The sequence below is a fragment of the Trinickia sp. Z7 genome, assembly GCF_056498045.1.
Genome location: NZ_JAUEQW010000007.1, coordinates 57,672 through 115,087, shown reverse-complemented (window position 1 = coordinate 115,087; position 57,416 = coordinate 57,672). Strand labels below are relative to the sequence as shown.

50 protein-coding genes, 1 other RNA gene and 1 pseudogene (2 of these 52 cut by a window edge) are annotated in these 57,416 nt (G+C 64.2%); 40 read left to right on the top strand and 12 right to left on the bottom strand.

What is annotated here, in order from left to right:
- From thrC to moaE, 4 genes are all read left to right on the top strand, one after another.
- On the top strand, window positions 1-545 hold the 3' end of the coding sequence (thrC, locus tag QQS38_RS14485; protein ID WP_479646063.1) for a threonine synthase. Its footprint begins 907 nt before the window's first position; only the last 545 of its 1,452 coding nucleotides appear in the window; the start codon falls outside the window, past its left edge; the stop codon is at window positions 543-545.
- Between the two features lie 202 nt (window positions 546-747).
- Window positions 748-2,013, top strand: a complete 1,266-nt coding sequence (locus QQS38_RS14480) for a molybdopterin molybdotransferase MoeA (protein WP_479646062.1) — start codon at window positions 748-750, stop codon at window positions 2,011-2,013.
- A 38-nt stretch (window positions 2,014-2,051) separates the two neighbouring features.
- A complete protein-coding gene (gene moaD / locus QQS38_RS14475) occupies window positions 2,052-2,309 on the top strand; it encodes a molybdopterin converting factor subunit 1 (protein WP_479646061.1) in 258 nt (85 codons plus the stop codon).
- A 38-nt stretch (window positions 2,310-2,347) separates the two neighbouring features.
- Complete coding sequence (gene moaE, locus QQS38_RS14470; protein ID WP_479646201.1) at window positions 2,348-2,833, top strand: molybdopterin synthase catalytic subunit MoaE; 486 nt, start codon at window positions 2,348-2,350, stop codon at window positions 2,831-2,833.
- A gap of 21 nt (window positions 2,834-2,854) precedes the next feature.
- Here moaE and QQS38_RS14465 read toward each other — a convergent pair whose 3' ends face one another.
- Window positions 2,855-3,424, bottom strand: coding sequence for a group III truncated hemoglobin (locus QQS38_RS14465; RefSeq protein ID WP_479646060.1), 570 nt, complete (start codon window positions 3,422-3,424; stop codon window positions 2,855-2,857).
- 242 nt (window positions 3,425-3,666) lie between these two features.
- On the opposite strand from QQS38_RS14465, the gene QQS38_RS14460 reads away from it, so the two are divergent.
- From QQS38_RS14460 to QQS38_RS14450, 3 genes are all read left to right on the top strand, one after another.
- A complete protein-coding gene (locus QQS38_RS14460; RefSeq protein WP_479646059.1) occupies window positions 3,667-4,161 on the top strand; it encodes an Rrf2 family transcriptional regulator in 495 nt (164 codons plus the stop codon).
- 147 nt (window positions 4,162-4,308) lie between these two features.
- Window positions 4,309-6,906: an ATP-dependent chaperone ClpB gene (gene clpB / locus QQS38_RS14455; protein ID WP_479646058.1), complete on the top strand. Its 2,598-nt coding sequence runs from the start codon at window positions 4,309-4,311 to the stop codon at window positions 6,904-6,906.
- A gap of 133 nt (window positions 6,907-7,039) precedes the next feature.
- Window positions 7,040-7,153, top strand: a complete 114-nt coding sequence (locus tag QQS38_RS14450; protein ID WP_479646057.1) for a MerR family DNA-binding transcriptional regulator — start codon at window positions 7,040-7,042, stop codon at window positions 7,151-7,153.
- A 50-nt stretch (window positions 7,154-7,203) separates the two neighbouring features.
- Here QQS38_RS14450 and QQS38_RS14445 read toward each other — a convergent pair whose 3' ends face one another.
- The 6 genes from QQS38_RS14445 to trxA form a co-directional block, all read right to left on the bottom strand.
- The gene (locus QQS38_RS14445) at window positions 7,204-8,580 is read right to left on the bottom strand and encodes an MATE family efflux transporter (protein ID WP_479646056.1); all 1,377 of its coding nucleotides are present in this window, start codon (window positions 8,578-8,580) and stop codon (window positions 7,204-7,206) included.
- 18 nt (window positions 8,581-8,598) lie between these two features.
- A complete protein-coding gene (locus QQS38_RS14440; protein WP_479646055.1) occupies window positions 8,599-10,353 on the bottom strand; it encodes an ArnT family glycosyltransferase in 1,755 nt (584 codons plus the stop codon).
- Window positions 10,354-10,554: 201 nt separating this feature from the next.
- The gene (locus QQS38_RS14435) at window positions 10,555-10,818 is read right to left on the bottom strand and encodes a type B 50S ribosomal protein L31 (RefSeq protein WP_115537167.1); all 264 of its coding nucleotides are present in this window, start codon (window positions 10,816-10,818) and stop codon (window positions 10,555-10,557) included.
- Between the two features lie 302 nt (window positions 10,819-11,120).
- Window positions 11,121-11,951, bottom strand: a complete 831-nt coding sequence (locus tag QQS38_RS14430) for a M90 family metallopeptidase (protein ID WP_479646054.1) — start codon at window positions 11,949-11,951, stop codon at window positions 11,121-11,123.
- Between the two features lie 63 nt (window positions 11,952-12,014).
- Window positions 12,015-13,277 carry a transcription termination factor Rho gene (gene rho, locus QQS38_RS14425; RefSeq protein ID WP_479646053.1) on the bottom strand — a complete coding sequence of 421 codons (1,263 nt, stop codon included), beginning with the start codon at window positions 13,275-13,277 and terminating at the stop codon, window positions 12,015-12,017.
- A gap of 190 nt (window positions 13,278-13,467) precedes the next feature.
- Window positions 13,468-13,794, bottom strand: coding sequence for a thioredoxin TrxA (trxA, locus tag QQS38_RS14420; protein WP_102647006.1), 327 nt, complete (start codon window positions 13,792-13,794; stop codon window positions 13,468-13,470).
- Between the two features lie 365 nt (window positions 13,795-14,159).
- Here trxA and ffs point away from each other — a divergent pair.
- The 5 genes from ffs (at window position 14,160) to QQS38_RS14395 (ending at window position 19,417) form a co-directional block, all read left to right on the top strand.
- Window positions 14,160-14,258, top strand: an RNA gene (gene ffs / locus QQS38_RS14415) — signal recognition particle sRNA small type.
- A gap of 250 nt (window positions 14,259-14,508) precedes the next feature.
- Window positions 14,509-16,983 carry a DNA polymerase III subunit gamma/tau gene (locus tag QQS38_RS14410; protein ID WP_479646052.1) on the top strand — a complete coding sequence of 825 codons (2,475 nt, stop codon included), beginning with the start codon at window positions 14,509-14,511 and terminating at the stop codon, window positions 16,981-16,983.
- A 112-nt stretch (window positions 16,984-17,095) separates the two neighbouring features.
- Window positions 17,096-17,422 carry a YbaB/EbfC family nucleoid-associated protein gene (locus QQS38_RS14405; RefSeq protein ID WP_277426993.1) on the top strand — a complete coding sequence of 109 codons (327 nt, stop codon included), beginning with the start codon at window positions 17,096-17,098 and terminating at the stop codon, window positions 17,420-17,422.
- Window positions 17,423-17,524: 102 nt separating this feature from the next.
- Entirely contained in the window at window positions 17,525-18,121 is a 597-nt protein-coding gene (gene recR / locus QQS38_RS14400) for a recombination mediator RecR (RefSeq protein WP_479646051.1), read from the top strand.
- Window positions 18,122-18,211: 90 nt separating this feature from the next.
- Window positions 18,212-19,417 (top strand): CaiB/BaiF CoA transferase family protein, encoded by a 1,206-nt coding sequence (locus QQS38_RS14395; protein ID WP_479646050.1) that lies wholly within the window; start codon window positions 18,212-18,214, stop codon window positions 19,415-19,417.
- Between the two features lie 34 nt (window positions 19,418-19,451).
- Here QQS38_RS14395 and QQS38_RS14390 read toward each other — a convergent pair whose 3' ends face one another.
- Window positions 19,452-20,450, bottom strand: a complete 999-nt coding sequence (locus tag QQS38_RS14390; RefSeq protein WP_479646049.1) for an NADPH:quinone oxidoreductase family protein — start codon at window positions 20,448-20,450, stop codon at window positions 19,452-19,454.
- A gap of 142 nt (window positions 20,451-20,592) precedes the next feature.
- On the opposite strand from QQS38_RS14390, the gene surE reads away from it, so the two are divergent.
- From surE to QQS38_RS14365, 5 genes are read left to right on the top strand one after another with little or no spacing between them, the layout of a single operon-like run.
- Window positions 20,593-21,351: a 5'/3'-nucleotidase SurE gene (gene surE / locus QQS38_RS14385; RefSeq protein ID WP_479646048.1), complete on the top strand. Its 759-nt coding sequence runs from the start codon at window positions 20,593-20,595 to the stop codon at window positions 21,349-21,351.
- A complete protein-coding gene (locus QQS38_RS14380; protein ID WP_479646047.1) occupies window positions 21,348-22,181 on the top strand; it encodes a protein-L-isoaspartate(D-aspartate) O-methyltransferase in 834 nt (277 codons plus the stop codon). Before surE ends, QQS38_RS14380 begins: the two co-directional genes overlap by 4 nt.
- 5 nt (window positions 22,182-22,186) lie before the next feature.
- Window positions 22,187-23,155: a peptidoglycan DD-metalloendopeptidase family protein gene (locus QQS38_RS14375; protein ID WP_479646046.1), complete on the top strand. Its 969-nt coding sequence runs from the start codon at window positions 22,187-22,189 to the stop codon at window positions 23,153-23,155.
- 12 nt (window positions 23,156-23,167) lie between these two features.
- Window positions 23,168-24,256 carry an RNA polymerase sigma factor RpoS gene (gene rpoS / locus QQS38_RS14370; protein ID WP_479646045.1) on the top strand — a complete coding sequence of 363 codons (1,089 nt, stop codon included), beginning with the start codon at window positions 23,168-23,170 and terminating at the stop codon, window positions 24,254-24,256.
- Between the two features lie 45 nt (window positions 24,257-24,301).
- Window positions 24,302-25,102 (top strand): 3'-5' exonuclease, encoded by an 801-nt coding sequence (locus tag QQS38_RS14365; RefSeq protein ID WP_479646044.1) that lies wholly within the window; start codon window positions 24,302-24,304, stop codon window positions 25,100-25,102.
- Window positions 25,103-25,175: 73 nt separating this feature from the next.
- Here QQS38_RS14365 and QQS38_RS14360 read toward each other — a convergent pair whose 3' ends face one another.
- Window positions 25,176-26,030: an endonuclease/exonuclease/phosphatase family protein gene (locus tag QQS38_RS14360; protein ID WP_479646043.1), complete on the bottom strand. Its 855-nt coding sequence runs from the start codon at window positions 26,028-26,030 to the stop codon at window positions 25,176-25,178.
- A gap of 141 nt (window positions 26,031-26,171) precedes the next feature.
- Here QQS38_RS14360 and rlmD point away from each other — a divergent pair.
- Window positions 26,172-27,506 (top strand): annotated as a pseudogene (rlmD, locus tag QQS38_RS14355) (23S rRNA (uracil(1939)-C(5))-methyltransferase RlmD); the annotation flags it as partial.
- Window positions 27,507-28,547: 1,041 nt separating this feature from the next.
- Here the strand turns inward: rlmD and QQS38_RS14350 are convergent.
- Entirely contained in the window at window positions 28,548-29,246 is a 699-nt protein-coding gene (locus QQS38_RS14350; protein ID WP_479646042.1) for a Bax inhibitor-1/YccA family protein, read from the bottom strand.
- Window positions 29,247-29,479: 233 nt separating this feature from the next.
- On the opposite strand from QQS38_RS14350, the gene ndk reads away from it, so the two are divergent.
- The 17 genes from ndk to QQS38_RS14265 all read left to right on the top strand — a co-directional run bounded on the left by ndk (window position 29,480) and on the right by QQS38_RS14265 (window position 48,387).
- Window positions 29,480-29,905, top strand: a complete 426-nt coding sequence (gene ndk / locus QQS38_RS14345) for a nucleoside-diphosphate kinase (RefSeq protein ID WP_479646041.1) — start codon at window positions 29,480-29,482, stop codon at window positions 29,903-29,905.
- 118 nt (window positions 29,906-30,023) lie between these two features.
- Window positions 30,024-31,211, top strand: a complete 1,188-nt coding sequence (gene rlmN / locus QQS38_RS14340; protein WP_479646040.1) for a dual-specificity RNA methyltransferase RlmN — start codon at window positions 30,024-30,026, stop codon at window positions 31,209-31,211.
- 168 nt (window positions 31,212-31,379) lie between these two features.
- Window positions 31,380-32,531 (top strand): helix-turn-helix domain-containing protein, encoded by a 1,152-nt coding sequence (locus QQS38_RS14335; protein WP_479646039.1) that lies wholly within the window; start codon window positions 31,380-31,382, stop codon window positions 32,529-32,531.
- A gap of 109 nt (window positions 32,532-32,640) precedes the next feature.
- A complete protein-coding gene (ispG, locus tag QQS38_RS14330; protein ID WP_479646038.1) occupies window positions 32,641-33,933 on the top strand; it encodes a flavodoxin-dependent (E)-4-hydroxy-3-methylbut-2-enyl-diphosphate synthase in 1,293 nt (430 codons plus the stop codon).
- A gap of 18 nt (window positions 33,934-33,951) precedes the next feature.
- Window positions 33,952-35,292 carry a histidine--tRNA ligase gene (hisS, locus tag QQS38_RS14325; RefSeq protein WP_479646037.1) on the top strand — a complete coding sequence of 447 codons (1,341 nt, stop codon included), beginning with the start codon at window positions 33,952-33,954 and terminating at the stop codon, window positions 35,290-35,292.
- 57 nt (window positions 35,293-35,349) lie between these two features.
- On the top strand, window positions 35,350-35,979 hold the full coding sequence (locus tag QQS38_RS14320) for a tetratricopeptide repeat protein (RefSeq protein WP_479646036.1): 630 nt from the start codon (window positions 35,350-35,352) through the stop codon (window positions 35,977-35,979).
- A gap of 63 nt (window positions 35,980-36,042) precedes the next feature.
- On the top strand, window positions 36,043-37,188 hold the full coding sequence (bamB, locus tag QQS38_RS14315; protein ID WP_479646035.1) for an outer membrane protein assembly factor BamB: 1,146 nt from the start codon (window positions 36,043-36,045) through the stop codon (window positions 37,186-37,188).
- A 301-nt stretch (window positions 37,189-37,489) separates the two neighbouring features.
- A complete protein-coding gene (gene der / locus QQS38_RS14310) occupies window positions 37,490-38,827 on the top strand; it encodes a ribosome biogenesis GTPase Der (protein ID WP_479646034.1) in 1,338 nt (445 codons plus the stop codon).
- Window positions 38,828-38,970: 143 nt separating this feature from the next.
- Entirely contained in the window at window positions 38,971-39,207 is a 237-nt protein-coding gene (gene hfq / locus QQS38_RS14305) for an RNA chaperone Hfq (protein ID WP_102608263.1), read from the top strand.
- Between the two features lie 77 nt (window positions 39,208-39,284).
- Window positions 39,285-40,481 carry a GTPase HflX gene (hflX, locus tag QQS38_RS14300; RefSeq protein ID WP_479646033.1) on the top strand — a complete coding sequence of 399 codons (1,197 nt, stop codon included), beginning with the start codon at window positions 39,285-39,287 and terminating at the stop codon, window positions 40,479-40,481.
- A 32-nt stretch (window positions 40,482-40,513) separates the two neighbouring features.
- Window positions 40,514-41,863 carry an FtsH protease activity modulator HflK gene (gene hflK, locus QQS38_RS14295; RefSeq protein ID WP_479646032.1) on the top strand — a complete coding sequence of 450 codons (1,350 nt, stop codon included), beginning with the start codon at window positions 40,514-40,516 and terminating at the stop codon, window positions 41,861-41,863.
- 12 nt (window positions 41,864-41,875) lie between these two features.
- Window positions 41,876-42,784 carry a protease modulator HflC gene (gene hflC / locus QQS38_RS14290; RefSeq protein ID WP_479646031.1) on the top strand — a complete coding sequence of 303 codons (909 nt, stop codon included), beginning with the start codon at window positions 41,876-41,878 and terminating at the stop codon, window positions 42,782-42,784.
- 41 nt (window positions 42,785-42,825) lie between these two features.
- Window positions 42,826-43,017, top strand: coding sequence for a DUF2065 domain-containing protein (locus QQS38_RS14285; protein WP_479646030.1), 192 nt, complete (start codon window positions 42,826-42,828; stop codon window positions 43,015-43,017).
- Window positions 43,018-43,115: 98 nt separating this feature from the next.
- A complete protein-coding gene (locus tag QQS38_RS14280) occupies window positions 43,116-44,282 on the top strand; it encodes an ATP phosphoribosyltransferase regulatory subunit (RefSeq protein ID WP_479646029.1) in 1,167 nt (388 codons plus the stop codon).
- 127 nt (window positions 44,283-44,409) lie between these two features.
- Entirely contained in the window at window positions 44,410-45,756 is a 1,347-nt protein-coding gene (locus QQS38_RS14275) for an adenylosuccinate synthase (protein ID WP_479646028.1), read from the top strand.
- A gap of 3 nt (window positions 45,757-45,759) precedes the next feature.
- Entirely contained in the window at window positions 45,760-46,332 is a 573-nt protein-coding gene (locus QQS38_RS14270) for a phosphoribosyltransferase (RefSeq protein ID WP_479646027.1), read from the top strand.
- Between the two features lie 162 nt (window positions 46,333-46,494).
- The gene (locus QQS38_RS14265; RefSeq protein WP_479646026.1) at window positions 46,495-48,387 is read left to right on the top strand and encodes a potassium transporter Kup; all 1,893 of its coding nucleotides are present in this window, start codon (window positions 46,495-46,497) and stop codon (window positions 48,385-48,387) included.
- Between the two features lie 187 nt (window positions 48,388-48,574).
- On the opposite strand, the gene QQS38_RS14260 is transcribed toward QQS38_RS14265, so the two are convergent.
- Window positions 48,575-50,905 (bottom strand): Tex family protein, encoded by a 2,331-nt coding sequence (locus QQS38_RS14260; protein ID WP_479646025.1) that lies wholly within the window; start codon window positions 50,903-50,905, stop codon window positions 48,575-48,577.
- Between the two features lie 138 nt (window positions 50,906-51,043).
- On the opposite strand from QQS38_RS14260, the gene QQS38_RS14255 reads away from it, so the two are divergent.
- From QQS38_RS14255 to QQS38_RS14245, 3 genes are all read left to right on the top strand, one after another.
- Window positions 51,044-51,859, top strand: a complete 816-nt coding sequence (locus QQS38_RS14255; RefSeq protein ID WP_479646024.1) for a colicin transporter — start codon at window positions 51,044-51,046, stop codon at window positions 51,857-51,859.
- 84 nt (window positions 51,860-51,943) lie between these two features.
- Window positions 51,944-52,159, top strand: a complete 216-nt coding sequence (locus tag QQS38_RS14250) for a DUF465 domain-containing protein (RefSeq protein WP_479646023.1) — start codon at window positions 51,944-51,946, stop codon at window positions 52,157-52,159.
- 64 nt (window positions 52,160-52,223) lie between these two features.
- On the top strand, window positions 52,224-54,542 hold the full coding sequence (locus QQS38_RS14245; protein ID WP_479646022.1) for an ATP-dependent DNA helicase: 2,319 nt from the start codon (window positions 52,224-52,226) through the stop codon (window positions 54,540-54,542).
- A gap of 173 nt (window positions 54,543-54,715) precedes the next feature.
- Here QQS38_RS14245 and QQS38_RS14240 read toward each other — a convergent pair whose 3' ends face one another.
- Window positions 54,716-55,561 carry an outer membrane protein assembly factor BamD gene (locus QQS38_RS14240; protein ID WP_414719392.1) on the bottom strand — a complete coding sequence of 282 codons (846 nt, stop codon included), beginning with the start codon at window positions 55,559-55,561 and terminating at the stop codon, window positions 54,716-54,718.
- Window positions 55,562-55,632: 71 nt separating this feature from the next.
- Between QQS38_RS14240 and QQS38_RS14235 the strand changes: the two genes are divergently transcribed.
- On the top strand, window positions 55,633-56,832 hold the full coding sequence (locus QQS38_RS14235) for an RluA family pseudouridine synthase (protein WP_479646021.1): 1,200 nt from the start codon (window positions 55,633-55,635) through the stop codon (window positions 56,830-56,832).
- Window positions 56,833-56,967: 135 nt separating this feature from the next.
- Window positions 56,968-57,416 carry the 5' portion of a peptidoglycan editing factor PgeF gene (gene pgeF / locus QQS38_RS14230; protein WP_479646200.1) on the top strand. Its footprint extends 364 nt past the window's final position, so the window shows 449 of its 813 coding nt (coding positions 1-449); its start codon is at window positions 56,968-56,970; the stop codon falls past the right edge of the window.

The window sequence follows — 57,416 nt, the reverse complement described above, 5'->3', positions numbered from 1 at the left end:
AATTCTTCCGCACGGGCGCTTATCGGGTGCGCGCCGCGGCGCAAACCTACCACACGAGCAGTCCTAGCATGGACATCTCGAAAGCGTCCAATTTCGAGCGCTTCGTGTTCGATTTGCTCGGCCGCGATCCGGCGCGCGTGCTGCAGCTCTTTCGCGACGTCGAAGAAAAGGGCGGGTTCGATCTGGCCGCCAGCGGCGATTTCGCCCGCGTGCGCGAGTTCGGTTTCGTGTCGGGGCGCAGCACGCACGACGATCGCATTGCGACGATTCGAGACGTGTTCGCGCGTTACGGGCAGGTCATCGACACGCATACGGCCGACGGCCTGAAGGTCGCACGCGAGCATTTGGACGAGGGCGTGCCGATGGTCGTGCTCGAAACGGCGCAGCCGGTCAAATTCGGCGAGTCGATCCGCGAAGCGCTCGGGCGCGATCCTCAGCGTCCGCCGGCGTTCGACGCTCTCGAAGCGCTGCCGCAACGCTTCGAGGTGCTGCCGGCGAAGGCGGAGCGGGTCAAGGCGTTCATCGCCGAGCACGCGGTCGATTGAATCATCTAACGTGGGCGGCGGGCGGCGATAAAGCGGCCCGCCGCTAGCTAACGACTAGCCAAGAGTCGCCCGCGGCCGTGTTCGCGTTCCTGGCCAAGGGCAGGTCCGCCATCGGCGCACGCGCCGGCCGTCCTGCGCAAGGCATGCCGTATCGGCGCCGCCTCGCTACAATGAGGGTTTTCGCAGCGAGAATCGCTTGCCGATGTCGACGCCCAACCAATCCGCTTACCGCGCCCCCCTGTTATCCACCGCTGAAGCCCTGTCTGCGCTATTGGCGGCCGCCGCTCCCGTGGCCGAAACCGAATGGGTTTCGACGCGCGATGCGCTCGGGCGCGTCCTGGCCGCGGATGTCGTATCGACGCTCGATGTCCCGCCGGTGCACACGAGCGCGATGGACGGGTATGCGGTGCGGGCGGCAGACCTGATCCACGGAGAGCGGCGCTTACCCATCTCCGACCGCGTGGCCGCAGGCCAATCGCCGCAGCCGCTGGCCGAGGGAACGGCAGCCCGCATCTTCACGGGCGCGCCGGTGCCGCCCGGCGCCGATGCCGTCGTCATGCAAGAACAGGCCGAAGCGGACGGCGGCCTCGTCTCGATCCTCCACACGCCCAAAGTCGGCGAGTGGATCACGGCGCAAGGCGCGGATATCCGCCGCGGCGCGGTGATCCTGCCGGCCGGCACACGGCTTTCCCCGCAGGCGCTCGGGCTTGCGGCATCGGTCGGTTGCGCGAGGCTCGAAGTGACGCGGCGCTTGAAAGTCGCGGTGTTCTTCACCGGCGACGAACTGACGATGCCGGGCGAGCCGCTCGCGCCCGGCGGCATCTACAACTCGAACCGTTTCACGCTCGTTGCTCTGCTCACGCGCTTCAATTGCGATGTGACCGACTTGGGCATCGTGCCCGATCGACTGGATGCGACGCGAGAGGCCTTGGGCGCAGCAGCGCGCGATCACGATTTGATTCTGACCTCGGGTGGCGTCTCGGTCGGGGAAGAAGACCACGTGAAGCCGGCCGTCGAATCCCTGGGCCGTCTCTCGCTGTGGCAAATCGCGATGAAGCCCGGCAAGCCGCTCGCGTTCGGTGAGGTGCGCAAGCTGCCGCACGGCGTAGCGCGTGAGGAGGTCACCGAAACGCATTTCATCGGCCTGCCCGGCAACCCCGTGTCGAGTTTCGTGACGTTTCTCTTGTTCGTTCGCCCGTTTCTGCTGCGCCTATCGGGCGTGCGCGACGTCGCGCCGCGGGCTTTATCGTTGCGAGCCGACTTCACGCAATCCAAGAGCGACCGCCGCAACGAATTTCTGCGTGCCCGCATCAATGCGGCGGGCGGGCTCGATCTATTCGCGAACCAGAGCTCGGCCGTGCTGACCTCTACGGTGTGGGCCGACGGGCTCATCGACAATCCTCCCAATCACGCGATCAGCGCCGGCGAGACGGTCCGGTTCCTTCCCTTTTCCGAATTGCTCGGCTGAACGCCGAATCGATCGCCCCAATCATGCGGTAAGCGGACATGAAACTAGAGCTGAGGTACTTTGCGAGCGTGCGCGAGGCGCTCGGTACGGCGCAGGAAGCGGTGGAGGTGCCTGACGGCGTCGCCACCGTCGGTGATGTGCGAGCCTGGTTGCGTGCGCGCGGCGGGGCGTGGGCCGAGACGCTTGCCGAGGGGCGGGCGCTGCGCATGGCTTGCAACCACGCCATGACCGACGCGGGAACGCGCCTCACGGACGGCTGCGAAGTCGCCTTTTTCCCGCCTGTCACCGGCGGCTGAGCGCGCGTGCGTTGTCGCAATCGACTGGAGCCGAGGCCATCATGACCGTTCGCGTGCAAACCGAGGATTTCGACCTATCGGCCGAAATCGCGGCCCTGCGGGCCGAAAATGCGCAAGTCGGCGCCGTTGTCGCCTTCGTGGGGACGGTGCGCGATTTGAACGACGGCGAAGACATTTCCGCCATGGAACTCGAGCATTACCCCGGCATGACGGAAAAAGCGCTCGAAGCGATCGCCGAGGACGCCGAGCGCCGCTGGCCGGGGGCGCGAGTGCTGATCGTGCATCGCGTGGGCAAGCTGTATCCGCGCGATCAGATCGTCCTGGCGGCGGCCACATCGGCGCATCGGCACGATGCGTTCGATGTCTGCGCATTCGTGATGGACTATCTGAAGACGCAAGCGCCGTTTTGGAAGAAGGAGACGACGCCGAGCGGCGAGCGTTGGGTCGATGCTCGGGTCTCGGATGACGCGGCGCTAGCCCGCTGGGGGCTGACGTCGACGAACGTTACGCCGAGCGATGAGTAATGGGCGAAGAGCGGGCCGCGGTCATTCGCCGCTGTCGGCGTCCGAGCCCGGCGTGGAACGGCCGGTGATCGTCGCGGGGAACGGCTCTGCGCGGTGGCCTGGTGCGCTAGGCGAATCAGCGCCGGGCGCATACCGTCTCGATGCGATCCGCGCGAGCAGCGCCTGTTGTTCGGGCGGAATGGCGTAGTCCCAGCCGAAGCGGCTCAATTGCAGGCTTTGGGCGATCCGCAGCGCCGGCTCCATGAAACGGACGGCCGCGGCCGGCTCGAAGCGCTCGCAGACGGTATCGAGGAACAGATGCAGCCAGCGGCTGAAGTGGCGTGGCTCGACGCCTTCGAGCGGTTGATGCGCTTGTTGGACGTTGCCGCGGTAGCGCTTGTCGCCAAGCACCAGGCTGCCCCAGAATGCACACATCTTCGGCAAATGCGTGTCCCACCGGCCTTCGAGCTCAGCGTCGAAGACGGGACCGAGCAGCGGATCGGCGCGCACGCGATCGTAAAACGCGTAGACGAGCTCGCGAATGTTCGCCTCGGTGGGCTCCCGATAGCGCTCCGGGGGGCCACCGGAACCGGTTTGAGTAGAAATGGACATCGAAATGCAGGGTCGGTCGCTGGACTTGGAACAGGATCTGCCAAAAACTGCGCGCAAAGCAGGCTAGCAGGCTAAATTACAAGCATACGCTTCGGTCTCGCAGCAGGCGGCATACCTGCGCGCCGGATGCATGTTATGGTCAAGCCGCCTTCCATACAACCCTTCGCGCGGTGCGGTCTTGCGGGCGGTGTGCAGCCGTCGCCCAATGATGCGCCGCGCCACGTTCGAGTTATTGTCCGCCGATGAGACTGACCGACTACACCGACTATGCCCTGCGCGTGCTGCTGTACCTGGCCGTGCGCGACGAGGGGCTGACCACGATTCAAGACATCTCCGACGCATACGGGATTTCGAAAAACCACCTGATGAAGGTCGTGCAACGGCTCGGCGAACTCGGTTGGATCGACACCGTGCGCGGACGCAATGGCGGCCTGTGCCTGAACGAGCGCTCGCTGGCGCTGACGATCGGACAGGTCGTACGTGCCACGGAAGGCGATTTTGCGATCGTCGGATGCTTTGCGCGTGAGGGTGTCGAGCCGCGCAACTGCGTCATCGAGCCGCAGTGCCGCCTCAAGCATGTATTCGAATCCGCCCGCGGCGCATTCCTTGCGGAACTCGACCGGCATACGCTGAGCGAGCTGGCGAGCCCAGCGGCGCCGCTGGCCGATCTGCTAGGCCTGAGCGCTGTCTCTCCAAGCGGCAAAGCCCGGCCCGTGGTGCCGATCACGGCCCGCTAGCGCAGGCCCGAGGCGATCGCGCATGCGCCGCCGGCGCGAGCGCGGCGCCCTGGGTGCGGCATTTTGTGCGCCGGCGCGCGAAAAATCCGCTTGAAACGAGCCGAGAGCGCCTCATTTTGGTGATAGTTAAAAATTGGAGGTCTCTTCATGAGAATCGACAAGCTCACCACCAAATTCCAAGAAGCGCTCGCCGATGCCCAGAGCCTCGCCGTCGGGCGGGGTAACCAGTACATCGAGCCGCTGCATGTGCTCGCGGCGCTCGTTGCGCAACAGGACGGTTCGGCCCGCTCGCTGCTTTCGCGCGCGGGCGTGCACGTGCAGGCGCTGCAAACGGCGCTGACCGAGGCGATTTCACGCTTGCCGCAGGTGCAGGGCACCGACGGCAACCTGCAGATCAGCCGGGAGCTCAACGGCTTGCTGAACCAAGCCGACAAAGAGGCCCAACAGCTGAACGACACCTATATCGCGAGCGAAATGTTCCTGCTCGCGGTCGCCGACGACAAAGGCGAAGCGGGACGGCTCGCACGCCAGTACGGCCTGACGCGCAAGTCGCTCGAAGCGGCGATCGCCGCCGTGCGCGGCGGCGCTCAGGTGCATAGCGCCGATGCCGAAAGCCAGCGCGAGGCGCTCAAGAAGTACACGATCGATTTGACCGAGCGCGCGCGCGCCGGCAAGCTCGATCCCGTGATCGGCCGCGACGACGAGATCCGCCGCTCGATTCAAATCTTGCAGCGGCGCACGAAAAACAATCCCGTGCTGATCGGCGAACCGGGCGTGGGCAAGACGGCGATCGTAGAAGGGCTCGCGCAGCGTATCGTCAACGGGGAAGTGCCCGAATCGCTCAAGAGCAAGCGCGTCCTGTCGCTCGACATGGCGGGCTTGCTCGCGGGGGCCAAGTATCGCGGCGAATTCGAAGAGCGGCTCAAGGCGGTTCTGCAAGACATCGCGCGTGACGAAGGCCAGACGATCGTCTTCATCGACGAAATTCACACCATGGTCGGCGCGGGCAAGGCCGAAGGCGCGATGGATGCAGGCAATATGCTCAAACCGGCGCTGGCGCGCGGCGAGCTGCATTGCATCGGCGCGACGACCCTCGACGAATACCGCAAGTACATCGAAAAGGACGCTGCGCTCGAGCGGCGCTTCCAGAAGGTGCTGGTCGATGAGCCGTCGGTGGAGGCGACGATCGCGATCTTGCGCGGGTTGCAGGAGAAATACGAACTGCATCACGGCGTCGAAATCACGGACCCGGCGATCGTGGCCGCGGCCGAGCTGTCGCATCGCTATATCACCGATCGTTTCCTGCCGGATAAGGCGATCGATTTGATCGACGAGGCCGCCTCGAAGATCAAGATGGAAATCGACTCCAAGCCGGAGGAAATGGACCGGCTCGACCGCCGCTTGATCCAATTGAAGATCGAGCGCGAAGCCGTGAAGAAGGAAAAGGACGAGGCGTCGCAAAAGCGGTTGCAATTGATCGAAGAGGAAATCGAGCGGCTGAACCGCGAGTACTCCGACCTCGAAGAGATTTGGACGGCCGAGAAAGCGGCCGTGCAGGGCAGTGCTCAACTGAAAGAGGAAATCGAGAAGACGCGTGCGGAAATTGCGCGTCAGCAGCGCGAAGGCAAGCTCGAAAAGGTGGCCGAACTGCAATACGGCAAGCTGCCCGAGCTCGAGTCGCGTCTGAAACAGGTGACGCAGGCCGAGGCGAAGGAGCAGCACGACCCTACGCATCGTCGCCTGTTGCGCACGCAGGTGGGCGCGGAAGAGATCGCGGAAGTCGTCTCGCGCGCCACGGGCATCCCGGTTTCGCGGATGATGCAGGGCGAGCGCGAGAAGCTGTTGCAGATCGAAGACAAGCTGCACGAGCGTGTGGTCGGACAGGACGAAGCGATCAGCGCCGTGGCCGATGCCATCCGGCGCTCGCGCGCGGGGCTGGCCGATCCGAACCGCCCCTACGGCTCGTTCCTCTTCCTCGGCCCGACGGGTGTGGGTAAGACCGAGCTGTGCAAAGCGCTGGCCGCGTTCTTGTTCGATTCCGAAGAACACCTGATTCGGATCGATATGAGCGAGTTCATGGAAAAGCACAGCGTCGCACGGCTGATCGGCGCGCCGCCCGGCTATATCGGCTACGAGGAGGGCGGCTACTTGACCGAAGCCGTGCGCCGTAAGCCCTATAGCGTGATCCTGCTCGACGAAGTGGAGAAGGCGCACCCGGACGTCTTCAATGTGCTGCTGCAGGTGCTCGACGACGGACGCATGACCGACGGGCAGGGTCGCACGGTCGACTTCAAGAACACGGTGATCGTCATGACATCGAACCTGGGTTCGCAAATGATCCAGTCGATGTCGGGCGAGCCGCAAGAAGCGGTGCGCGAGGCGGTTTGGGTCGAGGTCAAGCAGCATTTCCGCCCCGAGTTCCTGAACCGGATCGACGAAGTCGTCGTGTTCCACGCGCTCGATCGCAGCAATATCGAATCGATTGCGAAGATTCAGTTGCAGCATCTGCGTGACCGGCTGACGAAGCTCGATATGGAACTGGTCGTCTCCGACGGTGCGCTCGAGCAGATCGCGAAGGTAGGCTACGACCCGCTGTTCGGGGCACGGCCGCTCAAGCGAGCGATCCAGCAGGAGATCGAGAACCCGGTCGCCAAGCTCATTCTCGCCGGGCGCTTCGGGCCGAAGGACGTGATCCCTGTCGATGTCGAAGGCGGCCAGTTCGTCTTCGAGCGCGTCGTGCATTGACGCGGTTGGCCGGGCGAGCGGCCCGGCATTAGCCTCATGGGGCCGAGCGGTCAAACGCTCGGCCTTTTTTGTTTGCCAACCGCACGAACGCGCATGACTTCGAGTGCGCTCCAAGTCTCAACGTGAGGGTGTCATGTGGGCAGCATTGACCATTGGCCGTATGGCCAAAGCGCTAGGCGTCACGACGCATACGTTGCGATATTACGAGCCGCCGCACGTGAGGTGTTCGCGGCGTGCGACGCAGTAGCGCCCGCATGCGCCGAACCGGCTTGAGCACGGGGTCTCGCGTGGCTTCGGTCAAACGACGTCGACGTGCGCGCCTCGGGCCGCGCGCGCCTGGCGTTCGCTAACGATGCGCCAATGCGCGAACAAGCCGGCGCCGGCCACGGCTAGGCTCGCGGCGCTGGCGGCCCAAAAGCCGCGCGCCCCCGTCAGCCAGTGCGGCACGAGGCCGCCCACATCGAAACCGAGCCAGTAACCGCCGCCAAGTCCCACGCCCCAAAGCGCGACGGCATAGATGACGGTCGGACCGACGGCGACCTTGTAGGCGCGCAAGACGAAGGCCGTCACCGTCTGGAACGTATCGAAGATGTGATACACGAGCATGATCGGCAACAACGGCATCGCGGCTGCAATCACCGCGGCGTTGGTCGTGTAGCCGGCGAGGATCGTCGGCCGCAGCGCGAAGGCGATCAGGGCATATCCGAGGCCGATCGCGCAAGCCATCACGATACCGTGCAGCGCCAGGGTGCGCGCGGCTTCGTGGCGCTGGCCTCCGAGCGCTTGCGCGACGAGCGTCGAGGTCGCGATGCCGATCGACATCGGCGTCATATAGAGGACGGCCCCGAAATTGCCGGTGATCTGGTGCCCGGCCAATGTCGTGGTGCCGAAGCGCGCAATGAACAAGGCCATGAACGTATAGGACGTGACCTCGATCAGATACGACAAGCCCATCGGTACACCGAGCTTGAGCAGCGCGATTTGCTTGCGGCGCTCGGGCCAGCAAAAGTGCTTGAAAATTTCGAAGGGCGTGAACAAATCGAGCCGGGCGAGCAGCGTGAGGCCGAGCGCGGCGAAGGTCCAATTGATGACGGTGCTGGCGAGGGCGCAGCCCGGGCCGCCGAGCGCGGGCAGGCCTAGCCCGCCGAAAATGAACCACAGATTGAGCGGGATTTTGACGAGCAGCGCGCTCACTTGCAGGATCATGACAAGGCGCGGTTTGCCGATGCCGTTGGCGAGCGAGGTATATACGCGAAAGGCGAGGCTTGCGGGCAAGCCGAGCGCCGCGATGCGCAAATAGCTCTCGGTGCGCGCGTATAGCGCCGGCGGCACGCGGGAGATCGCGAGCAACGGCCCCGGAAAGAACATGACGACAAAGCCGAGGAGCGCCAAGCCGGCTGCCAGCCAAAAGCCCTGACGCACTTCTTCGCCGATCTGCGTGTAGCGCCGCGCGCCGTAGAGTTGTCCGCAAATCGGCTGGAGCGCGAGCACGACGCCGGTCAAGCCGACGAACACCGAGATGTACACGGACGAGCCGAGACCGAGCGCGGCCAGGTCGACCGCTGAATATCGGCCGACCATCACCGTGTCCATCACCCCGAACGCGATGATGGCGAGTTGTCCGATCAGCACCGGCCAGGCAAGGCCGGCGATTTTGCGCATATCAGCGAACATGGCGCGCGGGCGTTGGTGTCAGCGTTTGCGAGTGGGGCGTCGATGCCGTTCGATCTTCGGCGCGGGGCGATCGACGCGCACGTATAGCCGGAAGCGTTCGTCGCGGTCCGCGGCGCGCCGGCCTTCCCATACGAGCTTCCATGCATAGTTCAGCATGGGACTGGGCGCGCTGAAATCGGCGCTGTCTTGCCGCAGCAGGACGTCGCAGTCCTCGTTGAACGAAAACTGCATGTCGGCAAAATAAGAAAAGGAAGCAAGCTGCGCATCGCCAAGCCGAACAGGAGAAATACAGATGTAATCGTCGGGCAGGTGCTCGGCGATTTGCAACGCCACGTCGCGATAGGTCCGGCTGTAGTTGACCATCGGCAGCCATAAGGTCATCAGCAATACCCACATCAGCGTGGTGCCCGCGCTCGACAGAATGACGCTGCGCCAAAGCACCTTCGGATGTCGTGCGATGCGCCAACGAACGAGCGCCAGCCATGAAACGGTCGCGACGATGGCGCACAGGAACGATAGAACGCTGAACTGCGGTTCGAACCCGGGCACTAGGCGCGAAAGATTGCGGGCAAGCGGGTGCGGGAAGCCGGTTTGCGCGGCGAGCCAGACCAGCCAGACGAAGACGCTGAGAATGGAGAAGCTCAGGACGGCGAACCAATCGAACGCATTGATCGCGCCGCGCTTGAGCGTGGGCAACGCGAACGCGGCCAGCGTCGCGAGCGGCGGCAGCAGCAGGATGTACAACCGGTTCGTTTGGTGACTTTGCAAGACCGCGAGGATGAGCAGGGGAAGGGCGACGAACACGGGAATCGCGACGTGCGGCTTGCGGCGTACCCCGCCCCAACTGACCCAGGCCCACAACGCCAGCGGCCATGCGGGCCAGGTGAACAGCGGCAGGTTCTTGAATGCGTACAACCAGACGTGCCCCGACGGCGCAGTGAAGCGATTGATGCTGCCGTTGACCCATTGCTGGAGGAACCAGTGCGCATCGTCCGGGTAGGCGTGCAAGATCGCGAGCGGCCAAGCAAGCGAAAGCGCCACGGCGAGCGGCAGCCCCACGAGCGGCAACCACGGCGAGCGCATTTCGGACACGACGCAGAACATGACGACGGTGCTCGCAACGAGCGCGAGCACGAGCAGCGGGTTGCCCGACAAAGCCAATATGCCGATTGCGCAGGCCCACCAGAGCGCCCCTTGCAGCGGTTTGTCGATACCGCGCACGAATCCGTAGACGAGCATGGCCGCGCCCACGAACTGCGATAGTTGCGGCGTAGTTTCGTGCCCGCGCTCGGCCAGCCCGAAGCAGGCGACGAGAATCAAGAGCGCGCCGTCGGCAAGCGTGCGCCCGTAGTCGCGCGGCTCGGGCTCGCCGCCGAATGCGTACTTGAACGGTTGGACCTCGGCGCGACGGCCGAGTAGATAGGCGGCGTACCAGACGAAAGCGCAGGCTGCACAAAACAGCACGCCAGTTGCCACCCGCGAGGCATCGGCAGCGTCTATCCACGGCGCGAGCGCGCGGATGCAGGCTGCGCCGAACCAATAGCCGAGCGGGCCGTCATCGGTGATGAACTTGCCGACGAGATTCGGTAGAAGCCAGTCGTGCGTGTTGCCGCGTGCCATGGTCCACATGACGCCGAACCCGGCGGCGTCCTCGTTTTTCCACGGATCCCGTCCGAACAAGCCAAAGGCTGCATAGACGATGCAAAGCGTGAGCAGCAGCCAGCGCGGAAGGGCGCGCGTGGCGGAGGCGGTGAGGCGGACGACAGGTCTCATGCAGGCGGAGCGGATCTCGAACGGCGGTTGTTATGCTGACGGGCGCTCGCCTCGGGGCGCGCGATCCGGCATTGTAGTCGCGCCGCGCGCCGCCTGCCATGCGGTGCGCGTGCGCGATCGCTGCAGCAATGAAAAAGGGCAGCCATCGCTGCCCTTGAGGTCGTATCCGGCCTGAGGCCGGATGCGTATTTTGGCGGGTGCTTACTTTGCGGCCTTGCCGGCTGCGCGGGCACCGAACTTCTTGTTGAACTTTTCGACGCGGCCAGCCGTGTCCATGATCTTTTGTTGACCCGTGTAGAACGGGTGCGATTCCGACGAGACTTCGATCTTGGCGAGGGGATACGTCTTGCCGTTGTATTCGACCGTTTCACGCGTTTGAATCGTGGAGCGCGTCACGAACATGAAGCCGTTCGACAGATCATGGAAAACGACTTCGCGGTAATTGGGGTGAATGCCTTCTTTCATGGTGTTTCCTTTGGTCGGGCGGTAGCCAACCCACGCTGCGGCGCCGGCATGTGGCCCCAACGAAGGGGCTTACGTGCGGCACGCCCAGGGCGCGAGCCACTTGCCTAAGGTCGAAAAACGGCGATTATGCCAGAAAATCAGTTGGTTGACGAATTTTCACGCGCATCGCGCGGCGCCGGCAGCCGCCAGACTGCACGGCGGGGCCGCTCGGGCACGGCGTTGGGCGCGCGCACGGTCGCCGCCTGCCCCGGCGGGCGGATGAGCGAAACACTGAGACGAGCGGCCCCGAGCGGCCTCGCGGTTCACGCGCCGGCCAGAACGCCCGTGCCCGCGGGATCTTGGCGGTAATACCGCGCGAGCAAGCGGTAAAGCTCCGGGTATTGTGTTTCGAATGCGTGGGGTTGGACGAACAACGCCTCGCTGCAAACCGCGAAGAACTCGGAAGGGTGGTCGGCCGCATACGGATCGATCAGCGATTCGCGCTCGAAGCGCGCCCAGCGGCGGCGCGGGACGGCGTCGACGTCTGCGCAGAAGCGGTCGTAAGCATGATCGAACACGTCCGCCCAGCGTTGCGCATCCAGCGGAGCATGCCAGCGCCGAAAGAGCGGAGGATGGCCGTCCGTCGCGCCGCTCAGCATGTCGATCTTGTGGGCGAACTCATGAATGACGACGTTGTAGGCGTCGCGTCCGTCCGTCAGTTGCGCGTCTTCCCACGAAAGGACGACAGGCCCGCCTTCCCATGCCTCCCCGCTTGCGTCGTGCTCGACCTCGTGGACGACGCCATCTTCATCTTCCACGGTTTTGCGAATCACGAACTCGCCGGGATAGACGATCACGCCCACCCAGCCTCGATAGAGATCGAGGCTCAGGTTCAACACGGGCAGGCACGCCTGGGCGGCGATGCCGACGACGATTTCGTCGGTCAGCTCGAGACCGTGGGCCGTCGAGAATTCTTTCTGCGCAATGAATAGGCTTGTCGTTTCACGCAGCCGCGCGCAATCAGCGGGACTCAGGTAATCGAGAAAAGGCAAACCCTTCAGCGTGGCTTGCCATAGCGCGTCGTCGATGGCGTGCTCGCGCAGCGCGCGCTCGCGACGGCGCCTATCGAGCCAGTGCGTAAGCTTGGCGAGCATCGAGAGATAGGCAAGGGCCGATGGGCGCCGCCCTCACCGTAATGGCGGGCGGCGCGGTTGCCGTTATCCGCCGCGGCGCATCAAATCGAAGAACTCGGAATTGCTCTTCGTTTGGCGAACTTTGTCGAGCAAGAACTCCATCGCTTCGACTTCATCCATGTCGTGGATGAATTTGCGCAGCACCCAGACCTTTTGAAGAATCTCGGGCTTGATCAAGAGTTCTTCGCGGCGCGTGCCCGATTTGTTCAAGTTGATCGACGGGTACACGCGTTTTTCAGCGAGGCGCCGCTCGAGGTGCACTTCCATGTTGCCCGTGCCCTTGAACTCTTCGTAGATGACGTCGTCCATGCGGCTGCCCGTTTCGATGAGCGCCGTGCCGATGATGGTCAGCGAACCGCCTTCCTCGATGTTGCGCGCCGCGCCGAAGAAGCGCTTCGGACGTTGCAGCGCGTTGGCGTCGACACCGCCGGTAAGCACTTTGCCCGATGCGGGGATGACGGTGTTGTAGGCGCGCGCCAGACGCGTGATCGAATCGAGCAGAATGACGACGTCGTGTTTCATTTCGACGAGACGCTTGGCCTTCTCGATGACCATTTCGGCCACCTGAACGTGGCGTGTGGCGGGTTCGTCGAAAGTCGAGGCGATGACTTCGCCGGCCACCGAGCGCTGCATTTCCGTCACTTCCTCGGGGCGCTCGTCGATGAGCAGCACGAATAGGACGACGTCGGGATGGTTCTGCTTGATCGCATGCGCGATGTGCTGAAGCATGACCGTTTTGCCGGACTTCGGCGACGCCACGAGCAGGCCGCGCTGACCCTTGCCGATGGGGGCGATCATGTCGATGATGCGACCCGTGACGTTTTCTTCGCCGCGCATTTCGCGCTCGAGCAGAAGCGGCTTGTTCGGGTGCAACGGCGTGAGGTTCTCGAACATGATCTTATGTTTCGAGGCCTCGGGCGGCTGGCCATTGACCTTATCGACCTTCACCAGCGCGAAATAGCGTTCGCCGTCCTTCGGCGTGCGCACTTCGCCTTCGATCGTGTCGCCGGTGTGCAAATTGAAGCGCCGGATTTGCGACGGGCTGATGTAGATGTCGTCCGTACTTGCGAGGTAGGACATTTCCGGCGAACGCAGAAAGCCGAAGCCATCGGGCAGCACTTCGAGCGTGCCGTCGCCGAAAATAGTCTCGCCCGTCTTGGCGCGCTTTTTCAGGATGGCGAACATCAGTTCTTGCTTGCGCAAGCGGTTCGCGCTTTCGATCTCGAGGCCATTCGCCATCTCGATCAATTGAGACACGTGCAGAGACTTAAGCTCGGATAAATGCATACGGAGATCCCGCGGGGGAGAAGATGCGACGAAAAGAAATATGGGAGGAGAGTTGAGCGGAACCGCTCAGAGACTTATACGTCTTGAAGTCTTATGGTTGTAGCATAGCACACGCTGGCAGCCGTCCAGACGGACGCTCTGCCGCGGGCCGGGCTTGTTGTCCAGTTGCAACAGGTCCGGCCCGCGCCGATCACAGGTGAGAGTCGAGAAATGCCGTCAATTGCGACTTCGACAATGCGCCGACCTTCTGGGCCGCCACCGCGCCGTTCTTGAAGAGGATCAGCGTGGGGATGCCGCGCACGCCGAATTTGGCCGGCGTCGATTGGTGCTCGTCCACGTTGATCTTCGCGATCTGGAGGCGGTCGCCGTAGTCCTTGGCGACTTCGTCGAGGATCGGGGCAATCATTTTGCACGGGCCGCACCATTCGGCCCAAAAATCGAGAAGCACGGGCTTGTCGGATTTCACGACGTCCTGTTCGAACGATGCGTCGCTGATGTGCTTGATTTGTTCGCTCATGTAAAAGTACCTCTTCGGGTTCGAGGCCCGCGTCTGAAAGTGCTCGCCACGATACACCAAAACGGGAAATCGTTCCGAGCGCGCGCGAGCTGTCGAACTTTGCCCGGCAGCGCATACGGCGCTCGTTTCGCAGGAAAGCGCGCGAGCCGGTCGATGCGCTGGGCTCGCTTGCGGGTCGTCTGTTTGTCATATTAGCCCAAATCGCTATGCCTCGTGCAAAGCGATAGCGCCCGTGCGAGCGCCATCGCGCACGCTTGCGGGCCGACGACTATGGGCTGACCGCGAGCCGGCTGCACGCCGAATGTTGGAAAGAAATCCGCGCGCGGCAGTCGCGCGCGGGGGCACTCGGTGATAGAATGCTTCGTGACGGGCCTCCTCGCATGGAGGGGCGGTCAACCTGGTCAGGTCGGGAACGAAGCAGCCACAGCCGTTTTCCACCAGTGCCGAGGGTCGGGCTCGTCACCTTTCGCTTTACCTCGCTCTACATCTTCGCTGCACCTCCTTTCCCACGTTTCCACCGCGTTTCTCTCACCGCTGCTTTGCCGTGCGGTACCTGCCGTTTCTCCGTTCTCTGCATGATGCGTCGGTTCATCGAGAGGCCGTCTGTTCGCGTGCGCGGTTTCGCGGCCTTCGGGTTTTTGCTCGAGGCTTCGCATGCTTCACGCCACGCACCGGGTTGCGTTGACGCCGCGGCGTTGCTGATACAATTTCGCGATGACCTATCAAGTTCTCGCACGCAAGTGGCGGCCGAGGGATTTCGCCTCGCTCGTCGGACAGGAACACGTCGTGCGCGCGCTCACGCACGCGCTCGACGGCGCGCGCCTGCACCACGCCTATTTGTTCACCGGCACGCGCGGCGTCGGTAAAACGACGCTTTCGCGTATTTTCGCGAAGGCGCTCAATTGCGAGACGGGTATCACGGCTACGCCGTGCGGCGTCTGTCGCGCCTGCCGCGAGATCGATGAAGGGCGGTTCGTCGATTACGTCGAAATGGATGCGGCGAGCAATCGCGGCGTGGACGAAATGGCCGCGCTGCTCGAACGCGCAGTGTATGCACCGGTCGATGCGCGCTTCAAGGTCTATATGATCGACGAAGTGCACATGCTGACGAACCACGCGTTCAACGCGATGCTCAAGACGCTGGAAGAGCCGCCGCCGCACATCAAGTTCATTCTCGCAACCACCGATCCGCAAAAGATCCCGGTTACGGTGCTCTCGCGCTGTCTTCAATTCAATTTGAAGCAGATGCCGGCCGGACACATCGTAGATCATCTGGAAAAGATTCTCGCCGCCGAGCACGTTGCGTTCGAGCCGCAAGCGCTGCGTTTGCTCGCGCGGGCGGCCGAAGGCAGCATGCGCGACGCGCTTTCCTTGACCGACCAGGCGATCGCCTATTCGGCCAACCAGGTCACCGAGGAAGCAGTGCGCGGCATGCTGGGCGCGCTCGACCAGAGCTATCTGATTCGATTGCTCGATGCGATCGTTGCCGGCGACGGTGCGCTCGTGTTGTCGGTGGCTGACGAAATGGCGTTGCGCAGCTTGTCGTTTTCCGCCGCGCTGCAAGATCTGGCGAGTTTGCTGCATCGCGTGGCCTGGGCGCAGTTCGCGCCAGCGTCGGTCCTCGACGAATGGCCCGATGCGGCCGACCTGCGGCGTTTCGCGCAGGCGCTCGCTCCGGAACAGGTTCAGTTGTTCTATCAGATTGCGACGCTCGGCCGCGCCGAGCTTGGGCTGGCGCCGGACGAGTATGCGGGCTTTACGATGACGCTGCTGCGCATGCTTGCTTTCGAGCCGGCGTTGCCGCCCGGATCGGGAGCAGGGCCCTTGTCGAAGAGCGGGGGCGCATCGCCTCCCGGGCCCGGCCGCCGGGCCGCCGTGACCGCGCAGGCGAATCCGGCCGGGGCGGCTCAAGCCGTGGCCGCCGCGCCGGCTGCCGGCGATGCATTGCGCGGCGGGCGCACCGTCACGCCGAGCGGCGCCGACGATCGCGGTACGCTCGATGCGGCGCCGGGCATGGAACTCCCGTCAGCTGCGCAACGTCGGCGCGAGGCAGCGCAGGCCGAGGCAACCGAGATCGAGGCAACCGAGATCGAACTGCCAAGCGCTCGAGGTCCGCGCGAGGCAACGCAGGTCCAGGCAACCGACTTCGAGCCGCCAAGCGCACAAGATCCGCACGAGGCATCGCAGGTCCACGCGACCGGCATCGAACCGCAAAGCGTAGAAGGTTCGCGCGAGGGGAATCAGGCCGAGACAACCCGCATCGAACCGCTGCGCACACGGGATGCGCGCGAGGCGGCGACACCCGTGGAGCCTTCGCTCGCGGCCGTTACGCCGCCGCTCGACGACCCAACACGCACGCGTGGCGGCGCGAGCGCCGCGTTAGACGTTTTGCGCAATGCGGGCCTGCGCGTGTCGACCGACCGCGGCAAAACGGCTGCCAAGCCGGCCGCGGTTGCGCCAGCCAAAAGCGCTGCGCCGCGAGCGCCCGTCGTTGTGCCTACGCCGCGTCCGCGCCGAGTCGAAGCACAGCCGCAGCCGCAGCCGCCAGGGTCGGCTTCGGCGACCCCGGCGCCATGGGACGACATGCCCGCGATCGGCGACTATCCGCCGCCCTCATCGGAGGACGACTATTTCTCTGGGATGCCCGACGACGGCTTCCCCCCCGCATTCGGCGCCGGTCCCGACGACGTTCGGCTGGACGCGCACTTCGGCGCACCCGCGGCGCCGACGACGCCAGCGGTCGATTTGAGCCAACTGCCGCCGCCGCTGGCGCTCGATGCCATCGGCTTCGTGGGTGACTGGCCGGTCTTGGCGCGCAGTCTCGGGTTGACGGGCGTGGCGCACCAATTGGCGTTCAATAGCGAATTGACGGAACTGGCCGGCGACACGCTCTCGCTGAGCGTTCCCGTGCCGCAGTACGCCGACGCCGCGCAAGTGGCGAAGCTGAAGACGGCGCTTGCCGAGAAACTCGGCAAGCCCCTCGAAGTGCGCGTCACGGTCGGCCCCGCGCGCCGCACGGCGGCCGTGCTGGACGCCGCTGCGCGCGCCGAGCGGCAACGTGAGGCGGAGCGCGAAATCGGCGCCGATCCCTTCGTTCAGTCGCTGATTCGCGACTTCGGCGCGAGCATCGTGCCGGGCTCGGTCAGGCCGATCGCACCCGACGCCGAGGCGGGCGCCGGCGCGCACTGAGTGCCGCCCGCACCGCGGCCAACCAGAGACACCTCTTCCCAACCACTCATTGGCGGCGTCGCGTCGACGCGAGGGCCGCAGGTAACGACACCACGATCGAAGGAGCATAACCATGATGAAAGGCCAACTCGCCGGGCTCATGAAGCAGGCCCAACAGATGCAGGAAAACATGAAGAAGATGCAGGAACAGTTGGCGCAGATCGAGGTCGAGGGCCAGTCCGGCGCCGGCCTCGTGAAAGTGACTATGACCTGTAAGAACGATGTGCGCCGTGTGTCGATCGACCCGAGCTTGCTCGCCGACGACAAGGACATGCTCGAAGATCTCGTCGCGGCCGCGTTCAACGACGCCGTGCGCAAGGCCGAAGCGACGGCGCAAGAAAAAATGAGCGGCATGACCTCCGGTCTGCCGCTCCCGCCCGGGTTCAAACTGCCGTTCTGACGCTTGGGCGCGGCCGGCGCCCGCAAGCGCTTGGAGGAAGGCCTTTGCCGACCTGCGGCGTGCGAGGGCGCCTTCTTGGTGCGGCGCGTACTGACGACTGATATGAAACAGCCTTCCGCTCTCGTTGCGCTCGTCGAAGCGCTGCGCGCACTGCCCGGCGTCGGACCGAAGTCCGCGCAGCGCATGGCCTATCACCTGATGCAACACGATCGGGAAGGGGCCGAGCGCCTCGGCCGTTCGCTGTTGTTCGCAACCGAGCATTTGCGTCATTGCGAAAAGTGCAACACGTTCACCGAGGCGCGCGTATGCGACGTCTGCAGCGACGAGTCGCGCGATGCGACGCTACTGTGCGTTGTCGAGACGCCCGCCGATCAGATCATGCTCGAGCAGACGTTGACCTACCGGGGCCTCTATTTCGTGCTGATGGGGCGCTTGAGCCCGCTCGATGGGATCGGCCCGAAGGAGATCCACTTCGACCGTTTGGTCAAGCGAGCCTCGGACGGCATCGTCAAGGAAGTCGTGCTCGCCACCAACTTTACGAACGAAGGGGAGGCCACGGCTCACTACCTCGCGCAAACGCTCAAAGCGCGGGCGCTGACCGTGACGCGCCTCGCACGCGGCGTTCCGGTGGGCGGCGAGCTCGAATACGTCGATGCGGGCACCATTGCCCGCGCCGTGCTGGATCGGCGCTCGCTGTAGCTCACCGCGGCAACCGGTCGCGCCACCCGGCTAGGCACAGCGGCGTTGCCAGCCGTCGTCCCACGTTCTTGGATTGAGGAGAAGATCGACATGAGCGCATCGACAGGCCCGCTCGCGGGCGTCAAGGTGCTCGAACTCGGCACGCTGATCGCGGGTCCGTTTGCTTCGCGCTTGCTCGGCGAATTTGGCGCCGAAGTCATCAAGATCGAGGATCCGAATGGCGGCGATCCGCTGCGCAAGTGGCGCATGCTGTATCCGGAGGCGGGCGGAACCTCGCTTTGGTGGGCGGTGCAGGCCCGCAACAAGAAATCGGTGACGCTGAACCTCAAAGCGCCGCAGGGCAAGGAGATCTTGCTAAGACTCGCGCGCGAAGCCGACATCGTCGTCGAAAACTTTCGCCCGGGCTTGCTCGAAAAGCTCGGCCTCGGCTATGACGCGCTGAGCGCCGGCAACCCCGGTCTCGTCATGGTGCGATTGTCGGGGTACGGGCAAACCGGGCCCTATCGCGACCGGCCCGGCTTCGGCTCGATCGCCGAGGCGATGGGCGGCCTGCGCCATATCACCGGCTATCCCGATTTGCCGCCGCCGCGCATCGGCATCTCGATAGGCGATTCGATCGCGGCGCTGCATGCGGTGATCGGCGCGCTCATGGCGCTTCACCATCGGCAAGCGAACGGCGGAAAAGGGCAGATCGTCGACGTTGCGCTCTACGAGGCCGTCTTCAACATGATGGAGAGCATCGTGCCGGAGTACGGCGTCTATGGCGCCGTGCGCGAGCGCACCGGCGCTTCCTTGCCCGGCATCGTGCCGTCCAATACGTATCCGTGCAAGGACGGCAGCTTGGTGATCGGCGGCAACAGCGACCCGATCTTCAAGCGTTTGATGCTGGCGATCGAGCGCCCCGACTTGGCGGAGGATCCGGCGCTGGCGCACAACGACGGGCGCGTGCCGCGCACGCGTGAGATCGACGATGCAATCGGGGCGTGGCTAGCCGATCGCACCATCGACGAAGCCCTGGCGGTGCTCAACGCCGCCGATGTGCCGGTGGGACGTATTTATAGCGCGGCCGATATGTTCGCCGATCCGCAATTCGCCGCGCGCAAGATGATCGAGCACTTCAAGTGGCAGGACGGGCTCGATGTCGCGTTGCCGAACGTGACGCCCAAGCTATCGGAGACGCCCGGCGGCACCCGCTGGCTCGGGCCGGCGTTGGGGGAGCATACCGATGAAGTGCTCGGCTCGCTCGGTTACGACACCGCGTCGATCCAGCGCTTGCGTGAGCTCAAGGTCGTCTGAAGTCGGAATGCGGCGCCTGGCCGGATGGGTTCGTTCAGGTCGGCCCCGGCGCATCGGCCTGCGGCGTGATGACGATTTTGCCCGTCACGCGCCGCTGCGCCATATCCGCCAACGCCCGCGGCGTTTCCTCGAGCCGATAGCGCGCGCTGATGTGCGGCCGCAACTTGCCATTGCCCAGCCAGCGTAAGAGCTCGGCGAACGCCTGCGCGTTGTGTTGCGGTTCGCGCTTGGCGAACTCTCCCCAAAAGACGCCGACGATGCTTGCGCCTTTGAGCAGCGCGAGGTTCAGTGGCAGCTTCGGAATTTCGCCGCTAGCGAAGCCGACGACGAGGTATCGGCCGCGCCAGCCGATGCTGCGAAACGCCGGCTCGGCGAGCGCGCCGCCGACCGGATCGTAAATCACATCCGGCCCGCGGCCGTCGGTCAGGGCTCCGATGCGCTCGCGCAGATCTTCTCGGCCGTAGCAGATCGTCGCGTCGGCGCCGTGCTCGCGTGCGAGCCGGAGCTTCTCATCGCTGGATGCGGCCGCGATCACGCGCGCACCGATCGCCTTGCCGATTTCTACGGCGGCCAACCCGACGCCACCGGCAGCGCCGAGCACGAGCAGCGTTTCGCCGGCGCTCAGGGCGGCACGATCGACGAGGGCGTGGTGCGAGGTGCCGTAGGCCAGCGTGAACGCCGCCGCAGTGGCGAAGTCGGCTCCCTCGGGCAGCGGCATGCATGCGTCGGCCGCGGCGATCGCCTGCTCGGCGAAGCCGCCGACACGCGTAAAGGCCGCCACGGGCATGCCCACGTGCAGGCCCTGCACGCCTTCGCCCACGGCCCGCACCCGCCCGGCCACCTCGGAGCCGGGCGTGAACGGCAGCGGCGGCTTGAACTGATACTTGTTCTCGATGACGAGGACATCGGGGAAGTTCACGCTTGCCGCTTCGACAGCGACGACGACTTCGCCGGGACCCGGCTGTAGGTCCGGCAGCGTCTCGAGTTCAAGCGTCTCAGGCGGTCCGTGGCGGTTGCAACGAATGGCGCGCATCTGATGGTCCTTGGCGGGAAAAGGCGTGTCGACGCAGTGTAGATCAACTCGAACGACCGTGCCTTTTCGAGAGGAACGAATCGTGGCGCCGACCGCGCGCGCAAGCGTAGAGGTGCTCACGCTCCTCGGTTACAATCGCCGCATGCGAATCCTATTGAGCAACGACGACGGTTATCTCGCGCCCGGGCTGGCGGCGCTTTATCATGCGCTCAAGCCGCTCGGCGAGGTCACGGTCATGGCGCCGGAGCAGAACTGCAGCGGCGCGTCGAACTCGCTGACGCTCGCGCGCCCGTTGTCCGTTTGGCGCTCGGGCAACGGCTTCTATTACGTCAACGGCACCCCCACCGATTCGGTCCACATTGCGTTGACGGGCATGCTCGATCACAAGCCGGATCTCGTCGTGTCGGGCATCAACAACGGCCAGAATGTCGGTGAAGATACGCTTTACTCGGGCACGGTCGCGGCGGCCACGGAGGGCGTCATGTTCGGCGTGCCGTCCATCGCGTTTTCCCTCGTCGAGAAGGACTGGGTGCATCTAGACGATGCGGCGCATGTCGCGGCCGATATCGTTCGCCACTTTTTGGAGCACCCGCTCCCCGCGCACCCGCTCTTGAACGTCAATATCCCGAACAGGCCTTACGACGAATTGGGCGAGTGGGAGGTCACGCGGCTCGGCAAGCGGCATCCGTCGCAGCCCGTGATTCGCCAAACGAACCCGCGCGGCGAGCCGATCTACTGGATCGGCCCGTCGGGCGAGGCGCTCGATGCGACAGAGGGCACCGATTTTCATGCGCTTGCGAACGGCCGCGTCTCGATTACGCCGCTGCAGCTCGATCTCACTCATACGCAAATGATGGCCGCCACGCGCGAGTGGGCGCGGGCCGGGCGTCGCGATTCATGACGGGCGAACGCGCCAAGCGCTTTCCGCTCGGGCTGGCCGATCTCGAGCGCAAGCCGCGCACGGCCACGGAACGCACGCGCGAACCGCTTGTCGGGCGCGAGCTGGCGTCGCGTCGAAGTGACGCGCACGCGTCGCATGGCGCCGACAAAATGGGCGCACCCAACGTCCCGCTCACGAGCGCGCTGGCGCTGACCTCGGAACGCGTGCGCGAGCGAATGGTCGAACGCCTGCGGGGCAACGGCATTGCCGATGCGAGGGTTCTCGATGCGATGGCGGCCGTGCCGCGCCATATGTTCGTGGATCCAGGGCTGGCGGCACAGGCCTATGAGGATGCCGCGCTACCGATCGGGCATCACCAGACCATCTCGAAGCCCTCGGTCGTCGCACGCATGCTGGAACTCGCCGCGGTTGGCCGTCCGCTCGAGCGCGTCCTTGAAATCGGCACCGGCTGCGGGTATCAGGCGGCCGTGCTCGCCCGTATTGCGCGCGACGTCTATTCGATCGAACGGATCAAGCCGCTTTACGAGCGGGCCAAGCTCAACTTGAGGCCGCTGCGGGTGCCCAATATCCGGTTGCATTACGGTGACGGCCGGGTCGGATTGCCCAGCGTTGCGCCGTTCGACGCGATCGTGATCGCGGCGGCGGGGCTCGATGTGCCTCAGGCGCTGCTCGATCAGTTGGCCGTGGGTGGCCGGCTCGTTGCGCCGGTCGGTTCGCAGAGCGGGCAGGCTCAGGTGCTCACGCTTGTTGAGCGGGTGGCCGCCAACCAGTGGCGCGAGTCTCGTCTCGATCGTGTTTTCTTTGTCCCCTTGAAATCCGGAGTGATTTGACACCGATGTTTACGTTGCGCGCGATGCAAACAAACAACGAACAGGCGCGATCGACCGCCGCTCAGCGCGTCGTCTGTGCGCTTGCCCTCACGACGCTCGCCGCATGTGCGACGCGGCTCGATCAGGCGCCCGTGGTCGACCGCTCGAGCCCGCTGGCCACGGGCGCCGCAGCCGCCCTCGGCGCGTCGCAGCCGGCGGTGCCGCTCGGCCCGCCGCCGCCCGGGTATTACCGCGTCAAGCCTGGCGACACGCTCTATCGGATCGCGCTCGAAAACGGGCAGAACTACCGCGATATCGCGGCGTGGAACAATCTGGCGAATCCGAACCAAATCGAGGTCGACCAACTGCTGCGCGTCGCACCCCCCGGTGCAAACACCGCCGCGATGACGCCGGGCGTGGCCACGGCGCCCGTAACGAATGGCGGCGCCGTTTCAGGCGCGCCGCTCGCGCCGCCGGCGGCAGGCGCTCCGGCCACCTCGGGCACGGCCACGGCGAACGCGTCGGCGCCGCCCATCTACGGCGCAGGCCCCGGCTCGACCGCCACCACCATTCCACCGCAGCCGGCGGCGAGCACGCCCTCTCCTGCGGCCGCGAGCGACGGCAGCATAACGTTCTCTTGGCCCGTCTCGCCGCACGGGAATGTTCTCAACACCTTCGACGACAACCGCAACAAAGGGCTGAACATCGGCGGCACGCCGGGCGAGGCGGTGAAGGCGGCTGCGGACGGGCGCGTCGTCTACGCCGGAAATGGGCTGCGCGGTTACGGCAATCTCATTATCATCAAACACAACGCGACGTATCTCACCGCCTATGCACACAACCGCGCTTTGATGGTAAAAGAGGGGGACGCGGTGACGAAGGGGCAGAAGATCGCCGAGATGGGCAATAGCGATTCCGACCGCGTGATGCTGCATTTTGAGATCCGCCGGCAGGGCAAGCCTGTCGACCCGATGACATACTTGCCGCCGCAATAAAGCGATACGACCATGCCGACATCGAAGCGCCGCAAGCAGCAAGCCGAAACGGACACGCTCGTCACACAGGACCGGGTGCCTGACGCCGGCGCTTCGACGCACGAGCCCGACGAGGAATCCGCGGAAGCCGAAACCGATTTCGAGCCCGAGGCGGCTTCCGGGGAAGGCGAGGAGAGCGAAGGGCGCGAGGAAGCGGCGGAGCCGGCCCCCGATCCCGACGATTTTCGGGCGCTCCTGCAGGCGGAGTTGACCGCCGATACGATTCAGCATTATTTGAACCGCATCAGCGTGAAGCCGTTACTGACGGTCGAGGAAGAGCAGCGCTATTCGAGGTTGGCCAAGGCGGGCGAATTCGAGGCCCGCCAAGTGATGATCGAGCGCAACCTGAGGCTCGTCGTCAGCATTGCCAAGGGTTACCTCAATCGCGGCGTGCCGCTGCTCGATCTGATCGAAGAGGGCAACCTCGGCCTCATGCACGCGATCGAGAAATTCGACCCCACGCGCGGTTTTCGCTTCTCGACCTATGCGACTTGGTGGATTCGCCAAAGCATCGAGCGGGCGATCATGAACCAGGCGCGCACCGTGCGATTGCCCGTCCATGTCATTCGCGAACTCAATCAGGTGCTGCGTGCAAAGCGCCATTTAGAAAAGAATTCGATGAATTCGGGCGAGCCGGTGGAGCGGCGCGACGCCAGTATCGACGATATCGCATACCTCACCGGCAAAACCACCGATGAAGTAACCGATATTCTGGCGCTCAACGAACATACGGCCTCGCTCGACGCCCCACTCGATTTGGATCCGGCCAGCAGCCTGTTGGATCTGCTATCGGACGATCAAAGCCAATCGCCCGACGCCGAAGTGCAGCACCGCGAACTCGAAACCTTGACGCGGGCATGGCTGTCGCGTTTGTCCGACAAACACCGGCATGTCATCGAGCGACGCTTCGGCCTGAATCACATCGAGCCGGCCACGCTGGAAGAGTTGGCCGACGAAATGGGTCTCACGCGTGAACGCGTGAGACAAATTCAACAAGAGGCGCTCGTGCGCCTGAAACGCTTTTTCGCATCCAACGGTGTGCGTAAGGACGCGGTCCTTTAGCGTGACGGCGCTAGCGCGTTTCCTCTGCGGAACGAATCCTGGTTCATGATCCCGATTCTCGTTTTCGACATCGAGACGATTCCCGATGTCCCCGGCATTCGTCGTCTCGACGATCTGCCCGCGTCGATGACTGACGCCGAAGTGGCCGAATACGCTTTTGCAGCGCGGCGTGAAAAAACCGGCAGCGATTTTCTGCCACACTACCTGCAACGCGTGGTGGCGATCTCGTGCGTCTTCCGCGATCGCACCGGGTTCCGGGTCCGCTCGCTGGGCACCGTGGAAGATGGCGAAGCCGCGCTCATTCAATCGTTTTATCGCGTCATCGAAAAGTACACGCCGCAACTCGTGTCGTGGAACGGCGGTGGCTTCGACTTGCCCGTCTTGCATTACCGGGCGCTGGTGCATGGCGTTTCCGCCTCCCGGTATTGGGATCTCGGCGAAGACGATCGCGACTTCAAGTGGAATAACTACATCAGCCGGTACCACTCGCGCCATACCGACTTGATGGATGTTCTCGCCATGTACCAGGCGCGCGCCAATGCACCGCTCGATTCGCTCGCGAAGCTTTGCGGTTTTCCGGGCAAGCTCGGGATGGACGGGGGGCAGGTATGGACGGCCTTCCGCGAAGGGCGTATCGAAGAAATCCGCAACTATTGCGAAACGGATGTCGTCAACACTTATCTGCTCTACTGTCGCTTTCAACTGATGCGCGGCGCTTTTTCCCCTGATGAGTACGCGGACGAGATCGCTTTCGTGAAACAGTCCCTCGGGCAAGAAAGCGCACCGCACTGGGTGCAATATCTTGCCGCTTTCGGCGAGGCGACCGGCGGCGCCGCGCCGAACTGACTTCGCATCGAGCGCAACCCCGGCGTACCCGGTTCGTGCGCATGCTCGAGCGGTTCGAACCGCTTTCTCTCCCTCAATCCAACTCCAGCACGATCGGCTGGTGATCCGAAGCTTGCGTCGTACCATCGATCTCGCAGCTTCGCAGCCGAGCGCGCAGGTCGTCCGTGACGAACACGAAATCGCAGGTCATGGGGCCGTCGCTCCATTGCTGGGTGTCGTAGACGCCGGCGGTGAGCGGGGGCGTTCGGCCCGGATGCAATGCAGTCCACGCATCGACGAAGCCGGGGGAGCCCGCTAACGGTGCGATAAACCGTTGATACGCCTGCGAGCGGAACGCGCTATTGAAATCTCCGCAGACGATCGCGCTGACAGGGCGCGAGGTCGGTGCAAATGGGCCCGTGGCGTTCTCGGCCGCTGCCGGATGCGCGGCGTGATCGGCTGCCTCTTGTTGCAACCGCCGCAACTCGTCCACTTGCGCCAGGCGTTGCTTCAACGAATAAAATTCGAGATGAGTGACGACGATACGCAGCGCGCCGCCGCTCGTTTCGACGACTGCTTCGAGCGCGACCCGTTGCATCGACGGGGCTGCGGCATCGGCAGGCCATGGCAATGAATGGCGTATGACAAGCGAAACCGGCAATCGAGTCGCAAGCGCATTGCCGAACTGGCGCCGCCGAGGCGATCCGTCGAGCGACGGCAGGTCGGCCCCGATCGCGTCGAGCACGGTGTACCCGGAAAGCGCCAGCTCCAGTTCGGCGAATTGGTCTGGGCCCGGCCCGCCGGGCAGCACGCCGAACCCGCGCGTGACCTCCTGCATGCAGATCACGTCGAAATCGGCGATACGCTTTGCTTGTTCGACGGTACGCTTGAGATCGACGCAGCCGTGGGCATCGCGCCCCCATTGCACATTCCAACTTACGAGCTTCACAGTCGCCTCCGTTGCGTTGCGCCGTTCGTCTACAATCTCGCCTTTCGTCTCATGTCCGCCAGGAAGCCGCAGGTGTCCCAATTTCCTCGTAGTAACGCGCGTCGCAGCGAGCGCGGCGCATCGCCCGCCGAAGTCGTTCAAGCCCCAATTATCGAAATCGACTCGCTCGATATGGAGGCGCGTGGCGTCGGCCGTTTGACAACCGAGAACGGCGAACCCGGAAAGGTCATTTTCGTCGAAGGTGCGCTGCCGGGCGAGCGTGTGACCTACTCGAGCTATCGCAAGAAGGCGAGCTTCGAGCAGGCGCAAGTCGTCGACATCTTACGAGCAAGTCCCATGCGCACCGCGCCGCAATGCAAGTTTTTCGGCACATGCGGCGGCTGCTCGATGCAGCATCTGGACGAGCGTGCACAAGTGGCGATCAAGCAGCGCGTGCTCGAGGATAACCTCTGGCACCTGGCAAAAATTCGGCCCGAGACTGTATTCAGGCCCATCCACGGGCCGTCATGGGGCTACCGTTACCGCGCTCGGCTGACCGTTCGCCATGTCGCGAAAAAAGGCGGTGTCCTCGTCGGGTTCCACGAAAGAAAAAGCAGCTATGTTGCCGACATGACGAGCTGCGAAGTGTTGCCGCCTCATGTTTCGGCCATGCTCGTGCCGCTGCGCCGGCTCGTCGAAAGCCTTTCGATCCGCGATCGCTTGCCGCAAATCGAGTTGGCGGTGGGCTCGACGGTAACCGCCCTCGTGCTGCGCGTGCTCGAGCCGATGACAGCCGAAGACGAGGCACAGGTGCGCGCGTTCGCGGATGCATACGGCGTGCAGTTCTGGGTTCAGCCGAAGGGGCCCGACACGGCCGCGCCGTTCTACCCGAAAGACGTCGAGCTCGATTACAGGTTGCCCGAATTCGACATTCGCATGCCGTTCAAGCCGACCGATTTCACCCAGGTCAATCATGCGATCAACCGCGTGCTCGTCGGTCGGGCGCTGCGCCTGCTCGCGCCGGGCCGCTCGGAACGCGTGCTCGATCTGTTTTGCGGTCTGGGCAACTTTACCTTGCCGCTTGCGCGGTTGGCGCGCGAAGTCGTCGGCATCGAAGGCAGCGAGGCGCTGACTTCGCGCGCGCTCGCCAACGCAAAAGTCAATGGCGTCGATCGTCACACGTCGTTCGCTTGCCGCAATCTGTTCGAGGTGACGGCCGACGATCTGCGTGCGCTCGGGCCGTTCGACAAATTCCTCGTCGACCCGCCGCGGGAAGGCGCACTCGCTATCGCGAAGGCGCTTGCCGAGATCGCCCAAAGCGGGGTGGGATCGCTGCCGGGACGAATCGTGTATGTGTCATGCAACCCGGCGACGCTCGCGCGAGACGCCGGCTTGCTCGTGCACGAGGCAGGGTATCGCTTGAAGGGCGCGGGTGTGGTCAATATGTTCCCGCATACGTCGCATGTCGAATCGATTGCGTTGTTCGAACGCGGGTAACGGCAAACAGCAGCGGCGAACGGCAAGCGGCAGCCGCAAACGGCAGGCGCAAACGGCAGGCGCAAACGGCACCGGCACCGGGAGCGGCAAACGCGGCCGTTGCTACCAACGACAGCCCGAACCGTTCAGCGCATCGTAAGCAAGCATTGGCAAAGCAAGCAAGCCCATATCCGCGTGGGCTCGGCGGCAATCGGCGTAGGCCGCCTTTGCCGTCTGCCGGGTCAATTCGGACTCTGCGGGTGCCGAAGCGGGGTGGGCCGAGCCGGCCCTCGAAGCGGCGCGTTCCGCGTTGCTGCGATAGGAGAACGATCCCGATCTGTCGATCGCCTCGAGGGCGCTTTGCGGGCCAATGGCGGGATCGAGCGTACCGGATTGCGGCGCAATCCGTTGCTGCGCGGGGCGAGCCGCCACGGGAGTCGATGGGGTTGCGGGGGCGCGCACTCGAGCACCCTTGCCCGGGCGGATCGGCGGCCGAGGCGGTGTTTCAACGTTGCCTGCGAATGCATTGTCGGGTGCGCGGGGCGCCGCAGGCGGTGCCAATAATGCGACTACTAGGGCCGGACGGCGGGGCGCTGCTTCTGCGCTCGCATCCGCCGCCGCGGCATCGAGGCGCCACCACGCCAGCCCGTGCAGCAGGAGAACGACGGCTAACGTTGCAACGGCCGGCGCATGGCGCGACGGCGCAGCATATCGTTTGCCGCAGTGCCCGTTGGCATGATTCGCGGGGCGATGAAGGGGGGCGGGGACAGGCGGCGCGGCGGGCAAGGAGATCTAATAGGCTGGGGAAAAAGCGTGGTGTGGACAACGCACAGCGCGCGGATTCGACGCCTGATGCATTGGTGAGCCGCCCATCCTAGCTATCCCGTTATTTCCCGCCAAGTTGAAACCCGTCTCGAAGTTCGAGCCGTCATCGCGTCGCGGCGGATCGGGCGGAGCCCGGACGCCTCGCCGCAAAACAATGAGCCCCCGGCGCGCCAGGCGTACGGGGGCTCAGTCTTGCGATGGGGCGGCGGGCGCCAGCGGCGTTGCCGCCGCGCCGGATCAGTTCCGATTGCCGCCAAAAATGCCGAGCAGCGACAGCAGATTGACGAAAACGTTGTAGAGATCGAGATAGATCGACAGCGTGGCCGAAATGTAGTTCGTTTCGCCGCCGTTGACGACGCGCTGAACGTCGAACAGCATGTAGGCCGAAAAGATCACGATGGCCAGCACGGAGACGGTCAACATGAGCGCCGGCAGGTGCAGGAACATGTTGGCGACGCTCGCGAGGATGATCACGATCACACCCATGAACAGCCACTGCCCGAGACCCGAGAAATCGCGCTTGCTGACCGTGGCGATCGTGGCCATGGCCGCGAATATGACGGCCGTGCCGCCGAACGCGAGCATGATCAGCGACGCACCGTTCGAAAAGTGCAGGATCATCGTCAGGATGCGCGAGAGCATCAGGCCCATGAAGAACGTGAAGCCGAGCAGCACGAGCACGCCGACGGAGCTTTCCTTCGTTCGCTCGATCGCGAACATGAAGCCGAACGCGATCGCCAGGAACGCGAACATGCTCATCACCGGGCTCGTGGCGGCAAAGAGCGAGAAGCCGGTTGCAACGCCGAGCCATGCGCCGATCACCGTCGGAACCATGGACAGCGCGAGCAGCCAATAGGTATTCCGTAGCACCCGGTTGCGCAGGGCGGTCGAACCGGCGGCGCCGCCGCGGGCGACGTTGTACGGATAGTCGTTCATGCTTTCTCCTTGCGTAAAAACGCATTCGAACTGGGCCGTTCGATGCCCGGCGAAGAGCCGGGATCTGGCTCACCCGTTCCTAAGATCGGTGCGGTGCGCACGAGTTTCAAGCGCTCCGGGGTATTTTGCACCACCTTTCCGAGGCGTAAGGGTTCGATCGCAATCATACACTGGAACATGCTACAATTGCAGATTCGTTAGAATCCGTAACCCCTTAATTTTTTGGAGTTTTTATGGCGATCGAGCGTACCCTGTCGATTATCAAGCCCGATGCAGTGGCGAAAAACGTGATTGGCCAGATCTACAGCCGCTTCGAAAACGCGGGCCTGAAGATCGTCGCGGCGCGCATGGCTCAGCTCTCGCGCGCCGACGCGGAAAAGTTCTACGCCGTGCATGCCGCACGCCCGTTCTTCAAGGACCTCGTCGAATTCATGATTTCGGGCCCGGTCATGATCCAGGTTCTCGAAGGCGAGAATGCCATTCTGAAGAATCGCGACCTGATGGGCGCGACCGATCCGAAGAAGGCCGACAAGGGCACGATCCGCGCCGATTTCGCCGACAGCATCGACGCCAATGCGGTGCATGGCTCCGACGCGGCGGAAACGGCGGCCGTGGAAGTCGCATTCTTCTTCCCGGAAATCAACGTCTACTCGCGCTGATCGCAGGGCGGGGGCGAATCGAGCCCGCGAATCGACGCTTGGCGCGCTCGGCTCGCCCATCGCCGCCGCTTTCTTTCGGCGGCGATGGGCGGCCCGCATTGAAACAGCAGGATCCGACATGACGAGCAGCACTCCCGTCAATCTTCTCGACTTCGACGCCGCAGGTCTCGTCGCATATTGCGACAGCCTGGGCGAGAAGCCGTTTCGCGCCAAGCAACTGCAGCGCTGGATTCACCAGTACAACGCCGCGGATTTCGACGGCATGACCGATCTCGCGAAGTCGTTGCGCGCGAAGCTGAAGGACCGCGCGGCGATCGTCATGCCGCCCGTGGTGAGCGACCATGTTTCGACCGACGGCACGCGTAAGTGGCTCGTCGACGTCGGCAACGGCAATGCCGTCGAGACCGTGTTCATCCCGGAAGAAACGCGCGGCACGCTCTGCGTATCGTCGCAGGCCGGATGCGCCGTCAACTGCCGGTTTTGCTCCACGGGCAAGCAGGGTTTTTCCCGTAATTTGACGACGGGCGAGATCATCGGCCAGTTGCGCATGGCCGAATTCGCGTTGCGGGCCGCGCTTGGACGCCCACACGCGCCGGACAGCAAAGGCGAGCGCGTCATCACGAACGTCGTCATGATGGGCATGGGCGAGCCGTTGCTCAATTACGACGCGCTCGTCCCCGCGCTGCGGCTGATGCTCGACGATAACGCCTACGGTCTCTCTCGGCGCCGGGTCACGGTGTCTACCTCGGGCGTGGTGCCGATGATGGATCGGCTCGGCGCCGATTTGCCCGTCGCGCTGGCTGTATCGTTGCATGCGCCGAACGACGCGCTGCGCGACATGCTGGTGCCGCTGAACAAGAAGTATCCTCTGCGCGAGCTGATGGCCGCCTGCTCGCGTTATCTCGAAGTGGCGCCGCGCGATTTCGTCACGTTCGAGTACTGCATGCTGGACGGTGTGAACGATAGCGACGCGCACGCACGCGAGTTGCTTGCGCTGACGGCGGATGTGCCTTGCAAATTCAACTTGATCCCGTTCAATCCGTTCCCGGAATCCGGGCTCTTTCGCTCGAAGCCGGAGCGGATCAAGCGGTTCGCGCAGATCCTCATCGACGCGGGCATCGTCACGACGGTGCGCAAGACGCGCGGCGACGACATCGATGCCGCGTGCGGTCAGCTCGCGGGCGCCGTGAAGGATCGCACGCGCGTCGCCGAACGGATGGGGCTCGGCGCGCAAGGCCGAGGCGCAAGCGCTCAAGGGGCCGATGGCCGAACGAGCAAAGTGATCGAGGTGCGGCACGTGCGCTGACGGGGGGCGGTGTGGTACGGAAGCGGGCGCGCCGCGGCTAGCGCCGCGTGGCAGGCAAATGGGGCGCGCGCCCACGGAGTGAATGGATTGACGGTTCGCGCATCGACGCCAATGAGTCGGATTGGCGGGGCGCGGAGTGGATAAAGAGAATCGACGCGAGGATCAGGGATGAGTGAGCCGCAGCATCCGCAATCAGAAGGCATACAGACGAGCGCGGAACGTTCGGGCGCGGGGGGAAGCGCCGTACCGCAAACGGCGCCCGGCGCGACCTTTGCGCCGCTCGATTCGCTGGCGGCGGTCGGCGCCCGTCTGGCGCAGTTGCGAAACGCGAAAGGCTGGTCCGTCGACGACGTTTCCGCGCGCTTGAAAGTCGCGCCGAACAAGATGCGCGCGCTCGAGGCGGGCGACATCAGCCAACTGCCCGGCACGACGTTCGCGTTGGGTGTGATTCGCAGCTATGCCAAGATGCTCGGCACCGATCCCGAACCGTTCGCGCAGGCGCTGCGACGTGTCAAAGGCGAACCCGAGCCCGATTTGTCGATGCCCGCATCGAGGGGCGCCGATTTGCCGCGTGGCCGGGTTTCGGTGTCCCTCGGGGGCACGCCGAAGCACCGGTCGCGGTGGTGGGGCGTTGCGGCCGGCGCGATCGTTCTCGTTGCGCTCGCGATGTGGCGGCAGGGCGGCGATTCGTCGGCCTGGCTCGCGCGCCTGAAGGCGAGTGCGGGCGGGATGGCGGCCAATCCGGGCGGCCCGGCGTCGAGCGCCGTGGCGCCCGGCACGGCGGTGACGGCGGTGGGCTCGGTCGGCGAGCAGCCGGCCGCCGCGTCGGGCGTCGCTCCCGCTTCCGAGCCGCAGGCGAGCGGTCCTGCGATCACGCGGCTGGAGCCGACGGACACAGCTTCTGAACCGGTCGTCGCTCAGGCGGCGCCGGCGGTATCGGCAGCCTCGGCCGCGGCATCGTCGTCCGCGGCCACGGCGCAGCAGCAAGCCCAACCGGCGAGCGCCGGCGCGGCAGAGTCGGCGGCTGCGTCGACGCCGGCCTCTCAGGCCGCGGCGCAAGCGCCGGTGCCGGGCGCAGCGACGATCGCCGTCAAGGTCACTCAAGACAGTTGGTTCAGCGTGCGTGACAAGAACGGCAAGGAAGTGTTCTCCGGGCTCGTGCATGCTGGCGACACCAAGGAACTCTCGGGCATGCCGCCGTTCAAGATCACCGCGGGTAACCGTGCGGGGCTCGATTCCGTGACGCTCGACGGGCAGAAGGTCGACGCGGCAAAATTCGGCCCCAATAAGGGCAACGTCGCGCACTTCACGTTGCCTTGAGGGCTTGACGATCGACAGCCGCGGCGAGCGTGCCGCGCTTCATTCATTCGGGCGCGCAGTGGCGGTCAGCGCCGCGCGCGCAGCACAACTAGGACTCAAGGGTCTTTCGATGGCTACCGACAGCAGCAGTCAGATTTGTTCTTCCGAGCCGGTTTTCGGCGGTCCCGCGAAGCGGCGCGCCTCCCATGCGGTCGACGTTCGCTGGGGCGGCCAGCTCGTGACCATCGGCGGCGACGCGCCCGTGCGCATTCAATCGATGACGAACACGGATACGGCCGACGCCATAGGCACGGCCATTCAAGTCAAAGAACTGGCGCAAGCGGGTTCCGAACTCGTTCGCATCACGGTGAACACGCCCGAGGCGGCGCAAGCCGTGCCTGCCATCCGCGAGCAACTCGATCGCATGGGCGTTGCCGTGCCGCTGGTGGGCGATTTCCATTACAACGGCCACCTGTTGCTGCGCGATTACCCGGCGTGCGCCGAGGCGCTGTCGAAGTACCGGATCAATCCCGGCAACGTCGGTCAGGGCGCGAAACGCGACACGCAATTCGCCCAGATGATCGAAGCGGCGATCCGTTACGACAAGCCGGTGCGTATCGGGGTGAATTGGGGCAGCCTCGATCAAGATTTGCTTGCGCGCATGATGGACGTAAACGCGGCGCGCAGCGAGCCGTGGGAAGCGCAGAGCGTCATGTACGAGGCGCTGATTCAATCGGCGATCGGTTCGGCCGAACGCGCGGTAGAACTCGGTCTGTCCCGCAGCAAGATCATCTTGTCTTGCAAGGTGAGCGGCGTCCAAGATTTGATTGCCGTCTATCGAGAGCTTGCGCGCCGCTGCAAATTCGCGCTGCACCTGGGGCTGACCGAGGCCGGCATGGGTTCGAAGGGCATCGTCGCGTCCACGGCAGCCCTCAGTGTGCTGCTGCAAGAAGGCATCGGCGATACGATCCGCATCTCGCTCACGCCGGAACCCGGCGCCTCGCGCACGGGCGAAGTCGTCGTCGGTCAGGAAATCTTGCAGACGATGGGCTTGCGTTCGTTCACGCCGATGGTCATCGCCTGCCCCGGCTGCGGTCGCACGACGAGCACGCTGTTTCAGGAATTGGCGTCTCAAATTCAGAACTACCTGCGTGCGCAGATGCCCGTGTGGCGCGATCAATACCCCGGCGTCGAAAAGATGCACGTGGCGGTGATGGGTTGCATCGTGAACGGCCCAGGCGAATCCAAACAGGCCAATATCGGCATTAGCCTGCCGGGTTCGGGGGAAAATCCCGCAGCGCCGGTTTTCATCGACGGCGAAAAGGTCAAAACGCTGCGCGGTGAACACATCGCCGAGGAATTTCAGCAAATCGTGAGCGACTACGTCGAGCGCCGTTACGGCAGCGCGAGCGTCGCTAACTAAAGTATCGACCGGACAACGATGACAGAACAGAAGAGAAAGCTCGAAAAGCTTGCGGGCGTCAAAGGCATGAACGACATCCTGCCGCAGGATGCCGTGTTGTGGGACTTCTTCGAAGCGACGGTCAAGTCGATGCTGCGGGCATACGGCTATCAAAATATTCGCACGCCGATCGTGGAGCACACGCAACTGTTCACGCGTGGGATCGGCGAAGTCACCGATATCGTCGAGAAGGAGATGTACAGCTTCGTCGATTCGCTGAACGGCGAACATCTGACGCTGCGTCCCGAAAACACCGCGGCCGTCGTGCGCTCGGCGATCGAGCACAATTTGCTCTATGACGGTCCGAAGCGGCTTTGGTATATCGGCCCGATGTTCCGCCACGAGCGTCCGCAGCGTGGGCGCTATCGCCAGTTTCACCAAGTCGGCGTCGAGGCGCTCGGTTTCGGCGGTCCCGATGCCGACGCCGAAATCATCCTGATGTGCCAGCGGCTGTGGGACGATCTCGGCCTCACGGGCATTCGGCTCGAGATCAACTCGCTCGGTCTTGCCGACGAACGTGCTGCGCATCGCGTGGAATTGATCGCCTATCTCGAAAAGCACGTGGACGCGCTCGACGAGGACGCCAAACGCCGGCTGTATACGAACCCGCTGCGGGTGCTGGACACGAAGAATCCTGCGCTGCAGGAAATCGCCAAGAACGCGCCCAAGCTCATCGATTTCCTCGGCGACGCTTCCCGTGCGCACTTCGAAGGGCTGCAGCGGCTGCTCAAGGCCAACAACATCCCGTTCACGATCAATCCGCGGCTCGTGCGCGGCCTCGATTACTACAACTTGACGGTGTTCGAATGGGTGACCGATAAGCTCGGCGCGCAAGGCACGGTGGCCGCCGGCGGCCGCTACGATCCGCTGATCGAGCAGTTGGGCGGCAAGCCGACGGCCGCGTGCGGCTGGGCGATGGGCGTCGAGCGCATCCTCGAATTGCTCAAGGAAGAGTCGCTCGTGCCGCAGGAAGAGGGCTGCGACGTGTATGTCGTGCATCAAGGCGAGAACGCACGCGAGCAGGCGTTCATCATCGCCGAGCGGCTGCGCGATACGGGCCTCGACGTCATCCTGCATTGCAGCGCCGACGGCGCGCAGGCGAGCTTCAAGTCGCAAATGAAGCGCGCCGACGCGAGCGGTGCGGCCTTCGCGGTGGTGCTCGGCGAGGACGAAGTGGCGAGCGGGACGGTCGGCGTCAAGCCGTTGCGCGAGGCGGCGGGCGCGGGCGAAAAGAGTGAGCAGCAGAGCGTGCCGGTCGAAAACTTGACCGAATTTCTAATCAATGCGATGGTTGCAACCGCCGAAGACGGCGACGACTGACGCAACTGTTGCCGCTCATGACCCGATCGGCGCGAGACAAGAAGGAATCGCTTAGCGATGAGTTATCACGACGAACAAGAATCGATAGAGAGCTTCAAGGCATGGTGGGCGCAATGGGGCGATACGACCACCTGGATCGTTCTCGCGGCGCTGGTTGCCGCGGCGGCATGGAACGGTTGGAATTTCTGGCAGCGCCGTCAGGCCACGCAGGCCGCCGTGCTTTATGAGCAAGTGCAGCAAGCGGTGTCGTCGAAGGACAAAGCGGCTGTCGCGCGCGATGCCGGAGATATGGAATCGCGCTATGGCGGCACGGCTTATGGTCAAATGACGGCCCTGGCAGCCGCCAAGGCGCTCTATGAAGCGGGCGATGCGGCGGGCGCGAAAGCGCAACTGCAGTGGGCCGTCGACCACGCCAAGGACGACGAGTACAAAGAAGTCGCGAAGCTGCGTCTTGCGGCGCTCCTGCTGGACGAGAAGGCATACGATGCCGGTCTCGCGTTGCTCGCCGGCACCCCGCCCGAAGGCTTCCAGGGCGCAGTGGCGGACCGCCGCGGCGATCTGCTCGCGGCCGCGGGCAAACGTGCCGACGCGCGCGGTGCGTACCAGCTCGCGCTGTCCTCGCTCGGCAAGAGCGATACGTCCGCCCGGCAGCTCATCCAATTCAAGCTCGATGCGCTCGGCGGCTAAGCCGCGCGCGCACCGACCCAGCCGGCCCAACCTGAACAACTTTTGACGAAGCTTCGCTCACCGATGAATTTGCTGAAACGTATCGCCGTGCCCATCGCTTGCGCGATGACCGTCCTCGCGATGACGGCTTGCTCGTCCACCAAGGACGAGCGCCGCAATCCGGTGCCGCTCACCGAGTTCAAGCCTGTCTTCAACGTCGAGCGGGCCTGGAAGGCAAGCGTCGGCAAGGCGGGGCGTTACTTCTTCTCCCCGGTCGTCGTCGGCGACGCAGTGTATGCGGCCGGCTCGAACGGGACCGTTGCGAAGATCGACGGCAAGACCGGGCAAGACATTTGGCGCACCAAGCTGCATACGGACCTGACGGCCGGGGTGGGCAGCGACGGCACGTACACGGCGGTCGGCGCGGAAAAGGGCGGCGTCGAGGTCATCGGCTCGGACGGCAAGCTGCTTTGGAAGACATCCGTGCCCGGCGAGATCGTTTCGCCGCCGCTCGTGGGTAGCGGCTATGTGATCGTGCGCACGATCGACGGCCAGATCAGCGCGTTCAACGCGTCGACCGGCGAATTGCGCTGGCAGTATCGCAACCGGGCGGTCCCGCTGAACCTGCGGGTCTCGGCCGGGATGACCTTCGCCGGGCAGGTGGCCGTGCTGGCGGGTTTCCCGGGAGGCTCGCTCGCCGCCATCAATTTGAAGACCGGCGATGACTACTGGCAGGCGCCCGTGTCGTTTCCGAAGGGCGTGACCGAAGTCGAGCGCATCAACGACGTGACGGGCGCGCCTACGCTGGTCGGCGCGCAAGCTTGCGCGGTCACGTTCCAAGGCCGCTTGAGCTGTTTCGACGCGAACAACGGCCAGAGCGTGTGGGAGAAGCCGTTCTCGGGCGTCAGCGGCTTGGCCGAAGACAACAGAGCGGTGGTCGCACCCGACGACTGGTCGGTGCTGCATGCGTTCGACGTGACGACAGGCAATCCGCTTTGGAAGAACGATAAGCTCAAAAATCGCGACTTGAGCGCGCCGTACTTGCTGGGGCCGAACGTGGTGGTCGGCGATTACCAAGGCTATGTCCACTTTCTTTCCCGCGACGACGGCTCGCTCCTCGCCCGCACGAAGACGGACGGCAGTGCGATCACGGCCGCGCCCGTGGCGGTGGACAATACGCTCATCGTGCAAACGCACGACGGCGATCTGTACGGGTTCGTGTCGCGCTGAACGCGGCATCTCGTCCAATCGCGACTGCGGGCCGGCTTAGCCGGCCGCAGCTGTTTCAGGTGCCGGCGCGCAGGGTGCGTGACCGGCGAATTGATACGCGGCGGTTTTCGCCCGTTGTATCGTGATAATTTTTAAGCGGCCATCGCGCGCATCGGGTCGTGCAGCCGGCAGCGCGTGCGGTCACCGGCACGCCGTGCCCGCTCTCATCGCTTGCTGTCGCGCACCGAAACCCGGTTGCTCCCGTGGCCCGTCGCTTTGACGAGCCGGTGCCGCGGCGCGAGCTCCATTTAGGCAACATCAGATGAAACCCGTTATAGCCCTCGTCGGGCGCCCCAATGTGGGGAAATCCACGTTGTTCAACCGGCTCACGCGTTCGCGCGATGCGCTCGTCGCCGATCTGCCCGGTTTGACACGCGATCGCCATTACGGCGAAGGGCGCGTCGGCGAACGCCCGTACCTCGTCGTCGATACGGGTGGTTTCGAGCCGGTGGCGAAGGACGGCATCCTGCACGCCATGGCGCTGCAGACGCGGCAGGCGGTGGAGGAATCGGACGTCGTCGTCTTCATCGTCGACGGCCGCAACGGATTGGCGCCGCAGGACAAGGCCATCGCCGATTACCTGCGCAAGACGGGGCGGCCGATCATGCTCGTCGTCAATAAGGCGGAGGGCATGAAATACACGGCAGTGGCGTCCGACTTCTACGAGCTCGGCCTGGGCGATCCGCGAGCGATCTCGGCTGCGCACGGCGACGGCGTCACGGAAATGATCAACGACGCGCTCGAACTCGCCTATGCCGGGCATCCTGAAGAAGAGCCGGAGCCGAGCGACGGGCGTGGCATCAAGATCGCGATCGTCGGGCGGCCGAACGTCGGCAAGTCCACGCTCGTGAACACGCTCATCGGCGAGGACCGCGTCATCGCCTTCGACATGCCGGGCACGACGCGCGATTCGATCTATGTGGATTTCGAGCGCCAGGGGAAGAAGTACACGCTGATCGATACGGCCGGTCTGCGCCGTCGCGGCAAAGTGTTCGAAGCCATCGAGAAATTCTCGGTGGTGAAGACCCTGCAATCGATCGCCGATGCGAACGTCGTCATCCTGCTGCTCGACGCGCGCCAGGACATTTCGGAGCAGGACGCGCACATCGCCGGGTTCGTGGTCGAGCAAGGGCGTGCGTTGGTCGTCGGCGTCAACAAATGGGACGGGCTGGATACTCACGTGCGCGAACGCACCAAAGCGGACATGACGCGCAAGCTCAAATTTCTCGAATTCGCGAAATTCCACTTCATTTCAGCCGCCGAGAAGACGGGGATCGGCCCGCTCATGCGTTCGGTCGACGACGCCTACGCCGCCGCCATGGCCAAGCTGCCCACGCCCAAGCTCACGCGCGCGTTGATCGAGGCCGTCGAATTCCAGCAGCCACGCCGTCGCGGCCCCGTGCGCCCGAAACTGCGCTACGCCCACCAGGGCGGCCAAAATCCGCCGATCATCGTCATCCACGGCAACGCGCTCGACGCGGTGACCGAGACTTACAAGCGCTATCTCGAAAACCGTTTCCGAGAAACTTTCTCGCTGACGGGAACTCCATTGCGCATAGAGTTCCGCTCGTCGACGAATCCGTACGCGGACAAAGGCTGATTCCCGCGCTCGGCGGGGGCGGCCGGATGGCCTAGTGGCCCCGTTCGACAACGAAAATCGGCTATAGTGTAGCGATTGGTGGCGGATTTCTTTTTCTTCGTCCCAATCTGGATCCAACCTGCAAAAAAACGACGGAGTTTGCTATGAGCAACAAAGGGCAATTGTTACAAGACCCGTTTCTGAACGCACTGCGCAAAGAGCACGTGCCGGTTTCCATCTACTTGGTCAACGGCATCAAGCTGCAAGGGAACATCGAATCGTTCGACCAGTACGTCGTGTTGCTCCGTAACACTGTGACCCAGATGGTTTACAAGCACGCCATTTCGACCGTGGTGCCGGCCCGTCCGGTCAATTTCCACCCTGATTCGGAAACGGCCTAAATTCATCCCAGCGGCCGGCACGGCGCCGACCCATCGGCGCGCTGTGCCGGCCGCTTCTCATTTAGACGCTCATCAATTTGATCAACGCAGCGCTAGTCGGCATCGATTTCGGCAAGATCGACTTCGAAGCCAGCCTCGAAGAACTCAGCTTGCTCGCGCAAAGCGCGGGCGCCCATCCCGCCGTGACGCTGACCGGGCGCCGTTCCAGCCCCGATGCCGCCTTGTTTGTCGGCAGCGGCAAAGCCGAGGAATTGCGTCTCGCGTGCGAGGCCAACGAGGTCGAGATCGTCATCTTCAACCACGCATTGGCTCCGGCGCAGCAGCGCAATTTGGAGCGGGCGCTTAACCGGCGCGTCGTCGATCGCACGAGTCTGATTCTCGACATCTTTGCGCAGCGGGCGCGCAGCCACGAAGGCAAGTTGCAAGTCGAATTGGCGCAATTGCAGTACATGGCCACGCGGCTCGTGCGCGCGTGGACTCACTTGGAGCGCCAAAAAGGCGGTATCGGCCTGCGCGGCCCGGGCGAGACGCAGCTCGAGACCGACCGCCGCCTGATCGGCGATCGGATCAAAATGCTCAAAGGGCGGCTCGACAAGCTGCGGCGCCAGCATGGCACGCAGCGGCGCCAGCGCGCCCGCAATCGGGCCATGTCCGTCTCGCTCGTCGGCTACACCAACGCCGGGAAATCGACGCTGTTCAATGCGCTGACGAAAGCGCAAGCCTATGCGGCCGATCAGTTGTTCGCGACGCTCGATACCACATCGCGCCGCCTCTACCTCGGCGACGAGGCGGGGCAAGTGATCATCTCCGATACGGTCGGGTTCATTCGCGAGCTGCCGCACCAACTGGTGGCGGCATTTCGCGCGACCCTCGAGGAGACGATTCACGCCGATTTGCTGCTGCATGTGGTCGACGCATCGAGCGCCGTGCGGCTCGACCAAATCGATCAAGTCAATGAAGTCCTTCAAGAGATCGGGGCGCACACGGTGCGGCAAATTCTCGTCTTCAACAAGATCGATGCGGTGCCGGAATTGGCGGCCCGCGGCGAGGCGGTCGAGCGAGATGAGTATGGTAATATTTCGCGCGTCTTTTTGAGCGCGCGCACGGGGCAGGGTTTAGATACGCTGCGCGCCGCCATTGCCGAAATCGCCACCTCAGAACATCTCCCAGATAGCGGGCGAGCGCAGCCGGGCGAAGCACCTCCGGGGCATGAGCGCGAAGACTTCGACGCGTCGGCGTCGGGCGCGCGGCCATGGCGCTCCGATTTGCATTGACCGGCTCTCCCAACTCGAGCGAAAGAACACAGGTGAACGAATACAACGAGCGGAGTTTCTGGCTGCGTGCGCGCGCCATTCTTTCGATCAGCGATCCTCGTTGGGGGCGCAGCGACGGTAACGGTAACCGGCAGCGTCCGAACGAACCGAAGCGCGGGCCCGGCGACGGCAACGGGCCGCCCGATCTCGACGAAATGTGGCGCGACTTCAATCGCCGCTTGTCGCGCTTGTTCGGCGGCAAAGGGCAGGGCTCCGGTCCCGGTGATCGCCGCCCGGACAACGGGCGCGCGGCACGTATCGGTGTGGGCATCGTCATCGGTGTCCTCGTGGCCATCTACATCGGCAGTGGGGTTTTCGTCGTTCAGGATGGCCAAACGGGCATCGTGCTTCAATTCGGCAAATATCGCGCAACGGCGGAGCCTGGCGTGCATTTGCGGCTGCCTTATCCGTTCGAAACCCACGAGATCGTCAACGTCGCGCAGGTGCGGTCGGTCGAAATCGGGCGCGGCAACCCGATGAGCGACTCGAGCATGAAGGATGCGTCCGTGATGACGCGCGACGGCGATATCCTCGATGTGCGCGTGGCGGTCCAGTATCAGGTGAAATCGGCGTCCGATTATCTGTTTCGCACCGCCGATCCCGATCTGAGCGTGACGCAGGCGGCGCAATCGACCGTGCGGGAGATCGTCGGCGCGCGCAGCACGGCGAGCCTGCTCGAGGGCAATCGCGATGCGATTCGCGAGCCGCTTGCGCAAGCGATCCAACGCGCGCTCGACCGGTATCGCACCGGCCTTGCCGTGGCGGGGGTAACGGTTCAATCCATCGAGCCGCCCGCAGCGGTGCAGAGCGCGTACGCCGATGCCGTGCGCGCAGAGCAGGAGCGGGCGCGCGCGAAAAGCGAGGCGCAGGCGTATGCCGGCCAGATTTTGCCCGGGGCGAAGGAACAAGCGCAGCGCATGATCGACGATGCCAAGGCGTATTCCGAACGCGCCGTCGCGCAGGCGCAGGGCGATGCCGAACGCTTCAAGGAGGTTTACGCCCAATACGCGAAAGCGCCTGCGCTCGTGCGCGAGCGAATGTACCTGGACACCATGCGCGAGATCTACTCGAACACGACGAAAGTGTTCGTCGGCAGCAAGGGCGGCAACAACGCGCTGAATTTATCGCTCGACAAGCTCCTCGAGTCGAACCGGCGCGCAACGCCCGAGGCAGCCGCCTCCGCCCCCGCGGCAACTGCGAGCACGGCGGCACCTGCCGCGTCGGCGCAGCTGCCGGCGGCAGCCCCGAGCGCGGCCAGTCAGGCCGCCGCTGCGAGCGAGGCAGTGCGTTCACGCGATGCGCTGCGTAGCCGTTCGCGCGAAGACGATCTACAGCAGCAATAGGGAGCGCTCCATATGAATCGCATTATTGCGCTCGTCGTCGTCGTCGTGGCCGTGCTGTTGCTCGGCTCCTCGACGTTGCTCGTGGTGGATCAGCGGCATGTCGCCGTGGTCTATTCGCGCGGCGGCAAGAACCCGGCCGTCCTCGGCCCCGGTTTGCACGTGAAGCTGCCCGCGCCGCTCCAAGCGGCCATGGTCGTCGATACGCGCGTGCGCACGCTAGTGCCGGCCGACCCCGATCGTTACGTGACTTCGGACAAAAGCGACCTGCTCGTCATGCCCGCGCTCAAGTACCGCGTGACCGATTCCCTGAAGCTGTTCAACGAGACCGACGGCGACCAGCAGAGCGCGAACGAGCGTCTGGCCGCACAGTTGCGCGCCGCGTTGGGTGCAGCGCTCGGCAAGCGTTCGCTCAACGAGGCAATCGCGAACCAAGGACAGGTCGTACAAGAAGCACAGGCGGCGATGGCCGGCGCCGCAGGCGCGCTCGGGATCGAGATCGTCGATCTGCAACTACTGCGCGTCGACTTGCCGCAAGCGAGCGCGGATGCGGTCTATAAGCGCATGGCGGCCGCAAGGGAACAAGTGGCTAGCGACGTGCGCGTCCAGAGCGCGGCGCAAGCGGCGCAAATCAAAGCCGACGCGGAGCGACAGCGCCAAGCCGTCCTGGCCGATGCCTACGCGTCCGCGCAGGCGATCAAGGGCGAGGGCGATGCGAAAGCGGCCGGCATTGCGGCGGACGCGTTCGGCCGCGATCCCGGTTTCTATCAGTTCTACGAAAGTCTGCAGGCTTATCGAAGCGTGTTCAAGGCAGGCGACGTGATCGTCGTCGATCCCGACAGCGAGTTTTTCCGCTTCATGCGTAGCCCCGACGGGAACGCCGTCTCACCCAATCCGGCCGCCTCGGCGTCACGCAAACACTGATTCAGGGGCGCCGCCGATCGATCGGCGGCGCCGGCACTCCCATGGACATGGCCGGTTCGTTACTGCTCGCGATCGCTCTGATGCTCATCATCGAGGGCATGTTCCCGTTCGTCTTCCCGAAAGCGTGGCGCGAGACGTTTCGTAGAATAGCGGAGCGGCCGGCGCATCATATCCGCATCGGCGGCTTGATCGTCATGGCGCTTGGCTTGTTGTTGCTCGTCGCCGCCACCTGAACGCTACGAAGGCGACCGCCATTGGCGCGTGTCGCGCTTCGCTTGACCCGCTTCCGGCTGCGCGTTGCGCGCCCCATTAACGTTGTAGGACCGAACCGATGTCGACCTGGCTGCTTCCCGAAAATATCGCCGACGTGCTGCCGTCCGAGGCACGCAAAATCGAAGAACTGCGGCGCGCGCTCCTCGACCGTTTTCGTACGTACGGGTACGAGATGGTGATGCCGCCGCTGCTCGAGTATCTCGAATCGCTGTTGACGGGCGGCGGCACCGATTTGAACCTGCGCACGTTCAAGCTCGTCGATCAATTGTCGGGGCGAACCTTGGGGCTGCGTGCCGATACCACGCCGCAAGTGGCGCGCATCGACGCCCACTTGCTCAACCGCCAAGGCGTGACGCGGCTTTGCTATGCCGGCAGCGTGTTGCACACGAGGCCGCGCGGGCTGCACGCAACGCGCGAGCAAATTCAGATCGGCGCCGAAATATACGGTCATGCGGGACTCGAAGCCGATCTCGAAGTTCAGCAACTGATGTTGGATGCGCTGCGCCTGGCTGGAATTACCGACGTCCGGCTCGATTTGTGTCATGCGGGCGTGCTGCTCGAATTGTTCGAGCGCGACCCGATCGCCGCCGAGCGCGGCGAAACGCTTTACGAGGCGTTAGCAGGCAAGGATGTACCGCGTATCGCGGAACTCACGCAAGACCTGAACCCGACGGTACGCGACGCGCTGCGCGCGCTGCCGTCGCTGTATGGCGACGCTTCGGTGCTCGATCTCGCGCGCCGGCAGTTGCCGCCATGGCCGGCCATCACGCGCGCGCTCGACGATTTGACGTTCCTCGCGACGCAGGTCGAAGGGGCGCAAGCGGCGATCGACCTCGCCGACCTTCGGGGCTACGCCTATCACAGCGGCGTGATGTTCTCGGCATACGTCGACGGCGTGCCGAACGCGCTGGCGCGCGGCGGCCGTTACGATCACGTCGGTCAAGCGTATGGGCGGGCGCGGCCGGCCACGGGCTTCTCGCTCGACTTGCGCGAGATCGCGCGAATTTCCCCGATCGAGGCTCGCAGCAGTGCGATCCTCGCGCCGTGGAAGCACGACGAAGCGTTGCGCGAGCGCGTCGCCGCACTGCGCGATGCGGGCGAAGTCGTGATCCAAGCGTTGCCGGGGCACGATCACGCGCTCGACGAATTCGCCTTCGACCGCGTGCTCGTCGAGCGCGAAGGCGCTTGGCTCGTCGAGGCGCGCCCGCTGCAAACGGGCGGTTGAGCGAAGCGACCGAGGCATGCCCCCGGCAGGGCGTGCAAGTGGTCCATGCCGTTGAAGCGAAACGGAAAAATTCGGAAGCTTCGGCGAACATGGGTAGAATACGTTTTTAACCAGCTAACGAAACAACATGTCTGCCAGTGCAGTGAACGCGGCCCCGGGGCGCAACGTCGTCGTCGTCGGGACCCAGTGGGGTGATGAAGGCAAAGGCAAGATCGTCGACTGGCTGACGGACCACGCGCAAGGCGTCGTGCGTTTCCAGGGCGGTCACAATGCCGGTCATACGCTCATCATCGGCGGCAAGAAAACGATCTTGCGCCTCATTCCGTCGGGCATCATGCGCGCGGGCGTCGCTTGCTACATCGGCAACGGCGTCGTGCTCTCGCCCGAAGCGTTGTTCAAGGAAATCGAAGAGCTCGAAGCCGCTGGCGTCGACGTGCGCAAGCGCCTGTTCATTTCCGAAGCGACCACGCTGATCCTGCCGTACCACATCGCTATCGATCAGGCGCGCGAGGCGCGTCGCGGTGCGAGCAAGATCGGTACGACGGGGCGCGGAATCGGCCCCGCCTACGAAGACAAGGTGGGCCGCCGTGCGCTGCGCGTGCAGGATCTATTCGCGCCGGCCGCGTTCTCGGAGCGTTTGCGCGAAGCCCTCGATTTCCATAATTTCGTGCTGACCCAATATCTGGGGGCGGCGGCCGTCGACTACCAACAAACGCTCGATACGATGCTCGGCTATGCCGAGCGCCTGGCGCCGATGGTAGCGGACGTATCGCGACGCTTGTACGATGAGAACGCCGCCGGCCGCAATCTGCTGTTCGAAGGCGCGCAGGGCACTTTGCTCGACGTCGATCACGGCACTTATCCTTTCGTGACGTCGAGCAACTGCGTCGCGGGGGCCGCAGCGGCGGGCGCCGGCGTCGGGCCGCAAAAGCTGCATTACGTTCTCGGTATCACCAAGGCATACTGCACGCGCGTCGGCTCGGGTCCCTTCCCGAGCGAACTGTATGACGCCGATAACCCGCAGCGGCAAGCCGCGGTCGGCGTCACGCTCGCGAACGTAGGCAAGGAGTTCGGCTCCGTCACGGGCCGGCCGCGCCGCACAGGGTGGCTCGATGCCGCGGCGTTGCGCCGTTCGATTCAAATCAACGGCGTGTCGGGCCTCTGTATCACGAAGCTCGACGTGCTCGATGGCCTCGATGAAGTGAATCTGTGCGTCGGCTACAAAATCGACGGCAAGAGCGTGGATCTGCTTCCGCGCGGGGCGGCCGAGGTTGCGCGCTGCGAACCCGTCTACGAGACGTTCTCGGGTTGGAAGGAAAGCACGATCGGAATCACGCAGTGGAGCGAGCTCCCGGCTAATGCCCAGGCCTATCTCTCGCGCGTGCAAGAGGTGGCCGGCATCCCGATCGATATGATCTCCACGGGCCCCGATCGTGACGAAACGATCTTGCTGCGTCATCCGTTCAAGGGTTGAACGATGACGCAGAACATGACGATGATCGCCATGACCGATCCGCGCAACGACGACAAGAATCTCTGGGTGAGCTGGGACGAATACCATCGGCTCATCGAGTTGCTTGCACTCACGGTGCATGAATCGGGCTGGAAGTTCGACCAAATCCTTTGCTTGGCGCGAGGTGGTTTGCGCGTTGGCGATCAGCTGTCGCGCATTTACGACTTGCCGCTGGCTATCCTCGCGACGAGTTCGTATAGGGAAGCGGCCGGGACGCAGCAGGGCGAGCTCGACATCGCGCAATACATCACGATGACGCGTGGCAATCTAGCGGGCAATGTGCTGCTCGTCGACGACCTCGTCGATTCGGGCGTCACGCTGGCGCGGGTTCAGCAGCACTTGAAAGAGCGCTATCCGGCCGTTGCCGCGGTGCGCTCCGCGGTGCTTTGGTACAAGGGCTGCTCGAAGATCAAGCCCGACTATTTCGTCCAATCTTTGCCCACGAATCCTTGGATTCATCAGCCGTTCGAAGAGTGGGACACCGTCAGGCCACACAATTTGGGCGCGTGGATCAAGCGTGGCGTCGCTCAGGATTGACCTGCGGCATGCAAGTTGCGTTTGATTTGCGTACCGCTATTGCAAGCGCATCTACGATAGAGCGGAGTCGGCCGACCCCGCTCTTTTTATGTGTATCCGCCATCGATGCACCGCTAGAATAGCGCTCGGTGCCGGCTGATCCGGTACGAATCGCTTGCGTTTATGACACAAAACAACCCCGACAACCTTCATCAGCATTCCTTGCCGACGCTTGCCCTGGCGGCCATTGGCGTCGTATTCGGCGACATCGGCACGAGCCCGCTGTATGCGCTCAAGGAAGCGTTCAGTCCCGCACACGGGATTGCGCTGACCGATCATTCGATTCTCGGCGTGATCTCACTGTTGTTTTGGGCGATCGTCGTCGTGGTGTCGATCAAGTACGTGCTGTTCGTGATGCGCGCCGACAACAATGGCGAGGGTGGTGTCCTCGCCTTGATGGCGCTGTCGTTGCGGCCGTTTTCATCGAAATCGCGCGTGACGGGCGTGTTGATGATGCTGGGCATCTTTGGCGCATGCATGTTCTATGGCGACGCCGTGATCACGCCCGCCATTTCGGTGATTTCAGCTGTCGAAGGCCTTGAGATCGCCACGCCGCATCTGTCTCATCTCGTTTTGCCCATCACGATGGTGATCCTCGTTGCGCTGTTTTGGATTCAGCGGCACGGCACCTCGCTCGTCGGGAAGTTATTCGGCCCCATCATGCTCGTGTGGTTCGCCACGATCGCATTGCTCGGGGTCAATCACATCGCACGCGCGCCCCAGATCATCGCAGCGCTCAATCCGTACTATGCGTTGTCGTTCATGCATATGCACATGCTGCAGGCGTACGTGGTGCTCGGTTCCGTATTCCTCGTGCTGACGGGTGCCGAGGCGCTCTACGCCGACATGGGGCACTTCGGCGCGCGCCCGATTCGCCTCGCCTGGTATCTGCTGGTCATGCCGGCCTTGGTGCTCAACTATTTCGGCCAAGGCGCGCTGCTGATGCAAGACCCGAAGGCGATCGAGAACCCGTTTTTTCTGATGGCGCCACAGTGGGCACTTTTGCCATTGGTCGTTTTGTCGACGGTCGCGACGGTGATCGCATCTCAAGCAGTGATCTCCGGCGCGTATTCGCTGACGAGTCAAGCGATTCAGCTCGGCTACGTGCCGCGCATGAAAGTGCTTCATACATCGGAACTCGCGATTGGGCAGATCTATGTGCCCGTCGTGAACTGGCTATTGTTGTTCATCATTCTGTGCGTCGTGGTCGGCTTCAAGAGCTCGGATAGCCTGGCCGCCGCGTACGGTATCGCCGTCACCACCACCATGGTGATCACGACGGTGCTTGCCTGCGTCGTCATGGTCAAGGTTTGGAACTGGAACAAGGTGCTGGTCGCAATCATCATCGCGGCGTTCATGGCGGTGGACCTCGCGTTTTTCGGCGCGAACCTGCTCAAGGTGGCGGAAGGCGGTTGGCTGCCGCTCGGCATCGGCGCCATGCTCTTCTTCTTGCTGATGACGTGGTACAAGGGCCGCATGCTCGTGAAGGAGCGCACCGCGGCCGACGGTATCCCGCTGGCGCCGTTCGTCCAGGGCTTGCTCGCGCATCCGCCTCATCGGGTATCGGGCACCGCGATCTATCTCACCGGCAGCGATTCGCTCGTGCCCGTCAGCTTGTTGCACAACCTCAAACACAACAAGGTGTTGCACGAGCGGACGATCTTTTTGACCTTCCTGACCCGAGATATTCCCTACGTCAAAGAGGACGACCGCATCACGCTCAAAGATGTCGGCGGCGGCTTGTATCTCGTCAGGGCGGCTTACGGATTCAACGAAACGCCCGACGTCAAGGCGGTGCTCTTCGAACTCGAACGCGCCTATGGCATGCAATTCGAGCTCATGGACACGTCGTTCTTCCTCGCCCGCGAAACGGTCGTGCCGACGCAACTGCCGGGAATGTCCATCTTGCGCGAGCGCGTGTTCGCGTGGATGCATCAAAACGCGGCCAAGCCTACCGATTTCTTCCGCATTCCCGCGAACCGGGTCGTCGAACTCGGGACGAAGATCGAAATTTGATCGTTGTAAGAACCTTATCGGGCCCGAGGCCGGATAGGGTTGAAAAAACACTGGCCCGCGTCCGTGAGCAGTTCATTCACGGGCGCGGGCCTTTTTTTTCGGCTTCGATTTCGACCGTTGACGACGTTTGCCCGCGCAAGCCGCCGTGGTATCACGGCGGCCGCGACGGCAGGGTGCGCCGAACGCGTCAGCGCTGCTTGAGCTTGGCGAAGGCAGCGGCCATTGCGCCGCCCGGTTCGGGCTCACGTGCGCGTTGCGGGCTGCGCCCCGGGCCATTCGGGCGGCTTGCGCTGCGCTCGTCGCGCGGGCCGCTGCGCGATGCCGGTGCGGCGTCGTCGTCCAGGCGCATCGTCAGCGCAATGCGCTGGCGCTTCACGTCGACGTCCAGCACTTTGACCTTCACGACTTGGCCCGCCTTCACGACTTCGTGCGGATCCTTAATGAATTTCGTCGACAGCGCGGAGACGTGCACGAGCCCGTCCTGATGGACGCCGATATCGACGAACGCGCCGAATGCAGCGACGTTGGTGACGACGCCCTCCAGCACCATTGCAGGCGCCAGGTCCGAAATCTTTTCGACGCCTTCGCGAAACGTGGCGGTCTTGAATTCCGGGCGAGGGTCGCGGCCGGGCTTTTCCAATTCCACGAGGATGTCGCGGACCGTGGGCAGACCGAAGCGCTCGTCGACGAACTCGGTGGGCGACAGGCCTGCGAGCGCTTCGCGGTTGCCGAGCACGTCGCCGATCTGCTTGCGGATCTTCGCCAGCATGCGCTCGACCACGGGGTAGGCTTCCGGGTGCACCGACGACCGGTCGAGCGGGTTCTCGCCACCATTGATGCGCAAGAATCCGGCTGCTTGCTCGAACGTTTTATCGCCGAGGCGCGGGACTTTGCGCAAATGCTCGCGCGAGGGGAACGGCCCGTTGGCGTCGCGGTATTCCACGATGTTGCGCGCCAGCGTGCTGTTCAATCCCGATACGCGTGCGAGCAGCGCGACCGACGCCGTATTGGCGTCCACGCCCACTGCGTTCACGCAGTCTTCCACCACGGCGTCGAGCGAACGCGCGAGTTCGCGCTGATTGACATCGTGCTGATACTGGCCGACACCGATTGCCTTGGGCTCGATTTTGACGAGCTCGGCCAGCGGGTCTTGCAGACGGCGCGCGATCGAGACGGCGCCACGCAAAGAGACATCGAGATCGGGAAATTCTTTCGCGGCCAGCTCCGACGCTGAATAGACCGATGCGCCGGCCTCGGACACGACGATCTTCTGCAGCTTGAGTTCCGGATGCCGTGCGATCAACTCGCTTGCCAGCTTGTCCGTTTCGCGCGAGGCGGTGCCGTTGCCGATGCTGATCAGTTCCGCCTGTGTTTGCGCCGCCAGCCGCGCAAGTTTCGCGATGGAGCCAGCCCAGTCGCGGCGCGGTTCGTGCGGGTAGATCGTATCGGTGGCGAGCACCTTGCCCGTTCGATCGACCACCGCCACTTTGACGCCCGTGCGCAAGCCCGGATCGAGGCCGATGACGGCCTTGGGGCCCGCCGGCGCGGCGAGCAGCAAGTCCTTCAGATTGCGGGCGAAGACTCGGATCGCCTCATGCTCGGCTGTCTCGCGCAACTGCGTGAGCAATTCATTTTCGAGATGAGGCTGTACCTTGACGCGCCAGCACCAGCGGCAGACATCGGAGAGCCATTTGTCGGCGGGGCGATTTTGATTCGAGATGCCGGCATGGCGCGCGATCATCGCTTCGCATGGATGCGGCACTTGTGCATCGAGGTCTTCTCCGAGGCCGAGCTTGATCATCAGCACGCCGGCATTGCGACCGCGGAAGAGGGCCAGTGCGCGGTGCGAAGGCACGGTTTTCAAGGTCTCGGCGTAATCGTAGTAATCGCGGAATTTCTCGCCTTCCTCGTTTTCCTTGCCCTCGACGACCGACGACGAAACGACGCCCCGCTCCGTTAGGTAGTCGCGCAATTTGCCGAGCAGTTCCGCCGTTTCGCCGAATTGCTCGGAGAGGATGTCGCGCGCGCCGTCGAGGGCCGCTTTGACGTCGGCCACGCCTTTTTCGGCGTCGACGTAGGCCGCCGCTTCGGTTTGCGGATCGAGGCGCGGATCGGCGAGCAGCGCGTGCGCCAGCGGTTCGAGCCCCGCCTCGCGGGCGATTTGCGCGCGGGTGCGGCGCTTGGGCTTGTAGGGCAGGTAGAGATCCTCGAGCGCTTGCTTGCTATCCGCGGTTTCGATCGCGGTGCGCAACTCGTCGGTGAGCTTGCCTTGCTCCTCGATGCTCGCGAGGATCGTCGCGCGCCGGTCTTCCATTTCGCGCAAATACAGCAGCCGCTCTTCGAGATGACGCAACTGCGTGTCGTCGAGGTTGCCGGTGACTTCCTTGCGGTAGCGGGCAATGAACGGCACGGTTGCGCCTTCGTCGAGCAGTTGCACGGCCGCGGCGACTTGGCGCGGCTGTACGGTCAATTCGGCGGCGATGCGCTGTACGATCTTGAGAGCTACGGAGTCCGTCATAGAAGATACGTGTGCCTGCTTGGCCTAGAGCGGCGCGCGCGGCGCAAGCCGGAACGCTGGCCCGGGGCCGGGTTGCTGAAGCGGCGCATTTTGCCACAAATGCTCGGGCGCCCGAGCGCGGGTGTTAGAATTTCGGCCATGTTCCGATCCCCGCCTACGACGTTGCCAACCACCCGTTTGTCAGTCGCCCTGCGCGCCGCCGTATTGGCCGCGGTGGTGTTTGCCGTGCCGTTTTGCATGCCCATCGCCGCGCGCGCGCAAGCCGTGCCGGAGGGCCGAGCGGCGCCCGCCCCGATCGCGAGCGATGCGGCGCAGGCGGGTGCGCCCGATTTCAGCTCGCGGCAGCAGGCGCTCGACGATCGCACCGCCGAGAACGAGTACGCGTACGGCGTCGCCGTGCATGACTGCTACAGCAAGTTCTTCGTCAACGCTTGCATCAACCGCGCGCGCGAGAAGATGCGCGAGGTGCGCGCGAAGATTCGGGCCGAGCAACTGGCGCTAGACGACGAGCGCCGTACCGTGCACGCGCGGCAACGCGACGAGCAAGACGCGCTGCGGCGCGAGCGCGACGCCGAGCAAGCCCCACAGCGCGCGTCGAGCGCGGCCCGCAACGAGCAGGCGTACGAGGACAAGCAGCGCCAGCATGCGCTCGACGAAGCGCGACGCAATGCCGAGGCGCCGCAGCGCGCCGCCGATCAAGCGGCATACGATCGCAAGCAGGCCGATTTCCAGCGCAAGCTCGACGAGGCCCGGCGGAACGCGGCGCAGGATGCAAAGGAGCGCGCTGAACGTGCGCAGCGCTTCTCGCAGAAGCAAGTCGATGCACAGCAGCACAAGGCGGACGTCGAAGCCCGTCAGAAGCAGGCTGCGCAGAAGGCGCAGGAAAAGCAGGAGCAGCAGATGCAGCAGCAGGAACAGCAAAAGCGCTTGCAGCAGGAGAAGGATAGCGACTGAGGCAAGTTGGTTTTTGCTGGATGGCAACCTCAGGCGTGGCGGCTGCGTGGGCGGCTTCCCGCCTACCGAACCGAGGAGGCGACCATGCGCGGCCAACAGGCGATCCAACCGGACATGCTACGCGACCGCATCTTGCAATTGCAGTCGGAGCATAGCGAACTCGATCGCATGATCGACAAATTGGCGGAGTCGTCGGACATTACCGATCTCGAGCTGCGTCGCCTGAAAAAGCGCAAGCTCAAAGTCAAAGACGACATCTTGTTGCTGCAATTGCAGCTCGAACCGGACAGGCACGCGTAAGCGGGGAGCGAGCAGGCGTTTCCGCCGCGCGCTCAGCGCCGGTCATTGCAGGGAAATGCTTGCCTTGAATTCACCGCTCGATGCCTCTTCCGACGCGCCGCGCATACCGGCGCCGAACTTGCCCGAGGGGGCTGACGATCACGCCGCGCAACCGGCGCCGCAGCCGCCGGTGCGTAAGCCGCACGCGCTGGCGGCCTCGCTCGCGCCACGGCGGCGCGCCGAACTCGATGCCATCTTTGCCGGCGACGGGCTGCTCGCGCGCACCATCGAGGGCTATCGGCCGCGCGCATCGCAGATCGAAATGGCGTGTGCAGTGGCGGCTGCCATGGAGGCGTCGGGCCGCGCCATGCCGGAGCCCGCGATGTTCGAAGCGCAGCGCCGTCCGGCGCGTCGCTTGCGCGCCGATGCCGATGCGCGCGCCGAACCGGGCGGCGATACGCCCGTACCCGGCACGGACGACGCGGCCGCCGCGGGCGAAAACACATTGATCGTGGAAGCAGGCACCGGCACCGGCAAGACCTTCGCTTACCTCGTGCCCGCCATGTTATGGGGCGGCAAGGTCATCGTCTCGACGGGCACCAAGCATCTGCAGGATCAGCTTTTTCAGCGCGACATTCCGACCGTGCGCGACGCGTTGGCGGTGCCGGTGTCGGTTGCGATGCTCAAGGGGCGGGCGAACTACCTGTGTCATTACTATCTGCAGCGCACCGCCGACAATGGCAGGTTGCCGTCGCGGCAGGACACCGCTTATCTGCAGGATATCGTACGGTTCGCCAAGATCACGCGCACGGGGGACAAGGCCGAACTCGCGAGCGTACCGGAGACGTCTTCCGTTTGGCCGATGGTGACTTCCACGCGAGAGAACTGCCTCGGCCAGGAGTGCCCGCACTACAAAGAATGCTTCGTGATGCAGGCGCGACGCGAAGCGCAACAGGCGGATATCGTGGTCGTCAACCACCACCTGTTTTTCGCAGATATCATGCTGCGCGATACGGGCATGGCCGAATTGCTGCCGACGGCCAACACCGTGATCTTCGACGAGGCCCACCAATTGCCGGAGACGGCGACCCTGTTTTTCGGCGAAACGCTATCGACGGCGCAGTTGCTCGAGCTTGCGCGCGACACGGTCGCCGAAGGCCTCGCGCATGCTCGCGATGCGGTCGAATGGGTCAAGCTCGGGGCGGGGCTCGAACGCGCCGCTCGGGACGTACGACTCGCGTTCAATGACGATACGCTGCGCGTTTCGGCTGCTCAGCTTGGCGAAGATCATCCTCTATACGGCGCGCTCGATGCTTTGGAAGACGCGCTCGAAGCGCTGGCCGCTGCGCTCGCAGGGCAAGCCGAACGTGCGGAATCGCTCGGTGCCTGCCTCAGGCGCGCTCGCGAACTGCAAGATCAGCTTGGGCGATGGACCGCGCCGCCGGCGGGCGAGGACGATGCGAGCGCGGCGTCGCGCCGCCCCGGTGCGCCGGCGAATAGCGACGCGGCCGCGAAGGGCGATGCCGACGAGCGTATCCGGTGGGTGGAGGTGTTCTCGCACTCCGTGCAACTGCATGAAACGCCGCTTTCCGTTGCGCCGATCTTCGCCAAGCAGCGGGCGGGCGTGCCGCGCGCATGGATCTTTACGTCGGCGACGTTGTCCGTGCGTGGCGACTTCACGCACTACGCCGCGCAGATGGGGCTCGACGCACGCCGCTCGATGACGTTGCCGAGCCCGTTCGACTACGGCACACAAGCTCTGCTTTACGTGCCGCGCAACTTGCCTCAACCGTCTTCTCCCGCCTTTACCGACGCCGTCTTCGAGGCGGCGCTGCCGGCGATCGAAGCGGCTGGTGGCGGCGTGTTCTTCCTATGCACGACCCTGCGAGCCGTCGATCGAATCGCCGGGAAGCTGCGCGATGTCATCGAAGCACGTGGCTGGTCGACGCCGCTGCTCACGCAGGGCGATGCGAGCCGCACGGAGTTGCTCGACCGCTTCCGCGCCTACGGCAACGCCATCCTCGTGGGCAGCCAGAGCTTTTGGGAAGGCGTCGACGTGCGCGGCGACGCGTTGTCGCTCGTCGTCATCGATAAGCTGCCTTTCGCGCCGCCGGACGATCCCGTGCTGTCGGCGCGCCTAGATGCGTTGACTAAGAAGGGCCTGAGTCCCTTTGCCGTGCATCAATTGCCGCAAGCGGTGATCACGTTGAAGCAGGGCGCGGGACGTTTGATCCGCGCGGAAACGGATCGTGGCGTATTGATGATTTGCGATACCCGGCTCGTCGACAAGCCCTACGGGCGCCGTATCTGGCAGAGCCTGCCGCCGTTCAAGCGCACCCGCGAAATCGACGTGGTGCGGGAGTTCTTTGCCGATTCGGAGCAGCCGAAGGCATACGGCGCATAAAGGCGCTGTCGGGTTTCGCGTTGTGTAACGCAGGCGGGGCCGGGCATGGCAGCAACTGCGGCGCCTTTACCGGTGCGAATGTCGCGCGGCACGCCCGCCCAAAACAAAACCGGCCCTCGAGGCCGGTTTTGTTTTATCGCCGCGGGGACGGCGAGCGTGCGCTCAGCTAGGCGTTAGAACTGCCACCACGACTTTTGCGTACCGGGGCGAGCGTGCCCCGTGATGTACGGACTATCGGGGAACGTGCCTGCGAGCACGCGGCGCGTATCGTCGGCGAGCTTCGTTTCGTTCAGCTTCGTGTACGACAAGATCATGAGATGCAGCGCATCTTCGATCGCAGGCGCGTTCTTGTACTCCTTGATCGCCAACTGCGCGCGGTTGATGGCGGCCACGTAGGCGCCGCGGCGATAGTAGTAATCGGCCGCATGCACCTCATACGAAGCAAGCGCGTTGACGATGTAGCGCATGCGCGCCGCCGCATCGGGCGCGTATTTGCTGTTCGGGTATTTGTCGACCACGATCTTGAATGCGTCGTACGACTCGCGCAGCGACTTCGGATCGCGCTCGCTCATGTCCTGACCGGAAAAGCGGCCGAACAGACCCAAATCGTCGTTGAAGTGGATCATCCCTTTCAGATAGTACGCGTAGGCGATATCGGGGTGATCCGGGTGCAGCGCGATGAAGCGGTCGACCGCCTGATCGGCGGCGGCCGTCTCGCTGTCTTTCCAGTCGCAATAGGCGACGTTGATCTGCGCTTGTTGCGCAAAGTGCCCGAACGGATCGCGGCCCTCGAGGGCTTCGAAATACTTCGCGCACTTGCCCCAATCGCCGCCGCTCAAAGCGTCTTGGGCCTCCGAGTATAATTTGTTGTTTGGCCAGGCAGCCGTCTCGTCGGTCTTTTGCGGCAGGCCGTGGCAACCGGCCACGAGCACCGCGGCAGCGGCGAGGGCCAGGCCGGCCGAAGCGGATTGAAGCGCACGCTTAGCCGCGCGGCTCGCTGCGCACGAGGCCGTGCGCATCATGGTGTTGAGGGCTCGCCGCATTTCTCCATGCATCCTAGCAATCAGTCTCACTCAGTGATCCAGTTTCAATGACCCGCACACGTGCTTCCGGCAACATGCTCGGCCCTATCGATAGAAGCGACGATTATAGCCGAAGCGTCGGCTCCGCCGACGCGCGGGCAGACGATGCCGGCGCAGATCGTTTCATCCGGGGCTCCGACGCTTCGCAGCAAGCGAGCGCGCCCTCGCCGCGCGTGGCGCACGTACCGCCTGCGCTGGCGGGCGAACGCCTGGACAAAGTGCTCGCCAAAGTGTTTCCCGAGTTTTCTCGCAGCCGCTTGCAGAGCTGGACCGAAGCGGGGCGGGTACTGCTGAACGGCGCGCCCGCCAAGGTGCGACAGGCCGTGCCGCTCGGCGCGCGCATCGAGCTGACGCCCGATCTGCTGCCCGAGCAGCTTGCATTTACCCCCGAGGCCGTGCCGCTCGACGTCCTGTACGAAGACGATGCGCTCGTCGTCATCGACAAGCCTGCCGGCCTCGTCGTCCATCCCGCCGCGGGCAATTGGAGCGGCACGATCCTCAATGGCTTGCTGCATCGGTACCCGGACGCGGCCGGGTTGCCGCGGGCCGGTATCGTGCATCGGCTCGACAAGGAAACCTCGGGGCTCATGGTGGTGGCGCGCACGCTCGAGGCGCAGACCGATCTCGTGCGTCAGTTGCAGGCGCGTACGGTGAAGCGCCGCTATGTTGCGCTCGTGTGGGGGGCGATGCCCGAGGAAGGGATCATCGATGCGCCCATCGGACGCGATCCGCGCGAACGCACGCGCATGGCCGTCGTTACTGGCGCAACCGGCAAGCGTGCGCGCACGCGGTTTCGCCTCGTCTATCGAACGGTCTGGAATGGGCAGGCCATCAGCGCCATCCATTGCGATTTGGAGACCGGGCGCACGCACCAGATTCGTGTCCACTGCGCCCACGCCGGGCATCCGCTGCTGGGCGACCCGGTGTACGGCAATGCGCGCGGCCGCCGCTCCAGCGCGCCGCTGCCGGGCGGTTTCGCGAGACAAGCGTTGCATGCGTGGCAACTCGGTCTCGTGCATCCGAGTTCGGGGCGCGCGATGCGCTGGCGCGCCGATTTGCCCGAGGATATGGCAGTGCTGATCTCGGCATTGGGGTTCGGACAAGATGGCGCGGCCCTCGAGTCGGACGTGGCGGACGATGACGATGCGTATGAAGGATTCGAAGCCGGATACGAGGACGAGCCGGAAGACGATTCCGACATCGAATGAGCGTGCGGCAGCTCATCTCGGATAGGCGAGGGCCCACGCGTATCGAGCAGGAAAACAAGAAACAAGAAGCAAGCAGGAAACGACGGACGGTCACCGAATAACTGCATGACTGCGCACGAGGATGGCGAAACATTGATGACGGACTCTGCCTTGACCGAAGCCGATTGCCTGTACCCGCCCTGGCGCGTTTCGCCGCGGGTGCGCGCGCTCGTCACGACGCGCGCCGGCGGCGTCAGCGTGCCCCCTTATGGCCGCTGGGTGGCCGGGTGCGAAACGCAAGGCGGGTTGAATCTCGGGCTGCATACGGGCGACGATCCCGCGCACGTCCATGAGAACCGCGCGCGCTTGCTTTCGCTCGCGGGCGTGCGCGCCGCCTGGCTCGAACAAGTGCACGGCGCAACGGTGGTCGATGCCGCGCACGCACCGCTCGATGCCCGCGCGGACGCGAGCGTGACCGCAACCCCGGGCATCGCGTGCGTGGTCATGGTGGCCGATTGCTTGCCCGTTTTGCTTTGCCACGGGGAAGGCAGGGCGGTGGGAGCGGCTCACGCGGGATGGCGCGGCCTCGCGGCAGGCATTATCGA

Coding starts and splice junctions, on each gene's coding strand:
- QQS38_RS14275 (WP_479646028.1), top strand. CDS start 44,410: ATGTCTGCCAGTGCAGTGAACGCGGCCCCGGGGCGCAACGTCGTCGTC.
- rho (WP_479646053.1), bottom strand. CDS start 13,277: ATGCATTTATCCGAGCTTAAGTCTCTGCACGTGTCTCAATTGATCGAG.
- rpoS (WP_479646045.1), top strand. CDS start 23,168: ATGCCGACATCGAAGCGCCGCAAGCAGCAAGCCGAAACGGACACGCTC.
- QQS38_RS14465 (WP_479646060.1), bottom strand. CDS start 3,424: ATGTCCATTTCTACTCAAACCGGTTCCGGTGGCCCCCCGGAGCGCTAT.
- QQS38_RS14390 (WP_479646049.1), bottom strand. CDS start 20,450: ATGCGCGCCATTCGTTGCAACCGCCACGGACCGCCTGAGACGCTTGAA.
- QQS38_RS14460 (WP_479646059.1), top strand. CDS start 3,667: ATGAGACTGACCGACTACACCGACTATGCCCTGCGCGTGCTGCTGTAC.
- hisS (WP_479646037.1), top strand. CDS start 33,952: ATGACAGAACAGAAGAGAAAGCTCGAAAAGCTTGCGGGCGTCAAAGGC.
- ndk (WP_479646041.1), top strand. CDS start 29,480: ATGGCGATCGAGCGTACCCTGTCGATTATCAAGCCCGATGCAGTGGCG.
- QQS38_RS14430 (WP_479646054.1), bottom strand. CDS start 11,951: ATGCTCGCCAAGCTTACGCACTGGCTCGATAGGCGCCGTCGCGAGCGC.
- QQS38_RS14250 (WP_479646023.1), top strand. CDS start 51,944: ATGCGCGGCCAACAGGCGATCCAACCGGACATGCTACGCGACCGCATC.
- QQS38_RS14285 (WP_479646030.1), top strand. CDS start 42,826: ATGGACATGGCCGGTTCGTTACTGCTCGCGATCGCTCTGATGCTCATC.
- QQS38_RS14265 (WP_479646026.1), top strand. CDS start 46,495: ATGACACAAAACAACCCCGACAACCTTCATCAGCATTCCTTGCCGACG.
- QQS38_RS14365 (WP_479646044.1), top strand. CDS start 24,302: ATGATCCCGATTCTCGTTTTCGACATCGAGACGATTCCCGATGTCCCC.
- QQS38_RS14440 (WP_479646055.1), bottom strand. CDS start 10,353: ATGAGACCTGTCGTCCGCCTCACCGCCTCCGCCACGCGCGCCCTTCCG.
- ispG (WP_479646038.1), top strand. CDS start 32,641: ATGGCTACCGACAGCAGCAGTCAGATTTGTTCTTCCGAGCCGGTTTTC.
- QQS38_RS14260 (WP_479646025.1), bottom strand. CDS start 50,905: ATGACGGACTCCGTAGCTCTCAAGATCGTACAGCGCATCGCCGCCGAA.
- QQS38_RS14270 (WP_479646027.1), top strand. CDS start 45,760: ATGACGCAGAACATGACGATGATCGCCATGACCGATCCGCGCAACGAC.
- bamB (WP_479646035.1), top strand. CDS start 36,043: ATGAATTTGCTGAAACGTATCGCCGTGCCCATCGCTTGCGCGATGACC.
- trxA (WP_102647006.1), bottom strand. CDS start 13,794: ATGAGCGAACAAATCAAGCACATCAGCGACGCATCGTTCGAACAGGAC.
- hflC (WP_479646031.1), top strand. CDS start 41,876: ATGAATCGCATTATTGCGCTCGTCGTCGTCGTCGTGGCCGTGCTGTTG.
- hfq (WP_102608263.1), top strand. CDS start 38,971: ATGAGCAACAAAGGGCAATTGTTACAAGACCCGTTTCTGAACGCACTG.
- QQS38_RS14375 (WP_479646046.1), top strand. CDS start 22,187: ATGTTTACGTTGCGCGCGATGCAAACAAACAACGAACAGGCGCGATCG.
- QQS38_RS14350 (WP_479646042.1), bottom strand. CDS start 29,246: ATGAACGACTATCCGTACAACGTCGCCCGCGGCGGCGCCGCCGGTTCG.
- moaD (WP_479646061.1), top strand. CDS start 2,052: ATGAAACTAGAGCTGAGGTACTTTGCGAGCGTGCGCGAGGCGCTCGGT.
- surE (WP_479646048.1), top strand. CDS start 20,593: ATGCGAATCCTATTGAGCAACGACGACGGTTATCTCGCGCCCGGGCTG.
- QQS38_RS14395 (WP_479646050.1), top strand. CDS start 18,212: ATGAGCGCATCGACAGGCCCGCTCGCGGGCGTCAAGGTGCTCGAACTC.
- QQS38_RS14280 (WP_479646029.1), top strand. CDS start 43,116: ATGTCGACCTGGCTGCTTCCCGAAAATATCGCCGACGTGCTGCCGTCC.
- clpB (WP_479646058.1), top strand. CDS start 4,309: ATGAGAATCGACAAGCTCACCACCAAATTCCAAGAAGCGCTCGCCGAT.
- QQS38_RS14410 (WP_479646052.1), top strand. CDS start 14,509: ATGACCTATCAAGTTCTCGCACGCAAGTGGCGGCCGAGGGATTTCGCC.
- QQS38_RS14435 (WP_115537167.1), bottom strand. CDS start 10,818: ATGAAAGAAGGCATTCACCCCAATTACCGCGAAGTCGTTTTCCATGAT.
- recR (WP_479646051.1), top strand. CDS start 17,525: ATGAAACAGCCTTCCGCTCTCGTTGCGCTCGTCGAAGCGCTGCGCGCA.
- QQS38_RS14445 (WP_479646056.1), bottom strand. CDS start 8,580: ATGTTCGCTGATATGCGCAAAATCGCCGGCCTTGCCTGGCCGGTGCTG.
- QQS38_RS14380 (WP_479646047.1), top strand. CDS start 21,348: ATGACGGGCGAACGCGCCAAGCGCTTTCCGCTCGGGCTGGCCGATCTC.
- der (WP_479646034.1), top strand. CDS start 37,490: ATGAAACCCGTTATAGCCCTCGTCGGGCGCCCCAATGTGGGGAAATCC.
- QQS38_RS14255 (WP_479646024.1), top strand. CDS start 51,044: ATGTTCCGATCCCCGCCTACGACGTTGCCAACCACCCGTTTGTCAGTC.
- QQS38_RS14320 (WP_479646036.1), top strand. CDS start 35,350: ATGAGTTATCACGACGAACAAGAATCGATAGAGAGCTTCAAGGCATGG.
- QQS38_RS14450 (WP_479646057.1), top strand. CDS start 7,040: ATGTGGGCAGCATTGACCATTGGCCGTATGGCCAAAGCGCTAGGCGTC.
- QQS38_RS14235 (WP_479646021.1), top strand. CDS start 55,633: ATGACCCGCACACGTGCTTCCGGCAACATGCTCGGCCCTATCGATAGA.
- rlmN (WP_479646040.1), top strand. CDS start 30,024: ATGACGAGCAGCACTCCCGTCAATCTTCTCGACTTCGACGCCGCAGGT.
- QQS38_RS14240 (WP_414719392.1), bottom strand. CDS start 55,561: ATGCGCACGGCCTCGTGCGCAGCGAGCCGCGCGGCTAAGCGTGCGCTT.
- QQS38_RS14335 (WP_479646039.1), top strand. CDS start 31,380: ATGAGTGAGCCGCAGCATCCGCAATCAGAAGGCATACAGACGAGCGCG.
- QQS38_RS14405 (WP_277426993.1), top strand. CDS start 17,096: ATGATGAAAGGCCAACTCGCCGGGCTCATGAAGCAGGCCCAACAGATG.
- QQS38_RS14480 (WP_479646062.1), top strand. CDS start 748: ATGTCGACGCCCAACCAATCCGCTTACCGCGCCCCCCTGTTATCCACC.